Annotated in this window: 44 protein-coding genes and 1 other RNA gene (1 of these 45 cut by a window edge); 25 read left to right on the top strand and 20 right to left on the bottom strand. The window is 70.8% G+C overall.

All coding sequences use genetic code 11. From position 1 onward, the window contains the following. The coding region (locus ACYVDG_RS20955) for an HNH endonuclease signature motif containing protein (RefSeq protein WP_460755946.1) at positions 1-433 on the top strand (433 nt) is incomplete at its 5' end. A gap of 345 nt (positions 434-778) precedes the next feature. On the opposite strand, the gene ACYVDG_RS20950 is transcribed toward ACYVDG_RS20955, so the two are convergent. Continuing rightward, on the bottom strand, positions 779-1360 hold the full coding sequence (locus ACYVDG_RS20950) for a GbsR/MarR family transcriptional regulator (RefSeq protein WP_460755943.1): 582 nt from the start codon (positions 1358-1360) through the stop codon (positions 779-781). A gap of 31 nt (positions 1361-1391) precedes the next feature. Then, on the bottom strand, positions 1392-1988 hold the full coding sequence (locus tag ACYVDG_RS20945) for a TetR/AcrR family transcriptional regulator (protein WP_460755939.1): 597 nt from the start codon (positions 1986-1988) through the stop codon (positions 1392-1394). A 76-nt stretch (positions 1989-2064) separates the two neighbouring features. On the opposite strand from ACYVDG_RS20945, the gene ACYVDG_RS20940 reads away from it, so the two are divergent. Together ACYVDG_RS20940 and ACYVDG_RS20935 are read left to right on the top strand one after the other, a co-directional pair. Next, positions 2065-2478 carry a VOC family protein gene (locus ACYVDG_RS20940; protein WP_460755935.1) on the top strand — a complete coding sequence of 138 codons (414 nt, stop codon included), beginning with the start codon at positions 2065-2067 and terminating at the stop codon, positions 2476-2478. A gap of 135 nt (positions 2479-2613) precedes the next feature. After that, entirely contained in the window at positions 2614-3231 is a 618-nt protein-coding gene (locus ACYVDG_RS20935; RefSeq protein ID WP_460755964.1) for a TetR/AcrR family transcriptional regulator, read from the top strand. Between the two features lies 1 nt (position 3232). Here the strand turns inward: ACYVDG_RS20935 and ACYVDG_RS20930 are convergent, their stop codons facing one another. Further along, the gene (locus ACYVDG_RS20930; RefSeq protein WP_460755932.1) at positions 3233-3736 is read right to left on the bottom strand and encodes a hypothetical protein; all 504 of its coding nucleotides are present in this window, start codon (positions 3734-3736) and stop codon (positions 3233-3235) included. A 29-nt stretch (positions 3737-3765) separates the two neighbouring features. On the opposite strand from ACYVDG_RS20930, the gene ACYVDG_RS20925 reads away from it, so the two are divergent. After that, positions 3766-4218 (top strand): PH domain-containing protein, encoded by a 453-nt coding sequence (locus ACYVDG_RS20925; RefSeq protein WP_460755929.1) that lies wholly within the window; start codon positions 3766-3768, stop codon positions 4216-4218. A 76-nt stretch (positions 4219-4294) separates the two neighbouring features. Here ACYVDG_RS20925 and ACYVDG_RS20920 read toward each other — a convergent pair whose 3' ends face one another. Genes ACYVDG_RS20920 through ACYVDG_RS20905 form a run of 4 tightly spaced genes read right to left on the bottom strand, consistent with a single transcriptional unit; the run spans position 4295 to position 8072 of the window. Further along, positions 4295-5506, bottom strand: a complete 1212-nt coding sequence (locus ACYVDG_RS20920) for an acyl-CoA dehydrogenase family protein (RefSeq protein WP_460755926.1) — start codon at positions 5504-5506, stop codon at positions 4295-4297. Positions 5507-5512: 6 nt separating this feature from the next. Next, entirely contained in the window at positions 5513-6532 is a 1020-nt protein-coding gene (locus tag ACYVDG_RS20915) for a phosphotransferase family protein (protein ID WP_460755921.1), read from the bottom strand. Continuing rightward, entirely contained in the window at positions 6529-7311 is a 783-nt protein-coding gene (locus tag ACYVDG_RS20910) for an SDR family oxidoreductase (protein ID WP_460755918.1), read from the bottom strand. Before ACYVDG_RS20910 ends, ACYVDG_RS20915 begins: the two co-directional genes overlap by 4 nt. A gap of 5 nt (positions 7312-7316) precedes the next feature. Continuing rightward, entirely contained in the window at positions 7317-8072 is a 756-nt protein-coding gene (locus tag ACYVDG_RS20905; RefSeq protein WP_460755913.1) for an SDR family oxidoreductase, read from the bottom strand. A 151-nt stretch (positions 8073-8223) separates the two neighbouring features. Between ACYVDG_RS20905 and ACYVDG_RS20900 the strand changes: the two genes are divergently transcribed. Continuing rightward, positions 8224-8517 (top strand): GNAT family N-acetyltransferase, encoded by a 294-nt coding sequence (locus ACYVDG_RS20900; protein WP_460755909.1) that lies wholly within the window; start codon positions 8224-8226, stop codon positions 8515-8517. Positions 8518-8631: 114 nt separating this feature from the next. After that, positions 8632-9534, top strand: coding sequence for an LLM class flavin-dependent oxidoreductase (locus ACYVDG_RS20895; protein WP_460755904.1), 903 nt, complete (start codon positions 8632-8634; stop codon positions 9532-9534). 68 nt (positions 9535-9602) lie between these two features. Here ACYVDG_RS20895 and ACYVDG_RS20890 read toward each other — a convergent pair whose 3' ends face one another. Further along, positions 9603-10562 (bottom strand): quinone oxidoreductase family protein, encoded by a 960-nt coding sequence (locus ACYVDG_RS20890; protein WP_460755960.1) that lies wholly within the window; start codon positions 10560-10562, stop codon positions 9603-9605. A 128-nt stretch (positions 10563-10690) separates the two neighbouring features. Continuing rightward, the gene (locus ACYVDG_RS20885) at positions 10691-12076 is read right to left on the bottom strand and encodes an LURP-one-related/scramblase family protein (RefSeq protein WP_460755899.1); all 1386 of its coding nucleotides are present in this window, start codon (positions 12074-12076) and stop codon (positions 10691-10693) included. Positions 12077-12314: 238 nt separating this feature from the next. Here ACYVDG_RS20885 and ACYVDG_RS20880 point away from each other — a divergent pair, with 238 nt between their 5' ends. The 5 genes from ACYVDG_RS20880 (at position 12315) to ACYVDG_RS20860 (ending at position 18344) form a co-directional block, all read left to right on the top strand. Next, on the top strand, positions 12315-13817 hold the full coding sequence (locus tag ACYVDG_RS20880) for a carboxylesterase/lipase family protein (protein ID WP_460755894.1): 1503 nt from the start codon (positions 12315-12317) through the stop codon (positions 13815-13817). 121 nt (positions 13818-13938) lie between these two features. Next, positions 13939-14622 (top strand): GTP pyrophosphokinase, encoded by a 684-nt coding sequence (locus ACYVDG_RS20875; RefSeq protein ID WP_460755955.1) that lies wholly within the window; start codon positions 13939-13941, stop codon positions 14620-14622. Positions 14623-14725: 103 nt separating this feature from the next. Then, a complete protein-coding gene (locus ACYVDG_RS20870; protein ID WP_460755890.1) occupies positions 14726-15277 on the top strand; it encodes a 2Fe-2S iron-sulfur cluster-binding protein in 552 nt (183 codons plus the stop codon). Next, the gene (locus tag ACYVDG_RS20865; RefSeq protein ID WP_460755887.1) at positions 15274-16260 is read left to right on the top strand and encodes an FAD binding domain-containing protein; all 987 of its coding nucleotides are present in this window, start codon (positions 15274-15276) and stop codon (positions 16258-16260) included. Before ACYVDG_RS20870 ends, ACYVDG_RS20865 begins: the two co-directional genes overlap by 4 nt. Continuing rightward, positions 16257-18344, top strand: a complete 2088-nt coding sequence (locus tag ACYVDG_RS20860) for a xanthine dehydrogenase family protein molybdopterin-binding subunit (protein WP_460755884.1) — start codon at positions 16257-16259, stop codon at positions 18342-18344. Before ACYVDG_RS20865 ends, ACYVDG_RS20860 begins: the two co-directional genes overlap by 4 nt. Positions 18345-18396: 52 nt before the next feature. On the opposite strand, the gene ACYVDG_RS20855 is transcribed toward ACYVDG_RS20860, so the two are convergent. Genes ACYVDG_RS20855 through ACYVDG_RS20845 form a run of 3 tightly spaced genes read right to left on the bottom strand, consistent with a single transcriptional unit; the run spans position 18397 to position 19934 of the window. Continuing rightward, entirely contained in the window at positions 18397-19260 is an 864-nt protein-coding gene (locus ACYVDG_RS20855; RefSeq protein ID WP_460755880.1) for an alpha/beta fold hydrolase, read from the bottom strand. A gap of 7 nt (positions 19261-19267) precedes the next feature. Continuing rightward, positions 19268-19723 carry a Clp protease N-terminal domain-containing protein gene (locus ACYVDG_RS20850; RefSeq protein ID WP_460755875.1) on the bottom strand — a complete coding sequence of 152 codons (456 nt, stop codon included), beginning with the start codon at positions 19721-19723 and terminating at the stop codon, positions 19268-19270. 7 nt (positions 19724-19730) lie between these two features. Continuing rightward, positions 19731-19934: a hypothetical protein gene (locus tag ACYVDG_RS20845; protein WP_460755872.1), complete on the bottom strand. Its 204-nt coding sequence runs from the start codon at positions 19932-19934 to the stop codon at positions 19731-19733. A gap of 149 nt (positions 19935-20083) precedes the next feature. On the opposite strand from ACYVDG_RS20845, the gene ACYVDG_RS20840 reads away from it, so the two are divergent. Then, the gene (locus tag ACYVDG_RS20840; protein WP_460755867.1) at positions 20084-20761 is read left to right on the top strand and encodes a lytic polysaccharide monooxygenase auxiliary activity family 9 protein; all 678 of its coding nucleotides are present in this window, start codon (positions 20084-20086) and stop codon (positions 20759-20761) included. A gap of 144 nt (positions 20762-20905) precedes the next feature. On the opposite strand, the gene ACYVDG_RS20835 is transcribed toward ACYVDG_RS20840, so the two are convergent. Beyond that, positions 20906-22978 carry an amylo-alpha-1,6-glucosidase gene (locus ACYVDG_RS20835; RefSeq protein WP_460755863.1) on the bottom strand — a complete coding sequence of 691 codons (2073 nt, stop codon included), beginning with the start codon at positions 22976-22978 and terminating at the stop codon, positions 20906-20908. Positions 22979-23124: 146 nt separating this feature from the next. Between ACYVDG_RS20835 and ACYVDG_RS20830 the strand changes: the two genes are divergently transcribed. Genes ACYVDG_RS20830 through ACYVDG_RS20815 form a run of 4 tightly spaced genes read left to right on the top strand, consistent with a single transcriptional unit; the run spans position 23125 to position 27308 of the window. Next, positions 23125-24162, top strand: a complete 1038-nt coding sequence (locus ACYVDG_RS20830) for a LacI family DNA-binding transcriptional regulator (RefSeq protein ID WP_460755860.1) — start codon at positions 23125-23127, stop codon at positions 24160-24162. Positions 24163-24176: 14 nt separating this feature from the next. After that, positions 24177-25397: a sugar ABC transporter substrate-binding protein gene (locus tag ACYVDG_RS20825; RefSeq protein WP_460755855.1), complete on the top strand. Its 1221-nt coding sequence runs from the start codon at positions 24177-24179 to the stop codon at positions 25395-25397. A gap of 7 nt (positions 25398-25404) precedes the next feature. After that, positions 25405-26457, top strand: a complete 1053-nt coding sequence (locus ACYVDG_RS20820) for a carbohydrate ABC transporter permease (protein ID WP_460755851.1) — start codon at positions 25405-25407, stop codon at positions 26455-26457. Further along, complete coding sequence (locus ACYVDG_RS20815) at positions 26454-27308, top strand: carbohydrate ABC transporter permease (RefSeq protein ID WP_460755846.1); 855 nt, start codon at positions 26454-26456, stop codon at positions 27306-27308. Before ACYVDG_RS20820 ends, ACYVDG_RS20815 begins: the two co-directional genes overlap by 4 nt. Positions 27309-27393: 85 nt before the next feature. Here the strand turns inward: ACYVDG_RS20815 and ACYVDG_RS20810 are convergent, their stop codons facing one another. Both ACYVDG_RS20810 and ACYVDG_RS20805 read right to left on the bottom strand, forming a co-directional pair. Next, the gene (locus ACYVDG_RS20810; RefSeq protein WP_460755841.1) at positions 27394-29784 is read right to left on the bottom strand and encodes a Tex family protein; all 2391 of its coding nucleotides are present in this window, start codon (positions 29782-29784) and stop codon (positions 27394-27396) included. A gap of 190 nt (positions 29785-29974) precedes the next feature. Beyond that, positions 29975-30322, bottom strand: a complete 348-nt coding sequence (locus ACYVDG_RS20805) for a hypothetical protein (RefSeq protein ID WP_460755839.1) — start codon at positions 30320-30322, stop codon at positions 29975-29977. 192 nt (positions 30323-30514) lie between these two features. Here ACYVDG_RS20805 and ACYVDG_RS20800 point away from each other — a divergent pair, with 192 nt between their 5' ends. Together ACYVDG_RS20800 and ACYVDG_RS20795 are read left to right on the top strand one after the other, a co-directional pair. Then, on the top strand, positions 30515-31219 hold the full coding sequence (locus tag ACYVDG_RS20800; RefSeq protein WP_460755836.1) for a winged helix-turn-helix domain-containing protein: 705 nt from the start codon (positions 30515-30517) through the stop codon (positions 31217-31219). A 37-nt stretch (positions 31220-31256) separates the two neighbouring features. After that, on the top strand, positions 31257-32567 hold the full coding sequence (locus ACYVDG_RS20795) for an MFS transporter (RefSeq protein ID WP_460755833.1): 1311 nt from the start codon (positions 31257-31259) through the stop codon (positions 32565-32567). Positions 32568-32609: 42 nt separating this feature from the next. On the opposite strand, the gene ACYVDG_RS20790 is transcribed toward ACYVDG_RS20795, so the two are convergent. The 3 genes from ACYVDG_RS20790 to ACYVDG_RS20780 all read right to left on the bottom strand — a co-directional run bounded on the left by ACYVDG_RS20790 (position 32610) and on the right by ACYVDG_RS20780 (position 35930). After that, positions 32610-33476, bottom strand: a complete 867-nt coding sequence (locus ACYVDG_RS20790; RefSeq protein ID WP_460755830.1) for a deoxyribonuclease IV — start codon at positions 33474-33476, stop codon at positions 32610-32612. An 81-nt stretch (positions 33477-33557) separates the two neighbouring features. Then, entirely contained in the window at positions 33558-34406 is an 849-nt protein-coding gene (locus tag ACYVDG_RS20785) for an alpha/beta fold hydrolase (protein WP_460755827.1), read from the bottom strand. A 108-nt stretch (positions 34407-34514) separates the two neighbouring features. Beyond that, positions 34515-35930 (bottom strand): FAD-binding oxidoreductase, encoded by a 1416-nt coding sequence (locus tag ACYVDG_RS20780; RefSeq protein ID WP_460755824.1) that lies wholly within the window; start codon positions 35928-35930, stop codon positions 34515-34517. A 61-nt stretch (positions 35931-35991) separates the two neighbouring features. Here ACYVDG_RS20780 and ACYVDG_RS20775 point away from each other — a divergent pair, with 61 nt between their 5' ends. From ACYVDG_RS20775 to ACYVDG_RS20750, 6 genes are all read left to right on the top strand, one after another. Further along, on the top strand, positions 35992-36954 hold the full coding sequence (locus ACYVDG_RS20775) for a helix-turn-helix transcriptional regulator (protein WP_460755820.1): 963 nt from the start codon (positions 35992-35994) through the stop codon (positions 36952-36954). 47 nt (positions 36955-37001) lie between these two features. After that, positions 37002-37868, top strand: coding sequence for a Nif3-like dinuclear metal center hexameric protein (locus tag ACYVDG_RS20770; RefSeq protein WP_460755816.1), 867 nt, complete (start codon positions 37002-37004; stop codon positions 37866-37868). A gap of 105 nt (positions 37869-37973) precedes the next feature. Further along, complete coding sequence (locus ACYVDG_RS20765) at positions 37974-38735, top strand: zinc ribbon domain-containing protein (RefSeq protein WP_460755813.1); 762 nt, start codon at positions 37974-37976, stop codon at positions 38733-38735. Next, positions 38732-39397, top strand: a complete 666-nt coding sequence (locus ACYVDG_RS20760; RefSeq protein WP_460755810.1) for a histidine phosphatase family protein — start codon at positions 38732-38734, stop codon at positions 39395-39397. The genes ACYVDG_RS20765 and ACYVDG_RS20760 overlap by 4 nt, the downstream gene beginning before the upstream one ends. Before the next feature lie 11 nt (positions 39398-39408). Next, an RNA gene (gene rnpB, locus ACYVDG_RS20755) (RNase P RNA component class A) lies at positions 39409-39791 on the top strand. 979 nt (positions 39792-40770) lie between these two features. After that, positions 40771-42195: an HNH endonuclease signature motif containing protein gene (locus tag ACYVDG_RS20750; protein WP_460755805.1), complete on the top strand. Its 1425-nt coding sequence runs from the start codon at positions 40771-40773 to the stop codon at positions 42193-42195. Between the two features lie 635 nt (positions 42196-42830). On the opposite strand, the gene ACYVDG_RS20745 is transcribed toward ACYVDG_RS20750, so the two are convergent. After that, positions 42831-43202, bottom strand: coding sequence for a VOC family protein (locus ACYVDG_RS20745; RefSeq protein WP_460755800.1), 372 nt, complete (start codon positions 43200-43202; stop codon positions 42831-42833). 269 nt (positions 43203-43471) lie between these two features. Here ACYVDG_RS20745 and ACYVDG_RS20740 point away from each other — a divergent pair, with 269 nt between their 5' ends. After that, on the top strand, positions 43472-43621 hold the full coding sequence (locus ACYVDG_RS20740; protein WP_460755797.1) for a hypothetical protein: 150 nt from the start codon (positions 43472-43474) through the stop codon (positions 43619-43621). Here the strand turns inward: ACYVDG_RS20740 and ACYVDG_RS20735 are convergent. After that, a protein-coding gene (locus tag ACYVDG_RS20735) for a SulP family inorganic anion transporter (protein WP_460755792.1) crosses the window boundary here: on the bottom strand, positions 43570-44229 show its 3' portion. 1728 nt of this gene lie beyond the right edge of the window; only the last 660 of its 2388 coding nucleotides appear in the window; the start codon falls outside the window, past its right edge — the gene reads right to left on this strand; it ends in the stop codon at positions 43570-43572. The genes ACYVDG_RS20740 and ACYVDG_RS20735 overlap by 52 nt on opposite strands.

Here is a 44229-nt window from a genome sequence, read left to right as displayed (position 1 = left end):
GGCCAGCGGCTCCGAGGCCGACCACAAGAGGAGCTTCTCGGCCGGCGGGTCGACCAGCGCGGACAATATCCAGCCGTTGTGCTCGGACCACAACCGGCTCAAGTACCGCAGGGAGACCAACCCGGAGCGGTCCACGTGGCAGGGCCGCCCCTCCCACCGCAACCGAGGCAACAAGAACAACAACAAGGACAAGGGTGGGGGCAAGGACCCGGACGGGGACCCAGAGCCAGCCCCCCCACACCTGAGGAGCGGTAACCGCCCGCCAAGGCCCTACCGCCCCACGCCCCCACGCCCCGATGCCCTGGTACCCCGGCACCCTCCCGAGGGGTTCGCCGCACACCATGACCGGCCGCGACACCCGACCCGTCAACGCTCCGGCGGAGTGGGCCACCGGCCGCAGGCCGTGCTGTTCGGGGTCCGCAGCAGAGCATGACCGGCCGCGACACCGCCAGGCGTTACCGCTCCGGCGGCGTGGCAGGCATCGGCCGCCAGGCCGACGCAGTTGCCCGGCCGAAGGCCGAGACCGTGCAGACCTCAACCACCCGTCCCCCTTTCCCGATAGCCGCCAACCTGCCGTCGTAGCGGAGCGGGTCAAGGTGGAGCGCCGTTGATGCGCGAAGCGCTCGATGGCGACGACCTTGAGGCGCGTAGCGGAGACGGCCACAATCGGGCGGCGGGAAAGGAGGGAACCCCAGCCCGGAAGGCAACCCCAACCAGAGCAGGCACCTCAAGCCAACAGGGCAACCCCCCAACTGCCCCAACCGAAGCAACTTCAGAGTTAAGGCGCCGCGTGGGCGTTTTTGTCCGTTTCCGCAGCAGCCCCGTCCATTTCCGCGGGGCCTCCGGCCGCGCGGTCCCGGTCCTGTCGGGAGGCCTTGTACGCTTCCCAGTGGGCGAGCAGCGTGTCGTGGTAGCCGTCCAACCAGGTCATGTAATCGTACATGTTGCGCAGGCGGTTGCGGGAGGTGGGGCCCAGGTCGGGCAGCCGGTCCAGCGCCGAAGCGGCCAGGTCGCGCTGCTGGCGCAGGTAGGAGCGCTCATTCCGGAGAAACCCGCCCCACACGTCCTCGTCCATGCTCACCAGCTTGGAACGGCCGTCGGGGGCGTCCACCAGGGTCACGAACCCCAGCTCGCGCAGCCTGCGCACCGCCTCAGAGACCGAACCGCGGCTGACCCCCGCGCCCCCGGCGATCTCCTCGGCCCCGACCGCGTCCCGATCGGCCACGAGCAGGTAGCCGACGATGCGCCCCTCGGCCTTGGGGCGTCCCTGTGTTTGCCAATACGCGGAGAAGCGCCCAACGAAGTCGTCCCGGAACTCGTCATCCGTCGGCACCTCGCCGTGCTTCCCTTCCTCCGCCATGCCCGCCACGATATCGGTTCGTGCGGGGCTGTCAGCCGTGGCGCAGCGACTCCAGCAGTCCCGATAGCGCCCACCACACATCCTCCAGATCCTGCTCGGTCCCCGAGTCGGCCAGCCACAGCGCCGCTTCGTTCATCGCCCCCGACAGAAGGTGGGCCAGGGGCGGGACCGGCTGCGGCCGGATCACACCCGCGTCGACCAGTGAGGTGAGAACCTCACCCAGGTGTCGGGCGGAGGAGGCTTCGTCGAGGGCGCGCCACCTGCTCCACCCGAGGACGGCGGGGCCGTCCACCAGCATGACCCTGCGTACGTCCGGTGCGGTGCTCGCGGTGAGGAAGGCCCGGCAGCCGACGGTCAGCTGCTCCCACGGGTCTGTCCGGGCCTCTGCCGCCTCGGCCACGGCGTCACCCACCTCTTCCTGGACCTGTTCCAGGACAGCGCCGAACAGGGCGGCCTTGCCATCGAAGTGGTGGTAGAGCGCACCCTTGGTGACCTTGGCCGCGGCCACGACCTGGGCCAGGGCCACCCCGCCGTAACCGTGTTCGGTGAACAGGCGTCGGCCCTCCCGGATCAGTGTCCGCCTGGTCTGCGCCCGCTGTTCGGCCCGGGTCCCGGTGTCCTTGGGCAATGATCCCCCTCATTGACATACCGAAGGTACGTGAATAGTCTACTTTCACATACTAAAGGTATGCGAAAGGTGCGTTATGAAACTCAACAGCTTCTACCCTGTCCTGTGCACCTCCCGGCTCGAGGAGAGTCACGCCTTCTACGCGGAGAACTTCGGCTTCGAGGACACCTTCGTGGCCGACTGGTATGTCAGCCTGCGCCGCCCCGGCCCGCCCGACCACGAACTCGGGCTGTTGAAGGCGGGCCACCCGACCCTGCCCGAGGGCCACCGTGCCGCGGTCGGGGGGATGCTGCTCAACCTCGAAGTGGCCGACGCGGACGCCGAGTGGGAGCGCCTCGTGGTGCGCGGCGGGCTCGAACCCGTATACGCCCTGCGCAGCGAGCGCTTCGGCCAGCGGCACTTCATCGTGGCCGACCCCAACGGGGTGCTGATCGACGTGATCACGCCCATCGAACCCTCGGATGAGTACGCTGACCAGTTCGTCGACTGACCTCTTCCGCGGTGCCGTCGTCGGTCTCCGCTGGCGTCTGGGCCAGTGTGCCTTGTGTACCATCCGGTCGGTATGCTGATCCGATCGGTACACGACTCGCCGCCGGGGGAACGGGGGCACGAGGTGGAGCGGGACATGGCGCGAGGACAGCGGACGGCTGACGACACCGAAGCCGGGCGCGGATCCGTGCCCGAACGCCTGCTGCGGGCCGCGACGCGGCTCTTCGCCGAGCGGGGCTTCGAGGGCACCTCGGTACAGGAGATCGTGACCGCCGCGGGTGTCACCAAGGGAGCGATGTACCACTACTTCGGTTCCAAGGACGACCTGCTCTACGAGGTCTACGCCCGGGTCCTGCGGATGCAGACCGACCACCTCGTCACCCTCTCCTCCCGCGAGGCGCCCGTCGCCGAACGCGTCCACGCGGCCGCCGCCGACGTGATCGTCACCAGCGTCGCCAACCTCGACGACACCAAGATCTTCTTCCGCTCCATGCACCAGCTCGCCCCCGAGAAGCAGCGCAGCGTGCGCGCCGAGCGCCGCAAGTACCACGAGATCTTCCGGGACATGATCGAGCAGGGCCAGCGCGAGGGTGTCTTCCGCGAGGACGTGCCGGCCGACCTGGTGGTGGACTACTACTTCGGCTCGGTGCACCACCTGAGCACCTGGTACCGGCACGACGGCGAACTCAGCGGCAACGACGTGGGCCGCCACTTCGCCGACCTGCTCGTCGCGGGCCTGCGCCCGGGCGTCTGACTCAGCCGACCCCGGGCGCCGGGCCCCGGCTCAGCGGACGATGCCGCCTTCGAGCGTGCGAATGATGTTCGCGGCGATGACGTGGCGCGGAGCGGTGCCGTTCCTGCTCTCCTCGCACCCGGCGAAGACCAGGGACCACAGCCGCGTTCTCGATCCACTTGGCGTCCAGGTCGGCCGTGAACACCCCCTCGTCCTGGCCGCGCCGGACCAGGTCGATCACCGCGGTGCTGTCGGACTCCGCCTCGCCGTCCTCCTCCTGGCCCTCTTCGCCTCCCTCGGTGGTCGCGTAGCTGCCGAAGAGGAAGAGCATGTGATCACCGGCCCCGACCAGGCCCCCGATGAGGCGGCCCAGTGCCTCGCGTGATCCGCCGTTAGCCGTGTCGGCCAGGCTCACCGCGCTGTCGATCGCCCGGTTGGCCTCGCCGGTGGTCGCGGCGAGGAGTTCGGCGCGGTCGGCGAAGTGCTGCTGCAGCGTGGTGCGGCTGGCCCCGGCCGCCTTGGCCACGTCCGACGCTCGCCACCACCTGGCCGCTGGTGCTGATCCTCGTCGTCGGCCTGGCCAGCTCCGCGGGCGGCGTAGTGCGCTGGGTCAAGACCCGGTACCGCGTCACCGCGACCCATGTGGAGCGGCGCACCGGCCTCTTCGTGCGCAAGTACCGGTCGGTCCTGCGGGAGCGCGTCCGAAGCGTCGAAGCCGAGGCCAGGTTCCGGCACCGGCTCTTCGGCCTGCGCATGGTCAAGATCGGGGCCGGACAGCAGAACACCAGCGGTGAGTCGGCCCTCGCCCTTGACGCGATCTCCCGTAGGGGCGCGCTCCGCCTGCGCGAACGGCTCCTGGAACGCGAGGACGGCGCACCAGCGACCGCGGTCCGTCAGGTCGGCGGCGCCAGCTCTGAGCGCCCCGTTTCTCACCGGCCGTGCATCCGGCACGACCACACCGAAGGAAGGTTCCCCAACATGCTGATCCCCGTCACCGGCGGACGATGACACACGCCGGAGGCTCGGCCGGGGTTCTCCTCCCGGCCGAGCCTCCTTCTTCCGCTCCGCGTACTTGCGCGCTCCGCTACATGTACCTACGCAGCTCCGCGCGGGCCAACGAGCGCAGGTGCACCTCGTCGGGCCCGTCGGCCAGCCGCAGCGAGCGGATGCCCGCCTGCCAACCGGCCAGCGGCTGGTCCTGGCTCACCCCGGCGGCGCCGTGCGCCTGCACGCACTTGTCCAGAATCCACTCCACCGTGCGCGGGGTGGCGATCTTGATCGACTGGATCTCGGTGTGCGCGCCCTTGTTGCCCACGGTGTCCATCAGGTACGCGGTCTTGAGCACCAGCAGGCGCAGCTGCTCGATCGCCACCCGGGCCTCGGCGATCCACTCACGGACCACGCCCTGCTCGGCCAGGGGACGGCCGAAGGCCACCCGGTCCAGCACCCGCTTGCAGGTCAGCTCCAGCGCGCGCTCGGCGATGCCGATCGAGCGCATGCAGTGGTGGATACGGCCCGGGCCCAGACGGGCCTGGGCGATCGCGAAGCCCTCGCCTTCGCCGCCCACCAGGTTCTCCACGGGCACGCGCACGTCGTCGAAGAACACCTCGGCGTGGCCGCCGTGGTCGCTGTCGTCGTAACCGAACACGCTCATGCCGCGCCCGATGCGCAGCCCGGGGGTGTCCCGCGGCACCAGCACCATGCTCTGCTGCTTGTGGCGCTCTGCCTCGGGGTCGGTCTTGCCCATCACGATGAGGATCTCGCAGGCGGGGTTGAGGGCCCCGCTGATGTACCACTTGCTCCCGTTGATCACGTACTCGTCGCCGTCGCGGACGATGCGCGTGGTGACGTTCGTGGCGTCGGAGGAGGCGACATCGGGCTCGGTCATGGCGAAGGCGGACCGGATCCGCCCGTCCAGGAGCGGCTCCAGCCACTGCTTCTTCTGCTCGGGGGTGCCGAACATCGTCAGCACCTCCATGTTCCCGGTGTCGGGGGCCGCGCAGTTGAGCGCCATCGGGCCCAGGCGGGGGCTGCGCCCGGTGATCTCGGCCAGCGGCGCGTACTGCAGGTTGGGCAGCCCGCCGTGCTCGGGGTGACCGGCCAGGAAGAGGTTCCACAGGCCCCGCTCGCGGGCCTTGGCCTTGAGCTCGTCGACGACCGGCGGGATCGCCCAGGGGTCCTCCCGCTCCTCCAGCTGCGCGGCGAACACGGGCTCGGCGGGATAGACGTGCTCGTCCATGAAGGTCAGGAGCCGCTCGCGCAGCTCCTCGGTCTCGGCGTCGTAGGCGAAGTCCATCTGTACTCAGTCCTCCTTGAGCATGGTGTGGGCGCGCTTCACCAGCGGGGCGACGACGTCGCCGATCCCGTCGAAGCCCGATCCCACGGTGAGTCCCTGGCTGTGCCGGAAGTGGATCCCCTCGGCGATCACCGCGAGCTTGAAGCAGCCGAACGCCACGTACCAGCCCAGCCGGGACACGTCGCGGCCGGTGGCCGCGGCGTACATGTCCACCAGTTCGGGGGAGCTGGGGAAGCCCTCGGCGGAGGTCGCGGGCGGCTTGTCGGTGCCGCTGGCGACCGGCTGCTCCCGGTAGACGAGCATCAGGCCCAGGTCGACCAGCGGGTCGCCGAGTGTGGCCATCTCCCAGTCCAGGACCGCGGTGAGGCGCGCGTCCGCGGTGACCAGCACGTTGTCCAGGCGGTAGTCGCCGTGCACGATCGCGGGTGCCGACTGCTCGGGGATCGACGCGGCCAGCCGGTCGCGCAGGTCGTCGATCCCGGGGAGGTCCCGGCCGCGGGATGCCTCCAGCTGCTTGCTCCAGCGGCGCACCTGGCGCTCTAGGAAGCCGGACGGGCGCCCGAAGTCGCCCAGGCCCACCTCCTCGGGGTCCACCGCGTGCAGGTGGCCCAGCGTGGTGACCAGATCGTCGGCCACCTTGCGGATGCCCTCGACACCGAGCGGGGAGATCTCGTCGAGCGTGCGGAAGGGGGTGCCCGCGACGTGCTCCATGACGTAGAACGGCGCGCCCAGAACCTCGGTGTCCTCGCACAGCAGGTGGGTGCGGGGCACCGGGACGGCCGTATCGCGCAGGCCGGTCATCACCCGGTACTCGCGCGGCATGTCGTGGGCGGTGGCCAGCACGTGGCCCAGGGGCGGTCGGCGCACCACCCAGGATCCGGTCCCGTCGGTGACCACGTAGGTCAGGTTGGACTTGCCACCCGCGATGACCTTCCCGCTGAGCGGCCCTGCGACCAGACCGGGTACTTCGCGGTCCAGGTGGGCCCGCAGCCGGTCCAGGTCCAACCCGGGTAGTTCGTCGCTCATGCGGACTCCTCTTCGCTGAACACCTTGGCTTGGAGGCGGCGCATCCCGGCCAGCCAGGCGTCCGTGTCGGCGGCCCTGGCCGCGTAGTAGTCGGCGGCCTGCGGGTGCGGCAGGATCAGGAAGCGGCTGTCGGCCAGTCCCACCATCACCGCGTCGGCGACCTCTTCGGGGGTGATCGCGTCCGGGGAGAGGATGGCCTGTCCCTCGTTGCCCGCCGAGTCGAGCATGTTGGTGCGCACGCCCAGGGGGCACAGGCACTGCGTGGTGATGCCCCGGTCCCCGTAGGTGGCCGACATCCATTCGCCGAAGGCCAGTGCCGCGTGCTTGGTCACGGAGTACGGCGCACTGCCCAGCATGGTGAGCAGCCCCGCCCCGGACACGGTGGTGAGGAAGCGGCCCTGCCCGCGCTCCAACCAGCCCGGCACCAGCTCGCGGGAGGCGCGTACGTGCGCCATCACGTTGACCTGCCAGGACAGCTCCCAGTCGGCCTCGGGTGCTTCGGGGCCGCCGTGCGCGGCGACCCCCGCGTTGGCCATGTACAGGTCGATCCCGCCGAGGTGGGCCCCCGCTTCGGCGACCAGGGCGGTGACACCCTCCTCGCTCGCGGCGTCCCCGGGTACGGCCACCCCGCCGATCTCGCTGGCCACGGCCTCGGCCGCGCTCGCGTCCAGGTCGTTGACGACCACCCTCGCGCCCGCCGCTGCCAGACGGCGGGCGACCGCGGCGCCGATCCCGTTGCCGCCGCCGGTGACCACGGCCCCGATGTCGTTCAGCTCCATGCCCGTCACACCCCTCCGGTCAGGGTGACGCCGCCGTCCAGCACCAGGGTGCGGCCGGTGACCCACGCGGCGTCCTCGGAGAGGAGGAAGGCGACGGCGCCCGCGACGTCGTCGGGTACGCCCAGGCGGCCGAGCGGGTACTGGGCGGCGACCTTCTCCTCGCGGCCCTCGTACAGGGCGGAGGCGAACTGGGTCTTCACCACGGCAGGTGCGACGCCGTTGACCCGGACGTGCGGTCCCAGTTCGACGGCGAGCTCTTCGGTGATGTGGCTGAGCATCGCCTTGGTGGCGCCGTAGAAGCCGATGCCTGGGGCGGGCTTGGTCCCGGCGACGGAGGAGACGTTGACGATGGCGCCGCCGTGCTCGCCCTGCCAGGCCTTGTGCACCTTCTGTACCCAGGAGATCGCTGAGAGGGCGTTGACCTCGAAGATCTTGCGTGCAGCGTCCAGGTCGAGGTCGACCATGCGCCCGTAGACCGGGTTGATGCCGGTGTTGTTGACGAACAGGTCGACGCTGCCGAAGGCTTCCAGGGTGGCGCTGATGGCCGTGTCCTGGTGTTCGGTGTCGTGGGCGCGGCCGGGGACGGCGATGGCGTGGTCGGGGCCGCCGAGCGCCTCGACGGCTTCCTGGAGGGGTTCGGGTTTGCGCGCGGTGATGCACACGCGAGCCCCCTCGGAGACGAGCCGCTGGGCGATAGCCAGGCCGATGCCGCGGCTTGCCCCCGTGATGATGGCGGTGCGTCCGCCGAACCGCGAAGTCATGCGTACTCCTTAGACCGACTGGTCGGTATGTCACGGAGACTCTATGTCCGCCGAGGTGCGCGCCGCAAGGGGCACGCGGGCGGGCAGGCGGCCACAATGGGCCGAAGGCGGGCGAAGGCGCCCGGCCCCCGTACACGGAGGAGTACCCACCATGGCAACAGAGGTCACCGATGTCCCCGACAAGCGCCGCTACGAGGTCAGCTCCGACGGTCAGGCCGCCGGATACGCGGAGTACATCCTCACCGACACCCTCATCACCTTCACCCACACCGAGATCGACCCCGCCTTCGAGGGCAAGGGGATGGGCAGCACGCTGATCCGCGAGGCCCTGGACGACGTCCGCTCCAGGGAGCTCGCCGTGCTCCCGCTGTGCCCCTTCGTCAAAGGCTGGATCGAACGCCACAGGGACTACGCGGACCTGGTCTACCAGTCCCCGCAGGAGTAGGCGCGGCCCTCCGGGGGAAGCGGGTAGGGAGAGCGGCCCTCGGGAGCGCTGAGGGGTGATCCCTCGGCTCCTCGGGCACGCGCTCCCCGAACGCGTGGAGGCAGGAGGCCGGATGTGAGCATCGACTACGGACGCGAGATCGGTTTCGGGGTGTTCCCCTCGCCGAACGCCGCTCCCGACGCGCTGGAACGGACCTGGGCCGTGATCGACGCGGCCGAACGCGGCGGCTTGGACTTCGCCGGAATCCAGGACCATCCGTACCAGCGCCGGCACCTGGACACCTGGAGCCTGATGGCCACGGTGCTGGCCCGTACCGAACGGCTGAGGGTCTTCCCCGACGTCGCCAACCTGCCGCTGCGGCCACCCGCGGTCATGGCAACGACCGCGGCCAGCCTGGATGTGCTCTCCGGTGGCCGTTTCGAACTCGGGCTGGGCGCCGGGGGCTTCTGGGAGGCCATCAAGGCGATGGGCGGTGAGCACCGTACCCCGCGCGCGGCCGCGGACGCCCTGCTGGAGGCGGTGGAGGTGATCCGGCTGATGTGGTCTGACCAGCGCTCGGTCCGTTTCCAGGGCGAGCACTACCACCTGTCGGGGGTCAAACCGGGTCCCGTGCCGGTGCACGACATGGGGATCTGGCTGGGCGTGCTCGGGCCCCGGCTGCTGAAGGAGGTGGGCCGGGTCGCCGACGGCTGGGTGCCCTCCTACGCCTTCGCCGGGCCGGAGAAGCTCCCCGAAATGCACGCGAGGATCGACGCGGGCGCGGCCGAGGCCGGGCGCGACCCCGCGTCGATCCGCCGCGTGTACAACCTGTGGGGCACGATCACCGACGGGGCGTCCAACGGCCCGCTGGACGGGCCGGTCGACCAGTGGGTGGAGACTCTCAGCGAACTCGCGCTGGAGTACGGCATGGACACGTTCGTGCTCGGCCCCGCGGACGACTCGGCCGCGCAGGTGGAGCTGTTCGCCGCTGAGGTGGCCCCCGCCGTCCGAGAGGCGGTCGGCGAGGGCCGCTCCTGAACGGTCAAGTCGGACAAATGCGAATCTACTTCGTAAAGGTGGCAGATCCGGTGATCCCGTCTGTCCCGTCAGGCCGAGGGGTCCAGGGTCAGCTTGCCGACCGTGCCGCGTGCGCGCAGGTCCTCGTGGGCCTTTCGCGCCTCGTACAGGGGATAGGTCCCACCCAGGACCGGCCGTAGGCGCTCCTCGGCGACCAGTGAGAGGAGCTCGTCCATGGCACGGCCCACCACGTCACCCGGCAGCAGCCAGGCGTGCGGCAGCCACATGCCGCCCACCGTGGTCGAGAAGCGCATCAGGTTGGGCAGCTTCACCGGGCTGGGCTGCTCACGCGAGGCCATCCCGTAGAAACCGAGCCGCCCGAACGGAGCCAGGGCCCGTACGCTCTCGTCGGTGACCCGGCCGCCGACCATGTCCAGGATGATGTCCACCCGCTGGCCTCCGTTGGCCTCGATGAGGGCGGCGGTCATGTCGGGTGCGGCGGAGTCCACCACCGCGTCGGCACCGAGCTCTTGCGCGAGCTTGCGCTTCTCCTCGGTGCTGGCCACCGCGATCACCCGTCCGGCGCCGAACAGCTTGGCCAGCTGGACCGCGAGCGTGCCCACGCCGCCGCCGGCCGCGTGGACCACGACCGATTCCCCCGGTTCGATCCGTGCGGTCTTGCGCAAGAGCATCCACGCCGACGCCCCCTGGACGATCAGGGCGAGGGCGGCCGCGTCGGAGACCCCTTCGGGGATCTCGTAGGCGAGGTTGCGGTCGACGGCGGCCTGCTCGGCGTAGCCGCCCCCGCCGTTGGCCAGGCCGACGATCCGGCGCCCGTCGGAGGCGCGTCCGGCGACCTCGCTGCCGGGGACCATGGGGAGCGTGGAGGGTGCGAGGTAGGTGTTCTCCGCCTGGTGGGTGTCGGCGAAGTTGATCCCGCTGAGAGCGACGTCGAGCAGGAGCTCGTTCGGTTTCGGCTCCGGGGCGGGCAGCTCCGTGGGGACGAGGACCTCGGGTCCGCCGAACTCGGTGATCTGGATGGCGCGCATGGTGAGTCCTTCCTGCTGGGTGGATCGCATCATACCGACCGGATGGTATGTCATGGTCGGAGGGCCGCGCGGAGGGAGAGCCCATAATCCGCGGGGCTGACGGGCCCTCCCGTGCGCTGGCTCAGTGCCTACCGGCGCGAGCGGCCGCCGCCGGAACGCCTGCCGCCGGAGCGGCCCCCGCCCGAACGGCCCCCGCTGGAGCGCCCGCCGCCCGAACGGCCCCCGCCGGACCCGCGGAAGCCGCCGGAGCCGCGGCCCGTGCTGCCGCTCTTGCCGGACGAACCCCGCGAGGAGGACCCGAAGGACCCGGAGGAGCCGCCGAACCGCGAGGACGAGCTGCGCGGGGAGGAAGCGCCCGAGGAGCGCGAGGACGAACCCGAGGACGAGCCCCTCGAGCCGAAGCCCCCGGAACTTCCGGAGCTCCCCGAACCGCCCGACGCGCCGCCGAACCTGCTACGGCTCCGGTCGGAGGCACCGCCCTGCGAACCGCCGCCCTGCCGGGTCTGGCGTTCACGGCGGGACGCCGACCCGGGAGACTCGGAGCGGGAGGCGCCAGCGGAACGGTTGCTGCGGCCGGCCGCGTCGGACCGGGAGTCGAAACCGCCGCCCCGCCGGGGCGGTGCCTCCGACCTCGACGCGAAGCCACCGCCACCCCGGCGTTCGCTGCGTGGCGGCCTGCTGGGCCGGGCCGCGCGGGCCGGGGCGGCGCCCGAGCGGTTGGAGAAGGTGCGGTAGTTGCCCCGCGGTTCGGTCGCGCGTTCGCGCATGGGTACGTAGCCCCGGGTGCGCGCGGGCCGGAAGGTGTGGACCACCAGGGGAGGGCGTCGGCGCCGGCTGACGACATAGCCGCGACGGGGGTGGTGCCAGTGGTGGCGCGGCTCGTAACCGTATTCGGGGTAGCGGCGGAAGTCCGCGTAGTGGGAGTGGTAGAACTCGGGCTCGCGCTCGTGCAGCAGCACGTCGATGGTGATCGCGGCTCCGATGACCAAGCGTCGTAGCGGCCAGGGCAGGTCGTAGGCGAACTCGAGCGCGTATCGGTCATCGGTGGTGAAGAAGCCGCCGGTCAGGCCGGGGTGCTCCTTGCTGATGCGCGCGATCTCGATCCCGGAGTGGTCCTTGATGGCGAAGTCCCACCCGTTCCAGTCGCCCCGGATCTCCGCGATGGTGTGGCCGCGGGGGTCGTTGAGCCGGAAGCGGGAGCCCATGAAGGAGCGGTCCTGGACGATGCTGCCGTAGGGCTCGCCGTGGGGGCCGGTCACGTAGATGTAGGGGCGGCCGCGGTCCCAGGGCTTGTCCAGGGACATGAGGGGGTAGCCGTCGGGGCCGTAGATCGTGAACCGGTGGGGGCGGTGGGAGTTCTGCCGGTGCGAGCGCGTCCACGCGGTCATGTGTTCGTTCACGTAGGCCAGCGGTTCACCGGCTTCGCTGAGTACTTCGTAGTGCCCTTCGGCGGCGAACAGTTGTCGGGGCTGTTCCACCAGCAGGACGGGGGCGGTGAACAGGGGTGCGTGCATTGGAGGCCTTTCCGGCGCTGCCGCCCGTGGGGCGGCGGGGTCGGGGTGTTCAGGCGGGGGACGGATTCGGGAGAATCCAGGGGAAACCTATCGTGTGGCTTCGACGTGTGCGCCAAGACGCCGGTTCCGGGGCTGAAGCCGGTTCCCGGGATCGTGCCGTGCTGTGTTGGGCCGGGGCCTTGCGCCGATAAACCTAACGTTGTTAGGTGGTGGGGTTACCGACCCCAAGGAGGCATACGTGGACGCCGAACACACCGTGACGACCGCGAACGGACCGGTGCGCGGGATCCCCTCACCCCGCGCCCAGGACGGACAGGTCACGGTCTTCCGGGGCATCCCCTACGCCGCCGCGCCCTTCGGTGAGCACCGCTTCGCCGAACCCGCGCCCGCGCCGGCCTGGGACGGTGTCCGCGACTGCTCCGAGTTCGGGCCACCGCCCCCGCAAGGCACCCAGCTCATCGGAGCCGCGCCGTGGAGCCCGGACACCTCGCTGGACTGCCTCGTCCTCAACGTCTGGACCTCCGCGTCCGCGGACGACCGGTCCCCGGTCCTGGTGTGGATCCACGGCGGCGCCTACATCGTCGGCTCCGGCGCCGAGGCCACCTACGAGGGCACCCGCCTGGCCGAGACCGGGCTGGTCGTGGTCAGCGTCAACTACCGCCTCGGTTTCGAGGGCTTCGGCCACGTCCCGGGCCGCCCCGACAACCGGGGCCTGCTCGACCAGGCCGCCGCCCTGCGCTGGGTGCGCGAGAACATCGCCGGGTTCGGCGGCGATCCGGACAACGTCACCGTCGCGGGGGAGTCCGCGGGCGCCGGCTCCGTGGCCTGCCTGATGGCCTCCCCCGAAGCGCGCGGACTCTTCCACCGGGCCGTGGCGCACAGCGTTCCCGGGGACATGGTCACCACCGAGTCCGCCCGCCGGGTCTCCGAAGGGATCGCCAAGGCCGCCGGGGTACCGCTGGAAGCCGAGGCCCTGGCCGCGCTGGCCCCGGAGAAGATCTTGGAGGCCACCGACGTGATCCTCTCCGGTAGCGGACTCTCCGGCAAGGGGGTCCGGACCAAGGCGTTCACCTGTTACGCCCCCGTGGTCGGGGGACCCGAACTCCCCGACGCCCCGCTGGACGCGGTCGCCCGCGGTGCCGCCGCCGACGTGGACCTCCTCGTGGGGCACAACACCGAGGAGTACCGCCTCTTCACCGAGCTCGGCCAGAACGTGGAGATCGACGGCGAAGGGGCCCTCACGGTCACCGCCGAACGCCTCGGGCTGGGTGAGGGCGCAGTCGAGGCCTACCGGTCCGTGTACCCCGGCGCCTCACTGCGCGAGCTGTTCAACGAGATCCGCGGCGACGCCATGTTCTGCGAGTACTCGGTGCGGATGGCCGAGGCGCACGCGGCGGCCGGCGGCAACGCGTACTTCTTCCGCTTCGCCGCCCAGAGCCGCACGATGGAGGGACGTCTGGGCGCCTGCCACGCCTTCGACCTTCCCTTCGCCTTCGGCAACCTGGACAGCGACCTCGCGGTGTTCCTGTGCGACGGCGAACCGGACGAGGGGTTCCGCGCCCTCTCCGAACGGATGATCGCGGCCTGGAGCGGTTTCTCCGCCACCGGAGACCCGGGGTGGCCCGCGGTCCGCGAGGACACGACCGTTGTGCGGGTCTGGGACATCGAGGACGCGCTCATGGAGGGCGACGCCACCCCGGTGCGCCAGCTGTGGGCGGGCGTATCCCTCGCACCGAGATAGGCGCGGGAGGCCGGTAACATACGGTGACGGATTTCGGTGCCGGTGTGTCGGGGGTTGTTGCGCGGTGGAGGTCGTTCCCAAGGCGTTGATGGCGGCGCGTGACGATGTCGCGCGCTTCCTCATGTCCTACAAGTTCGCTATCGACACCGTGATGGCGAAGGTGAACATCCTCAACGAGGAGTTCCGCTACACCAACGACCACAATCCGATCGAGCACGTCAATTCCCGGCTCAAGTCCGTCGAGAGCATCATGGAGAAGGCCCGCCGCCGCGGTGTGCCCCTCGACCTCAACGAGATCCGGGGGTCGATCCTGGACATCGCGGGGATCCGGGTGACGTGCAGTTTCATCTCGGACACCTACGCGATCCGCGACATGCTGGCCGGGCACGAGGACATCCTGGTGAAGGAGGAGCGGGACTACGTCCGCGCTCCCAAGCCGAACGGCTACCGCAGCCTGCACCTGCTGGTGGAGACCCCGGTGCGCATGTCGGACCGCACCGAGGACGTTCCGGTGGAGATCCAGATCCGCACCATCGCGATGGACTTCTGGGCGAGCCTGGAGCACAAGATCTACTACAAGTACGCCGAGTCGGTCCCCCAAGAGCTGTTGGACGAGATCCGTGAGGCGGCCGAGACCGCCAACCGGCTGGACGTCACCATGGAGCGGTTGCACGACGAGGTCCGCGAACAGGGCGACCGGGCCGAGACGCCGCTGCCAGGACCCGAGGAACTGCGGAAGCTGCCCCTGGCCAAGGAACTGCTCCAGGCCCTGGCCGACCGGGTGAACGCGGGGCGCACGGACTGACGCGCCCAGGGAACCTCCCCGGCAAAGTGTGTGACCCGGGTCATAATCGGGGCAGGGCCGGAGCCCGACCGGGGCCGGCCAACGCCGCGGAAGGTCGTCATCGGTGGACTCCACGATCACCCTGTATGTGGACGGGCAGAAGCGCACGCTCACCGTCGACACCAGAACTACGCTCCTGGACGCACTGCGGGACCGCCTAGGAGTGACCTCACCCAAGAAGGGCTGCGACCACGGCCAGTGCGGTGCCTGCACCGTGCTGCTGGACGGTCGCCGTGTCCTCGCCTGCCTGGCTCTGGCCGTAGCTCACGACGGTGCGCGAGTGACCACAGCCTCCGGGCTCGCAGAGGGGGACACACTGCACCCGGTCGCCAGAGCGCTGGTCGACCACGACGGTTTCCAGTGCGGGTACTGCACCCCGGGGCAGGTCTGCTCGGCGGTGGGGATGCTGGCGGAGGCCAGGGCTGGATGGCCGAGCCACGCCACCGACGACCTGGCCGGGAACCCGGACGGGGACCGAGTGGCCGAGCTCGACGACGCCGAGATCCGCGAACGCATGAGCGGCAACCTCTGCCGCTGCGGCGCCTACACCAACATCGTGGCCGCCATCAGGGAGGCCGCGGGCCGGGAGACCGGGACGGGGGAGGTGGCGCGGTGAAACCCTTCGACTACGCACGACCCGCCGATCCGGTCGAGGCCGCGGCCGCCGTGGCCGCCGACCCAGGGGCCAGTTTCATCGCGGGCGGCACCAATCTCGTCGACCACCTCAAGCTCGGTCTGACTGCCCCTTCCACACTGGTGGACGTGCGCGACGCGGTCGACCACAGCGTCCGGGAGCTGCCCGGCGGGGGCCTCCGGATCGGAGCAGGGGTCCTCAACAGCGAACTCGCCGCACACCCCGTGGTCCGGAGCCGATTCCCGGCGCTCAGCGCGGCCCTGCTGGCCGGGGCGTCCGGGCAGTTGCGCAACATGGCCACCACCGGCGGCAACCTGCTCCAGCGCACCCGGTGCGTCTACTTCCAAGATGTCACCACCCCCTGCAACAAGCGCGAGCCCGGTTCCGGCTGTTCGGCGCTGGAGGGCCACGGGCGCGACAACGCCGTCCTCGGCGCCTCGGAGTTCTGCGTGGCCACCCACCCGTCGGACATGGCGGTGGCCCTGTGCGCCTTGGGCGCCGTGGTCAGGGTGCTCGGACCGGATGGCGAGCGCGGTATCCCCGTTACTGAGTTCCACCGGCTGCCCGGCGCGAACCCGGAGCACGACACCGTCCTCTCACACGGCGACCTCATCACCGCCGTCGAACTCGCGCCTCCGTCGGCGGGGGCCAGCTCCGCCTACCGCAAGGTCCGTGAACGCGCGTCCTACGCCTTCGCGCTGGTCTCCGTCGCCGCCGAGGTGGAGGTGCGCGACAGCCAGTTCGTGGACGCCCGCATCGCCTTCGGCGGTCTCGCCCACGCCCCTTGGCGGGCGCACCGGGCCGAGGAGGTACTGCGCGGCAGACCCGTGACGGAGGAGTCCTTCCGGGTGGCGGCCGACGCCGAACTCGCCGAGGCGCGCACCGGTCCGGACAACGCCTACAAGGTCCCCCTGGCCGTGAACACGCTCGCTTCGGTCCTGCGCGAACTTACGGAGGCACGATGACCGGCACACGGGAGAACGCCGTTGGGGCACCGCTGGCCCGGGTCGAGGCCCACGCCAAGGTCACCGGCACCGCGCCCTACGCCTATGAGTACCCGGCCACCGAACCGCTCTACCTGCACCCCGTGCTCTCGACCGTGGCCCGCGGGCGCGTCACCGCGGTAAACACCGCCGAGGCCGAACGGTTGACGGGCGTTCAGGCGGTGTTGACCAGTGTGAACGCTCCCCGTCTGGCGGATACGGAGGACCGGGAGTTCGCCGTCCTCCAGAGCGACGAGGTGGCCTTCCGCGGTCAGTTCGTCGCCGCAGTCGTCGCCGACACCCCCGAGACCGCCCGGGAGGCGGCGGCCCTGGTGCGCGTGGACTACGACGAGTGGCCGCACGACGTGGTGATGCGCCCCGACCACCAGGACCTCTACACACCGGACGAGGTCAACACGGGGGCGGCGCCCGACACCCGCCAGGGCGACGTCGACGCCGAACTGGAACGCGCGGTCGTCTTGGTCGACCAGACCTACCGGACGCCTCGCGAGCACAACAACCCGATGGAACCGCACGCCACGGTCGCCCTGTGGGAGAGCCTCCCCGACCGGCTCACCCTGTACGACTCCACTCAGGGCGCCCACCCCGTCCGCGCCACCTTGGCTACCGTGTTCGGGCTGCCCCCGGAGAACGTGCGCGTGACCGCTCCCTATGTCGGGGGAGGGTTCGGGTCCAAAGGTGCTGCCAAGGCCCACAATGTCCTGGCAGGTCTTGCCGCCCGCGCCCTGCCCGGGCGCACCGTCAAGTTCGCGCTCACCCGTCGGCACATGTTCAGCCTGACCGGCTACCGCCCGTCCGCGATCCAGCGGATCCGGCTCGGTGCGGACACCGAGGGGCGTCTGGGCGTGATCGTCCACGACGTCACGGAACCGACGTCGAGGATCAAGGAGTACGCGGAGCAGAGCGGACTGTGTTCACGGATGATGTACGCCGCGCCAGCCCGTGCTACCTCGCACCGGTTGGCCGCCCTGGACGTGCCGATCCCGTTTTGGATGCGCGCCCCCGGTGAAGCGCCCGGCATGTTCGCCTTGGAGACGGCGATGGACGAACTCGCCGAGGCCTGCGGGACGGACCCGATCGAGCTGAGGGTGCGCAACGAGCCAGAGGCCGACCCTGAGACGGGGCGCCCGTGGTCGGGCCGGAGTCTGGTCCAGTGCCTCCGCGAGGGCGCTGAACGCTTCGGTTGGCAGGACCGGGACCCCTCGCCCGGGCCCCACCGCGCCGGTGCGTGGTTCGTGGGCACGGGGGTGGCCTCGGCCGTGTTCCCGAGGCTGAACTTCCCGGGGTCGGTGGCCGAGGTCGAGTACGGCCCCGACGGCCGGTACACGGTGTCGATCGGCGCCGCGGACATCGGTACGGGGGCCTGGACGGCACTGACCCAGATCGCCGCTGAGGCGCTGGGCCGCCCTGTCGGGGAGGTGCTGGTGCGGATCGGCGATTCGGACCTTCCCACGGCCACCGTGGCGGGCGGTTCCTCTGGGACCTCCTCGTGGGGGACGGCGATCCACGCCGCTGCCCGTGCCTTCCGGGAGGAACACGGGACTGCTCCCCGCCCGGGGGCGCGTTCCCGGGCCGAGGCCCCGGCCAACCCCGACCTGGACCGGTACGCCATGTACTCGTTCGGAGCGCACTTCGCGGAGGTACGGGTGCACGCGGACACGGGGGAGGTGCGCGTGCCCCGGATGCTGGGCGTGTACTCGGTGGGACGAGTCATCAACCCGCGCACGGCCCGGTCCCAGCTGGTGGGCGGGATGGTCATGGGCCTGTCCATGGCGCTGCATGAGCAGAGTGTGGTGGATCCCCGGTTCGGGCACGTCGTCAACGGCGACCTCGCCGGATACCACGTGGCCGCCAACGCCGATGTGGGTGAGGTGGAGGCGTTCTGGCTGGACGAGGCGGACCCGCACCTGAACCCGATGGGCGCGGCGGGAGTCGGTGAGATCGGCATCGTGGGTATGCCTGCCGCCATCGTCAACGCCGCCCACCACGCCACGGGTCTGCGGGTGCGCGAGCTCCCGCTGACGCCGGACCGGTTCCTGCGCTGAGTTCCGGGCCCCGGGCAGTGCCGGTTGGCGCTGCGCAGGAGGCGGCGCCTGTTCAGGGCCCGCGGTCGCCGAAGAAGTCGGTCAGGGCCTGGGCGACCCGGGCGGGTCGGCCGCCGTTGCCGGCCGCGAGGTGGCCCAGCCCGCGGAGCTCCACCCGCTGGGAGCGGGGGAGTGACGCCTCGAGTGCGTCCAAGGCGTCGGTGAGATAGCGGGCACTGCGGTCGCCGCCGAGCAGCAGGACCTCGGCGCGCACTGCGGTGGCGGCCTCGGCCAGGTCGGCAGCCTCTCGCACCATCCGTCCGTCCGCCCCCATGGTGGGCAGGAGGACCCGGAGCGCGCCCTCGTCCCCGGCCTGCCGTTCCTGCGCACGCAGGCCCAGGTGCATGAGCGGTACGAGCACGGGCCTGGGCACGAAGCGGAGCGACGGGGGATCCTGGGTCCCTTTTATGACGGTCGCCATAGCGGCGGCCGACCGTCCCCGCGCCATCTCGCGCTCGTAGCGGGGCAGCCAGGCCGTCGGCGAGAAGGCGCCGACGGGTAGCGGAGGTTCGTACAGGGCGATCCGGGCATCCTCGGGGGCGGTGAGCGCCCACTTCAGGACGGGGACGGCACCGCCGCTGAGTCCGAACACGCGGTGTGCCCCGGTGTGCTCCACGAGCGCCGCCACGTCCTCGGCGGCGCGTGCCAGGGAGTGGTCGGGGCCGTAAGGGCCGCTGAGCCCGCGTCCCCGGAGGTCGGGGAGGTAGGCGGTGAACCTCCCGCTGAGTGCGGTGCCCAGGCGCAGGAAGTCCCGCGAGGTCATCATCGACCCGTGGGCGAGCACGACCGCAGGTCCGGTCCCGATACGCCGGTAGCCGATGACGGTGCCGTCACGGGAGGTCACCGACCCGGTTGCGTGGGCGGGGTGCTGGGGCATCGGGTGGTCAGCGCTCCGTGAGCCGTGCGCGGACCGCGGTCCGGTCGACGTCGAGGGTGTCCAGGAGGGCGGCGGCCGGGTCCGGATGCCTGCGGTTCAGGAGCGCGCGAAGTACGTGCTCCAGGCCGATGCGTTCGCGTCCGGCCTCCCCGCGCAGTCCCTTGAAGACCGCCTTGGCCGCAGGGGTCAGCGGAAGGCGGTCGCTGGCCTGCCCGGGCAGGACCGCTCCTGCGGGCATGGTGCTGATCCCGATCGCGGCCAGGGCGTCCTCGTCAAGGCTTTCCAGGGCCTGGCGGGCGACGGTCAGCTCCACGCCCAGCGCTCGGGCGGGGGGTGAGTCCGCGTCGCGCAGGAGCGCCAGGATGACGTGTTCGGTGCTGACCTTGCGGTCGCCGCGGAGCAGTGCCTCGGAGTTGGCGTCCAGGTAGACCTGGCCCAGGCCGGTGCGTGTGTTCGTGCCCATCGCTGCTTCACTTCCCGTGCTTGGCGTGGATCGACTGGCGGGTGACCCCGAGTGCGTCCCCGATCTGCTGCCAGGACCAGCCGGCCTGTCGGGCAACGGCCACTTGGTTGGCCTCGACCCGCTCAGCCGTCCGGCGCAGGGCGAGCACGGCGCGCAGCCCTGTCTCGGGGTCGTCTGAGGCGGGCGTGGAGAGCGGACGATCTCGTCGCATGGTGTCAGTCTGGGCTGACAAGGCATCGAGGTCAAGGCAGACTGACAATTACGCTCTCGTGAGGGCTGTTTCGGCGCGGGAAGCGCGGGTATCCTGAGGCTTGGGAGCGCTCCCGAATCCGGATGGCCGGATACGGAGAACGCAGACAGATGAACAACCACCCCGCTACCGAAACCACCCGCACGACCCGCCCCCTCACCCGAGCCGTCGTCATCGGCTCCGCGGCCATGCTGGGTCTGGGCCTGACGGCGGCCCCCGTCGCCGCTCACGGTTCGATCGTCGACCCAGCGGCCCGTGCCTACGCCTGCTTCGACCGTTGGGGCGACGACCACCTGAACCCGGACATGGAGCTCGAGGACCCCATGTGCGCCCAGGCGTGGGAAGAGGATCCCAACGCCATGTGGAACTGGAACGGCCTGTACCGCGACGGCGTCGGCGGCGACCACCAGGGAGCCATCCCCGACGGCACGCTGTGCAGCGGCGGTCTGACCCAGGGCGGCCTCTACGGCGCCATGGACGCAGTGGGGGAGTGGGAGACCACCCCGGTCGGCGACGACTTCACGCTCCACCTGCACGACGGCGCCGAGCACGGTGCGGACTACTTCCACGTCTACGTCACGGAGGAGGGCTTCGACCCCACCACCCAGGAACTGGGCTGGGGTGACCTGGAGCTGGTCGAGGAGACCGGTACCTACCCGCCGGTCATGGACATCGAGATCGATGTCAGCACGTCCGGGCGCACCGGCCACCACATCGTGTACACGGTGTGGCAGGCCTCGCACATGGACCAGGCCTACTACTTCTGCAGCGACGTCGACTTCGGCTGACCCGCGGGGCCTTGACCCCGGTACTCCGGGCTCGTCCGGTACCTGACGGGGATGCCGGGCGGCACCCGGGCCACCGGAACGGGGAGGGACCCCCGGCCGACATGCGGCCGGGGGTCCCTTGGGCTCCCCGGGGCCCGACCTCCGCTAACGCCGGTCGGTGACGGCCACCCGCAGGGGTGCGTCGGTGTACACGGACGGCTTTCCCTCGGAGTCGACCTCCACCGTCACCGCGTGGCCGCCCACGCGCAGCCCGTCGACGGTGAGGGGGAACCAGTGTGCGAAGGCCGGGTCCGGGCTGACCCGAAGCTCACCCGCGGGCACGTCGGCCCGCAGGCCCAGCGCCGCCGACAGTAGGGGCAGAACGGATGCCGCGGCCCAGGCCTGGGGGCGGCAGGAGGCGGGGTAGGCCAGCACCGGTTCTCCTGCGCGGCCGTCCGTGCCGCCGAACAGCTCCGGGAGCCGGTGCTCGAAGGCGGGGGCCGCCCTGAGCAGACCGTCGGCCAATGAGGCGGCGACCACCCCGCCGCCCGCGCGGGAGAGCCCTTGGACGGCAATGGCGGTGTCGTGCGGCCAGACGGTGCCGGCGTGGTAACCGAGCGGGTTGAATCCGGCAGCCGTGCTCGACATGGTCCGCAGCCCGTACCCCGCGTCCAGATCGTGTGCGGCCAGCCGGTCGGCCACGAGCGCGCTCTCGTGGCCGTCCAGAAGGCCGGTGCCCAGCAGGTGCCCCAGGTTGGACGTGGCAGTGGCCACCGGTGTCCCGTCGCCGTCCAGGGCGATGGCCGGGAAAGGGCCTTGTCCGTCGCGCACCCAGAACGCCGACCTGAAGCGCGCACGCAGTTCCCCGGCCCAGGACCGGTAGGCGGCCACCGGGTGGTGGCCGGGTTCGATGGCCTCGAGGAGCTCGGCCCCGGCCAGGGCGGCTTCGTGGGCGTAGGCCTGGGCCTCGCTGAGCCGGATGGGGGGCTGGGCGATACTCCCGTCGGGCCACTGGATGGAGTCACCCGAGTCCTTCCAGCCCTGGTTGGCCAGGCCGGTGCCGTGGGTGTCCACGTAGTCGAGGAACCCGTCCCCGTCGGCGTCGGCCGGGCCGGTGATCCAGTCCAGGGCCGCACGCAGGTGCGGCAGCAGCGGGCGGATCCGGTCTTCGGACATCCCCCAGAGCCGGGCTTCGTGCAGCAGGGTTACCCACAGCGGGGTGGCGTCGATGGTGCCGTAGTAGACCGGGGGCAGGATATGACCCTCGTCGTCCGCCCCCGGCGCGCGCACCTCGTGCAGGATACGCCCGTGCTGCTCTGCGGTGGCCGGGTCCTCGGCCCTGCCTTGGCGCCGTGCGAGGGTACCCAAGGTGCCCTCCGCGGTCTCGGTGCCCAGGGGCAGGAGCATGCGCGCCACCCACAGCGAGTCCCGGCCGAAGAGGGTGAAGAACCAAGGGCTGCCCGCGCCGACGAAGGTATCGGCGGGATGGTCGGGATCGGCCATGCGCAGAGCGGCGAGGTCGGCGATGCCCTGCTTGGCCAGGAGCTCCAGGTCGGTGGCGCGCGAGCGGACCTCCACTCGGGGCGCTTCGCCGTGGGTAGGGGCGGTGAACAGGCCATCTGAGGGGCCGTCGGCGGTGAGTTCGACGCTCCAGGAGGTGTGGGCGGGCAGCGTCACCCGCCAGGCGAGCTCGGCTGTCCCGGTCCCCTCGTCGTCGCCGGTCGCGCGGTCCGGTTCGGGCGCCGACCGCAGCCGCAGGCCGTCGCCCCAGGCCAGGTCGGCGTCCTTGGCCCGGACCGGGACCGGGGCCGCAGTGGTGCCCTCCTTGATCCGGCTGGTGGGTGCCAGGTCGGCGGCCACGCGCACGGTGAGTTCCGCGGTCACCTCAACGCGGGCGTCGTTGACCAGCGTGAGGTGCTCGCGGAGGGTGTCGGGGCCCACGGTGCGCAGGCGCTCGACCCGCACGGTGGGGTCTGCTCCGGTGTCGCCGAGGAAGCGGGCCACCCCGGTGAACCGGGCGCTGTCGGCTCCGGCCAGGGCGCTGCCGACCGCTTCGGGCTCGGCCCCGTCCAGGCGCACCTCCAGGCGGGAGAGCAGCCTGCGGTCGTCGCGCAGCCAGCCCTGTGCCCCCTCCGGCCGGATCTGCCCGTCTCGGCCGCCGAGCACGACGCTGGGCGCGCTCAGGCAGCTCACCAGGTCGTGGAGGTAGGGCTGGACGGTTCTGGGGCTCTGAGTCAACTCTTCTCCCGGTCGGGCTTGACAGTGTCGGGGGTGATGTCGTTCACTTCCGATCACGCTCTTTGAACGATCAAAAACACGGCTCACACTCTAAGCCCGTATTTTTGAACGATCAAGAGTCGACGAAACCATGGAAGGGCATCGGGTTGAACAACAAGCGCTCCGCGACGGTGGCCAGTGTCGCCGAGGCCGCCGGGGTCTCCCGACAGACCGTCTCCAACGTCATCAACGCACCCGAACGTGTCCGCCCCCGGACCAGGGAACGGGTCGAGGCGGCCATCCGGGACCTGGACTACGAGCCGAACCGGGTGGCGCGCTCACTGCGCACCAGCGCCTCCCGCATGCTCGGCTACTGCGTCTGGCCCCAGCCCGACGCACACGGCGTCATGGACCGCTTCCTGCACGCCGTCACCGAAGCCGCCGGGGAACACGGCTACCACGTCCTGCTGTTCACAGCGCCCTCCGGGGCCGAGGGCCTGCCCGCCTACGAGCGCCTCATCGCCCAGCACGCCGTGGACGGCTTCGTCCTGGCCGACACGGTCAAGGGAGACGTCCGCCAACAGTGGCTGAGCGAACAGGACGTCCCCTTCGCCGCCTTCGGCCGGTCCTGGTCCGACCCCGAACACGGGGACTGGGTCGACGTCGACGGCGCCGCGGGCACACGCGAGGCAGTCGAGCACCTCCACACCCTGGGCCACCGCCGCATCGGCTTCGTCGGCTGGGAAGCCGGCTCCGGCGTCGGTGACGACCGCCGCGCCGGATGGGCCGCGGCCTTGGACACGGCCGACCTGCCCGAGGGACCCAGCGCCCAAGCCGAGAACAGCGTGCACGACGGTACCCGTGCCGCCCTCGACCTGCTCGACCGCCCGGAGGCACCCACCGCCCTGGTGTGCGCCAGCGACATGCTCGCCCTGGGTGCCCTCGGCGCACTGGCCCAGCGGGGACTCACCCCCGGCCGCGACGTCGCCGTCGTGGGTTTCGACGACCTGCCAGCCGCCGCCCTTCCCGGAGTCGAGCTCACCACACTGCGACAGCCGATCCACGAGATCGGCCGAGGCGTTGTCGACCTGGTCCTGGCCCGCTTGGACCACCGCTCCGACACGTCCCCGCGCCAGACCCTGCTGCGCCCCAAGCTCGTGGTGCGCACCAGCTCCCGACCCGAACCCCTTCCCCCGAAACCCTAGGAAGTGAGCCACTGATGACGCGAAACACCCTCGGCGCGCTCGGCGCCGGTGCCGCCCTGCTACTGGCCACTGGCTGCGGCAGCGGCTATGACGATGACGGCGGCGGTGAGCTGACCCTCATGTTCGGCTCCTCCGGTGAGGCCGAGACCGCCGCGGTGCAGGAAGCGGTCGCGGCTTGGTCCGACGAGAGCGGTACCCCCGCTGAAGCGGTGCCCGCGCACGACCTCGACCAGCAGCTGGTGCAGGGCTTCAGCGGCGGCAACCCGCCCGACGTGTTCTACCTCGGCCCGGACCAGGTCGGACAGTTCGCCGAGGGAGGCTCGCTGTACGCCTACGGCGACCAGGTCGAGGACGCAGACGACTTCCACCCGGCCCTGCTGGACACCTACACCTTGGACGACGAGCTGTACTGCCTGCCCAAGGACCACAACTCCCACGCCCTGGTCATCGACACCCAGGCCTGGGAGGAGGCCGGGCTCGGCGACGACGACGTCCCGACCACCTGGGAGGAACTGGAAGAAACCGCCGACGAGCTGAGCGGCGACGGCCGGGTCGGACTGGCCCTGAGCGGCGAGTACCACGCGGTGGGCACCTTCATGCAGCAGGCCGGGGGCTGGTTCCTCGACGACGACGGCGAGGAGGTCACCGCCGACGCCCCCGAGAACCTGACGGCACTGGAGTACCTGGACGGCAACATCGACGACGGGAACTTCGCGTTCGTCACCGACATCGGTGCCCAGTCCGGTTCCGAGGCCCTCGGTATGGGCGACGCCGCCATGATCATCGACGGCGGCTGGGTCGCGGGAGGTTTCGACAACGACTACCCCGACCTGGAGTGGCAGGCCGTGGCCGCCCCAGCGGGGCCGGACGGCGAGGCCACTACCGTGTTCAGCAACTGCTGGGGCGTGGCCGAGGCCAGCGGTCTGCACGACGAAGCCGTCGACCTGGTCGAGTACCTGACCAGCGCCGACCAGCAGCAGGCCTTCGCCGAGGCCTTCGGCGTCGCACCCTCCCGCGCGAGCCTGGCCGACTGGACCGCCGAGCAGTTCCCGCACATGAGTGCCTTCCACTCCGGCGTCGACGTCGCCCGCGGCCCCGTACCCGAACCCGGGTTCGGGTCGGTCATGCGCGAGTTCGACACGAACCTGCAGGGCATGGTCGCCGGAACCGCGACCCCCGAACAGGTCCTCGACCGCCTCCAGGCGGACGGCGAGGCCGCCCTGGCGCAGGAGTAGCCGTTCCGTGAGGCCTTCCATCACCTCTGTCGCCCGTCGGCGCGCCAGTCCGATCCACGCCGGTCAGGAACGGGCGGGGTGGCTCTTCACTGCCCCCGCCCTGACCCTGCTCCTGGTCTTCGTCGCCGCGCCCATCGCCATGGCGCTGTGGGTGAGCGTGCTCGACTGGGACGGCCAGTCCGACCCCCTCGCCCCGGGCCAGGACGTCGTGGGCGCCGACAACTATCGCGCGCTGCTGGCCGAGGACACGCTGCTGCGCCGCGACTTCATGATCAGCGTCCGCAACACCCTCTACTACGTCCTCATCAACGTGCCCTTGGTGACCGCCCTGTCCTTCGGTCTGGCGCTGGTGGTCAACAACCGGCTGCTGCGAGGGCGCTCGTTCTTCCGCACCATCTTCTACTTCCCGAGCATCACCAGCTCCGTGGCGATCAGCATCACCTTCCTGTTCCTGTTCCAGGGCACCGGGGCGATCAACCAGGCGCTGGCCGTGGCCGGGGTGGAGGGCCCCAACTGGTTCACCGACTCCCGGGGGCTGGTGCACATCGTGCTCGGCTCCGCAGGGCTGGACCCTGACGCCCCGCCCGCCTGGTTGGCCGACACCACCATGGGCGGCCTGCCGCTGTGGGAGTGGATCTCGGGCCCGTCGGTGGCCATGTGCGCGATTATCTCGCTCACCACCTGGGCCACCTCCGGGACCTTCATGCTGTTCTTCCTGGCCGGGCTGCAGAACATCCCGGAGTCGGTCGAGGAGGCCGCACGCATCGACGGTGCCAATGCCTGGCAGCGCTTCCGCCACGTCACCCTGCCGCTGATGCGCCGCAGCGTGACCCTGGTGATGACGCTGGCCCTGATCGGCAGCTGGCAGGTGTTCGACCAGGTGTACATCATGTCCCAAGGTGCGCCCGCCAAGACCACGCTGACCCCGGCTTTCCTCTCCTATGTCACCAGCTTCACCGACGGCGACTTCGGGGCCGGGGCGGCCGTCGCCTTCGTCCTGTTCGCGATCATCGTCTCGCTGACCCTCGTCCAGCGCTGGATCGGTAGGGAGCGCCCATGAGAACGTCGCCCCGCTGGCCCGTGTTCGTGTTCGGGTACGCCGTGCTCGCCCTGGGCACTGTGCTGTACCTCGGGCCCTTCGCCGTCCAGTTCGCCAACTCGTTCAAGACCGATCCCGACGCCGCCCAGGCCCCGCTCTCCCTGATCGCCGACCCGTTCTCCCTCCAGGCCTGGCGCAAAGCCTTCGGGCTGGACACGGTCCTGGAGATGCCGATCGCCCGGTGGCTCGGCAACTCGTTCTTCGTGACGGTCTCGGTGACGCTGGGCAGGCTGTTGCTGGACAGCCTCATCGCCTACGCCCTGGCCCGGCTGCGCTTCACCGGGCGCGCGCTGGTCAATGCCCTGGTCATCGCGGTGATGGCGGTCCCCGGTGTGGTCCTGCTCATCCCGCGTTACCTGGTGTTGCGCCAGCTGGACATGTACGACAGCTATTGGGGCATGATCCTGCCGCTGCTCTTCGACGCGGTCGGCATCCTGCTGCTCAAGACCGCCTTCGAGCAGGTGCCGCGCGATCTGGAGGAGGCCGCGCGTATCGACGGGGCCGGGGTCTTCGCCGTCTACTGGCGGGTGGTCCTGCCTCTGGTGCGCCCCGCGCTCATCACCGTGACGATCCTGTCGTTCCAGGCCTCGTGGAACGAGTTCACGCACTTCCTCGTGGCCACCTCCGACCCCAAGTACGAGACGCTCAACCTGGGCCTGGCCCGGCTGACCGCCGGACCCATCGGCGGGGCGCAGGAGTTCCCGCTCAAACTTGCGCTCGCCACGCTGGCCATGCTGCCGGTCCTGGCGGTCTACATCTTCTTCCAGCGCCACTTCGTGCGATCGCAGATGTCCTCGGGTTCCAAGGAGTGACCCGGGCCTCGCGGACGTGAGAGAGGGGTCCCGGTCGGCGGGACCCCTCTCTTGTGCCTCGGTGGTCTGCTGAGTCCCCGGGCCCCTACTTGCCCAGGCCCGCTCGGCGCAGGGCGTCAGCCATGGCGCCCGAGGCCGGAGCGCCCTCGCGCCCACCGCGGCCGCCGCTGCCCTTGCGGCCACCGCCGCCGCTGCCGCTGCCGCGACGCTGGTCACCGCCGCGGCCGCCGCCACCGCCTTGGCCACCACGGCCGCCGCGCTCACCACGGCCGCCGCCCTGGGCGGGTGCCTCGTCGTCCAGGCGCATGGTCAGCGAGATGCGCTTGCGCGGGATGTCCACGTCCTGCACCTTGACCTTGACGATGTCACCCGGCTTGACGATGTCGCGCGGGTCCTCCACGAACTTGCGGGAGAGCGCCGACACGTGCACCAGGCCGTCCTGGTGCACACCCACGTCCACGAAGGCCCCGAAGGCGGCCACGTTGGTGACCACGCCCTCCAGGATCATGCCCTGCTCCAGGTCGTCCAGCTTCTCCACGCCCTCCTTGAAGGTGGCGGTGGTGAAGGCCGGGCGCGGGTCGCGGCCGGGCTTGTCCAGCTCGCTGAGGATGTCGGTCACGGTCGGCAGGCCGAAGGTCTCGTCGACGAAGTCCTCGGGACGGACCTTGGACAGCGCCTTCTTGTCACCGATCAGCGACGGCAGATCGGTGCCGACCCGGTCCAGGATGCGCCGCACCACCGGGTAGGCCTCGGGGTGCACCGCGGAGGCGTCCAGGGGGTCGTCGCCGTTCGGCACGCGCAGGAATCCCGCGCACTGCTCGAACGCCTTCGGGCCCAGTCGCGGGACCGCGCGCAGAGAGTCCCGGGTCCGAAAGGGGCCGTTGGCGTCACGGTGGGAGACGATGTTGCGCGCCAGCGTCGACGTCACACCCGAGACCCGGGTCAGCAGCGGCACCGAGGCGGTGTTGACGTCCACGCCCACACCGTTCACACAGTCCTCGACCACCGCGTCCAGCGAACGCGACAGCTTGGCCTCAGCCAGATCGTGCTGGTATTGGCCCACACCGATCGACTTGGGGTCGATCTTGACCAGCTCGGCCAGCGGATCCTGCAGCCGGCGCGCGATGGAGGCGGCGCCGCGCAGGGACACGTCCAGGTCGGGCAGCTCCTCGGAGGCGTAGGCCGAGGCGGAGTAGACCGACGCGCCCGCCTCCGAGACCATCACCTTGGTGAGCTTGAGCTCGGGGTGGCGCTTGATCAGGTCGCCCGCCAGCTTGTCGGTCTCACGGGAGGCGGTGCCGTTGCCGATGGCGACCAGCTCCACGTCGTGTGCGGCGCACAGCCTGGCCAGACGGTCGATCGAACCGTCCCAGTCGCGGCGCGGCGCGTGTGGGAAGACGGTGTCGGTGGCCACCACCTTGCCGGTGGGGTCGGTGACGGCGACCTTCACCCCGGTGCGCAGACCCGGGTCCAGGCCCAGGGTGGACCGGCTTCCGGCGGGAGCGGCCAGGAGCAGGTCGCGCAAGTTCGCGCCGAAGACGTTGACGCCGTCGTCCTCGGCCTGCTGCCACAGCCGCATGCGCACGTCGATGTCCAGCCGGACCAGGATGCGGGTGCGCCAGGCCCAGCGCACGGTGTCCTGCAGCCAGCGGTCGGCGGGGCGGCCCCGGTCCACGACCTCGAAGTGCGAGGCGATCGCGTTCTCGTAGCTGCTGCGCGGCACGGTGCCGTCGGCGCCTGCCTCGGGCGCCTCCTCCGGCACCAGGTTCAGCGTGAGGACCTCCTCCTTCTCGCCCCGGTACATGGCGAGGACGCGGTGCGAGGGGAGCGCGGTGAGGGGCTCGGAGAAGTCGAAGTAGTCGGCGAACTTGGCGCCGGCCTCCTCCTTGCCCTCGCGGACCGCCGAGCCCAGGCGACCCTTCTCCCACAGCCGCTCGCGCAGGGTGCCGGTGAGGTCGGCGTCCTCGGCGAAGCGCTCGACCAGGATCGCGCGGGCCCCGTCCAGGGCGGCCTTGACGTCGGCGACGCCCTTGTCGGCGTCCACGTAGGAGGCGGCGATCTCCTGCGGGTCCTGGTTCGGGTCCCCGAACAGGCCCTCGGCGAGCGGTTCGAGGCCGGCCTCGCGGGCGATCTGCGCCTTGGTGCGGCGCTTGGGCTTGTAGGGGAGGTAGATGTCCTCAAGACGGGCCTTGGAGTCGGCCGCGTTGATGCGGGCCTCCAGCTCGTCGTCCAACTTGCCCTGGGAACGGATCGACTCCAGGATCGCGCTCCGGCGTTCGGCCAGTTCACGCAGGTAACGCAGGCGTTCCTCGAGGGCACGCAGCTGGGCGTCGTCCAACGCGCCGGTCGCCTCCTTGCGGTACCGGGCGATGAAGGGCACGGTCGACCCGCCGTCGAGCATCTCGACGGCGGCACTGACCTGGTGCGCGCCCACGCCGAGTTCTTCTGCGATGCGCTGGTCGATCGTGGGTGTCACAGGCGTCGTCACTGGTTAACGTCCACTCTCTGGCTGTTCGGTGCGCGGACATTCTCGCGGCGCACACGGATGTTGTCACCGCAGCGCGTCGCGGTCCGCGATCCCAGGGTCCCGCACGTTGCCGCGTGCTCGGTCCCGAGGCTGACCTGGACACGCGCGGGAGGCCCTTGGAAAAGGGGTCGTGGCGGTGTCAGGAGTTCTCGCCGTCGAGGAAGTCCGGGGCGTAGTACTCGTCCACCGGGACCGGTCCGCGGTACCCCTGGCACATGCACTGGCGGTAGGTCGAGTCGTGCTGCCCGGTCCAGCGTCCGGGGATGACGACCTGGGTCTGGCACCGCTTGGTCTCCCTGTCGTGGAAGACCAGGTTGTGGCCGCAGCCGCACACCGGTTGGGGGCTCGCTTGCCCTTTTCCCACTGCCTTGTGCGTTTTCTGGTGCTGTTGGAGCTCCCGCCTGGCTTGTCGTGTGGCGGTGAACTTGCCCGCGAAGAAGCCGCCGGCCGCGATCGCCACACCTATGACCATGGAGATCGGATCCATGCGGTCACACCTTTCCGTCTGTCCTTGGGCCCGCGGCAGCACGGGTCCGGGGCCATTGTTGCCCATTGTCGCCCATGAGAGAGGGCTGCGGGGCGTGGGGTTTCCCGGGGCTGGTACGCGGTGCCGACGATTTCCCCAAGAAATTTCTGCAAAGGTATTTTTGCAAAGAAGTCTTTGGAGTACGGTGCCGGTATGAGCGAAGCAGACGAACCGACCGACCGGCCGACCGAATCCCTGGAGGTCGAGGGCGAAGCGCTGCGGGGGCTGGCCCACCCGCTGCGCGCCCGGATCCTGGACGAACTCTCCGAGCACGGGCCCGCGACCGCCACCATCCTGGGCAAGCGCCTGGGGGAGAGCAGCGGATCCACCAGCTACCACCTGCGCCAGCTCGCTCGGTTCGGGTTCGTCGTGGCCGATACCGGCCGGACCGGAAGCCGTGACCGCTGGTGGCGGGTGCGCCCCGGCGGCTGGCACATGCGCGGTGGCGAGATGCGGCGCAGCCCCGCCACCCGGGAAGCCGCAGACATCGTCCTGGGCCGCTACTACCGGACCCGGCGGGAACGCGTCGAGCGGTGGAACGCGCTCGCGCGCGAACAGCCGGAGTCACCCTCCGTGCAGCGCTGGAGCGCCGCCTCCCAGGACTCGGTCTTGCGCATGCGGATGACCCCGGAGGAGACCCGCGAGTTCGCCCAGGAGCTCATGGCCTTCGTCCGGGAGCGGCTGCTGCCCTACCAGGGGCGCACCGCCGAGGAGTGGCCCGACACCGAGCCGGTCGAGCTCCAGACCGACCTCTTCCCCAACCTCCCCGAAACAGCCGGGGACGGGACCACCGGCGCCACCGAGAGCGCCGGGAGCACGGAGAGTGCCGACGACGGCGATGCCCCCGCCGACCGGTAAGTCCCCTGAACACCCCACCCCCCTTCAGGAGCCCCCCTTGACCACCGCACCCGCCCCTGCCACCACAGAATCCGCTACCCGGGACCGGCGCCTGAGCGCCACCTTCTACCGCTTCTGGGGCGCCGGGGTCTTCACCAACCTCGCCGACGGCATGATCCTCGTGGCCTTACCGCTGATCGCCGCCACCCTCACCCAGGACCCGCTCCTGGTCGCCGGGCTGACCGCCACCCGCTTCCTGCCCTGGCTGCTGCTGGCCCCGATCTCCGGCCTGCTCATCGACCGGGTGCACCGCATGCGCGCCATGGTCGTGTCCAACACGGTCGCGACGCTGACCATGGTCGCCCTGGCAGGCGCGCTGTTCGGTGGACACCTCTCCATCTGGGTGCTGTACGCGGCGATGTTCCTGGTCATCGCCTGCGAGACCGTCACCGACCCGGCCAGCCGCATCACCGTCGTCCAACTGGTCCCCGCCCGGCTCCTGGACCGGGCCAACAGCCGGGTGGAGGGCGGCCGCACGGTCGCCCAGGACTGCCTGGGCAAACCCGTTGCCGGGTTCCTGTTCGCCGCCGGTGCGGCCGCGCCGCTCCTGGGGATCGCCGGGTCCTATGCGCTGTGCGCCGTGCTGCTGTGCACCATCCCGCTGGTGTGGCGCAGCCCCGGCCCCGTGCACCAGGAGGGAGCGGAACCCGCCGAGAGTACGGAGGGCTTCATCCGAGCACTGGGGGAGGGTTTCCGCTTGGTCTTCACCGACCGGATCCTGCGGGGAAACATGCTCTGCAACGCCGGAACAATGTGCGGCATCAACATGTCCTCGGCCGTACTGGTGCTCTACGCCCAGAACGACCTCGGCGTGCCCGCCGCCCTCTTCGGCGTCTTCCTGCTCTCCAGCGCGGTCGGCGGGGTCATAGGCTCCCTGGCGGCTGCCCGGCTCCTGCGCCGGGTCGGACGGCGTGCCGTGGTCATCGGCGGCTACACGGGGTTCGGCCTGTGCCTGGTGACCACGGCCCTCGTCGGCGGCCCCTACCTCGCCTTCCTCACCCTGACCGGGGTCGGGTTCTTCATCGTCGTGTCCAACGTCGCTGGCAGCCTCTACTTCCAGACGGTGGTCCCGGACGAGGTGCGCGGCCGCATCAACGGCGTCAGCAAGACGGTCGGCTGGGGTCTGACCCCCGTTGGCGCGCTCCTCGGCGGCCTGCTCGGCCGCGTCGACCTGGCCCTGCCCTACATCGTCGGCGGCGCGCTGATCCTCTTGGTCACCTTCCTCTTCCGGGGCATCATCACCGAGACCGCGCGGCTGGCCGACAATGCCGCCGCCCGGTTGGCTGCCGAGCCCGCTCCGGGCACGTGACGTGCCCTCTCCCGGAGGGTGATCAGCGCGCCGGCCCGCGGCTCAGGCCTCGGAGCGCAGCTTCTTGAGGGTGGCCACGTCCTCGGCGTGCGGACCCTCCGGCCCCGGGGTCTCCAAGGTGATGGGGATCCCGGCGGTCACCGGATGGCGGAACAGCTCCGCGAACGGCTCCGCGCCGATGTGGCCCGCGCCGATGTTCTCGTGCCGGTCCTTGTTGCTCCCGCACGGCTCCTTGGAGTCGTTGCCGTGGACCAGCTTGAGCCGGTCGGCGCCTACCACCTCACCGAAGCGGTCCAGCGCCTCGCGCATGCCCTCGACGGTGGAGATGTCGTGCCCGGCCGCGAACAGGTGCGCGGTGTCCAGGCACACGCCCACGTTCGGGTGCCAGTCCAGGGCCTCGAAGTAGGGGACGAGGTCGTCGACGGTGGCACACAGGACCTGGCCCTGACCGGCCATCGGTTCCAGCAGCAGCGGGGGCACGTCCTCGCCCAGCCGCTCCAGCATCGGCAGCAGGCGCTCGCTGGCGCGGGCCAGCCCGTCCTCGCGGGTGCCCGAGACGGCCGAGCCGGTGTGCATGACCGCGCCCAGCGCGCCGATCTCCGCGCTGCGGCGCAGGGCGTGCTCCATCGAGGTGATGGACTTGGCGGCGGTCTCCTCGTTGGGGGTACCCGGGTTGATCAGGTACGGGGCGTGCACGAACACGGGCAGATCGGTGCGCTCGCGCATCTGCGCGTCCTGCGCCGGGTCGCCGCCGTTGGTCGCCCAGCCGCGCGGGTTGGACACGAACACCTGGACGGTCTCGGCGCCGATCTTCTCGGCGTAGGCCAGGCCCTTGGTGGCCATGCCGCCCGCCACGGGCACGTGTGCTCCGACCGGGGTGTGGGGCCGCTGCTGCTCAGTATTGTTCATCGCCCACCAACTCTAGACTGCTGGCGGAGCCGCTGAGGCGTGCCGGTGTCCACAGGGCGGTTCCGGGCGGGCGAGTGGAACTCAGGGGCGGTTGCGGAGTTCGGTGAGCAGGCCGGGCAGCTCCCACAGCACCGTGACGTGCCCGTGCCCGGGTAGCACGCGCAGCTCCGCCCCGGGGACCAGGTCCGTGGTGTGGCGGGAGTGCGCGAGCGGCACCACCGTGTCGTCGGCCCCGTGGACGGCCAGGACCGGCGCCGCGACCCCGTCGAGGTCGAAGTCCCACGGGCGTCCCTGCACCCAGGCGTCCTGGGTGTAGCCGCCCACCCCCTGCCGGAAGGCCTCCTTGCTGGCCGAGGCCAGCCAGGGGACGTACTGGTGGGCGAACAGCTCCCGGTCCGGCTCCGGCCAGCGCGAACCGCCATCGACCTCACGCATCCGGGACCCGTCCGGGCCGAAGGCCCGCACACCGTGTTCCAGGGCGGCCTTCTCGTCGGGCAGGCGCATGAGTGCGGCCTCGTGTTCGACGAAACCGTCCCACGCCCGCGGCCACGCGAAGTCGGTCACCCCGGCCACGAGGACCGTGCCGATCACCCGGTCGGGCAGGGAAGCGGCGACCACCACCCCGTACGGACCGCCGGAGGAGTGCGCGCCCACCAGGAAGCGGTCGAACCCGAGCGCGTCCGCGAGCGCTTCGGTGTCGGCGGCCCAGTCGGTGAGCACGCGGCCGGGGGCGGGAGCGGAGCCGCCGTACCCCGGCCGGTCGGGTGAGACGACGCGGAGCCCGGCCTCGGCGAACCGTTCGTCCTGGTCCACGAGGTTCCACCGGCTCATCGGCGCCCCGTGGAAGAACAGCACGGGGGTGCCGTCCGGGTCGCCGATGTCGGTGTAGGCGACTTCGCGCCCGCGGAGTTCGATCCTCGTGTCCTGCATGTCGCGCGCACCCGCTTTCGTCGGCAGCGCCGGTCGTAAGTACCGGTCGGCAGTGCCCGAACGTTAGGCGGCGCACGGCCCGGGGGCAAGCTGAGCCACCGGTGGGAGTCAGGCAGCCGGCGGGAGGGGGCGGTTGGAGTGGATCCGGCGGTGCGGGTCGACCCGGTCCCGGATCTCCGACAGCCTCCGCAGGGTCTCGGGTTCGTACATGGCGCCCACCTCGTCCCCGGTCACCGGGCCGAAGCTCAGGTTGGCGGAGCGGCCCAGCGTGTGCGGCGCGAAGAGCTCCGCCACCCCGGCGCGCATGTCAGCCATGGCGGTGGTGTCACCCGGCCCCTCGGGGTCGATGAAGGTGAGCACGCTCAGGGCGTGCGCGGCCGCCCGGTGGCCCACGGCGTTCGGGACCTCGGGCGGCCGGGCCAGGGCGCCGCCCAGGTGGCGCAGCCAGACCACGCTCATGAACGGGCGCTCGGCCGCCACCAGCCGGGCGAGTTCGGTGAGGGCACCCGGCGCCACGGATTCCACGAGGAGCGCCTCGCCATGGAAGCCGGCCTGGTCGTCGTGCTCGTCGAAGACCGTTCCGGACTCGGTGTAGGGGAGTTCGCGCAGGGTGTCCATGAGCACCGGGGCGGCGGCACGCAGCGGCGCCGCAACCGCTGGGCCGTCCTCCGGAGGACCGGACCAGGCCAGGGAGACCTGGACGATCAGGCGTCCGCGCATGGGTTCGGGCACGCCTGCCGCGTCCGGGTAGACCAGGGCGGACACGCCCGACGTCAGTTCTTCGGGGGTGCCCTCGGCCCACCGGCGCCACGTCTCCAGCACGTCCGGGTGGTCGGTCGCGTCCAGGAAGAGGCTGCCGCCGTACAGGCGCGCCACCGGGAACAGGTCGAACTCCATCCCCGTGACCAGACCGAACGAACTCCCGCCACCGCGCAGCGCCCAGAAGAGGTCCGGGGCGCTGTCGGCGTCCACCCGGCGGTGGCCCCCGTCCGCGGTGATCAGGTCGATGCCGCGGACGTGGTCGGCGGCGTACCCGTACCGGCGTGCCATCAGGCTCAGACCCCCGCCCAAGGTGTAGGAGACCGCGCCCACCCCCGGCGCGCTGCCCGAGAGCGGCGCCAGCCCGTAGGCGGCCGCGGCGTCGATCACGTCCTGCCAGGTGGCCCCGGCCCCGATCCGCGCGGTGCGCCGTTCAGGGTCGACCTGCACCTGAGAGAGGTTTCGGGTGTCCACCACGATTCCTCCGCGCATCCCGGCGCCGTGCCCGTGCCCGGTGCGCTGGGCCGCAACGGTCAGGCCGTGATCGGCGGCGACCGCCACGGCGGCGCGCACGTCCTCGGCGGTGGCTGCCTCGACCACGGCGTCGGGTTCGTGCCGGTCCAGCAGTTGCATCCCCGAGCGGCCCCGCTCATGGCCCTCGCTTCCGGGGGCGTGCACCGGGCCGGTCACCCGTGCACGCAGTTCCGTCATGACGTCGGTCTCCGCCGCGGTCGCGGTCGTTGCTGCTCGCTTGGTCTCGTTCATGCGGCCACCGTAGGAAGCTTTGCGGCCACGAGTCGGCCGCAATGGCTGGCAGCATGGAACTATGAGCGCGGAATCGGTACGAGGGACTATGCCGCAGCGGCTGCTGCGCCTGCTGTCCCTGCTCCAGGCTCGGCGCGAGTGGAGCGGCGGCGAGCTCACCGAGCGCCTCGGAGTCAGCGCCCGCACCCTGCGCCGCGACGTCGAACGCCTGCGCGACCTCGACTACCGGGTGGCGGGAACCCCGGGCGCGGCCGGGGGCTACCGGCTGGTCTCCGGCCGCGACCTGCCGCCGCTGCTGCTGGACGACGAGGAGGCGGTCGCGATCGCGCTCGCCCTGGCCACCGCCACCGGGGTCGAGGAGAGCGCGCTGCGGGCCCTGGCCAAACTCGAACGGGTCCTGCCCGCGCGGTTGCGTCCCCGGCTCGCCGCGGTGAGCGCCTCGGCGTCCGCCGTTCCCCACCCCGACACCCCCGGCGCCGATCCCTTGGTCCTGGGAGTGCTGGCCGCGAGCAGCCGCGGCCGGGCGGTCACCGACTTCGCCTACCGGGACCGCTCCGGGAAACTCAGCGAGCGCCGCGTCGAACCCCACCACCTGGTCTCCCACGGCGGCCACTGGTACCTGCTCGCGCACGACACGGACCGCGACGCCTGGCGGACCTTCCGTGTGGACCGGCTCCACGACCCCAGGCCCACCCACGGGCGGTTCGAGCCCAGGGAGCTGCCCGCCCCCGACCCCGCCACCTTCCTCACCCGGCTCTTCGCCCAGGGCACGTACCGCCACACGGTGACGGTGTGCCTGGACCTGCCCGAGGAGGAGGTTCGCGGCCGGTTGTACGGACCGCTGCCCGGCCGGATCGCTTCGTTGGGCCCCGACCGCTGCGAGGTCCGGGTCAGCGCCGACTCCCTGGACCTGGTCTGCCAGTACACGGCGGTGGTCCTGTCCCTGGGTTCCGCGTTCACCCTCGACGCCCCGGCCGAAGTACGGGAGCGCCTCACCACGGTGGCCGCCCGGATCAGCCGGTGAAGGCGCGCGTTTTCACGCTCGGGGGAGTGGCGCGTTAGTCTCGCCCCGTGAGCACCTCGACCGCGCAGCCAGCCGCCCTGTCCGACGTCACCGCCGCCTTCGAGGAGGTCTATCCGCCGCAGTGGGCGGCCTCCTGGGACGCGGTCGGCCTGGTCTGCGGGGACCCCGTACAGCCGGTCGAGAAGATCCTGTTCGCGGTCGACCCGGTGGACGCCGTCGTCGACGAGGCCGTGACGTGGGGCGCCGACCTCATCATCACCCACCACCCGCTGATGCTGCGCGGGGTCACCAGCGTGGCCGCCCATACCCCCAAGGGCCGGATCGTGCACCGGCTGATCCGTTCCGGCGTGGCTCTGTACACCGCGCACACCAACGCCGACACCGCCGCGCCCGGGGTCTCCGACGCCCTGGCCCGCGCGGTCGGCCTCACCGGGCAGCTGCGCCCGCTGGAGCCGGACACCACCGACCCCGAAGGCCGACGTGGCATCGGCCGTATCGGCGAGCTGGCTGAGCCGCTCGTCCTGCGCGACTTCGCCGACCGGGTGGCCCAGGGACTGCCCGCGACCGCGGGCGGTATCCGCGTGGCCGGGGACCTCGACCGCCTCATCACCACTGTCGCTGTCTCCGGGGGAGCGGGTGACTCCCTGCTCGGCGCGGCCCGGGCCGCCGACGTGGACGTCTACGTCACTTCCGATCTGCGCCACCACCCCGCGTCGGAGTTCGTGGAGGAACCCGGCGGCCCGGCGCTCATCGACACCGCGCACTTCGCCAGTGAGTGGCCGTGGCTGGCCGACGGTGCGAACCAACTGAACGACGCACTCGGGCGCGCGGGAGGCCCCAAGGGGGCTAACGTGGAGATCCGCGTGTCGACCGCCGTGACGGATGCCTGGTCACGGACCTTCCAGCACGTGTAGACCAGGCACGTGCAGAGCACGTGTACCACCTGCTCGAAGACCACAACTGCACAGGGCGCGGGCGGCCTCCCCGGCCTCCCAACCGCGATTCCCAGGAGACCCCAAGTGAAAGCCGAACCCGCCGCTCAGGCCAGACTGCTCGACCTCCAGGAGCTGGACACTCAGCTCCAGCGTCTGGACCACCGTCTCCAGAGCCTGCCCGAGATCGCCGAGGCCGCCGAGCTCAAGGAGAGCGTCGACGCTCTCGACGCCGAGCTCATCTCCGCCCAGACCAAGGCCTCCGATGTGGCCCGTCACCAGCGCAAGGCCGAGAGCGACGTCGACCAGGTGCGTACCCGCGCCGACCGGGACACCAAGCGCCTGGAGTCGGGGCAGGTCACCAACGCCAAGGAGCAGCAGAATCTGCAGGCCGAGATCGAGTCGCTGGGCCGTCGCCAGACGGAGCTGGAGGAGATCGTCCTCGAGGTGATGGAGCAGGCCGAGGCGGTCAGCTCCGACGTCGCACGCCTGACCGAGGAGCGTGAAACCGCCGTCGCGAAGTTCACCGAGGTCACGGCGCGCCGCGACACCGCCGCCGCCGAGATCCAGTGGGACCGCACCCGCGCTACCCAGGACCGCGAGCGGGTTGCCGGCGAGGTCCCCGACGATCTGCTCGCCCTGTACGACAAGCTGCGCGTTCAGTACGACGGTGTGGCTGCTGCCCCGTTGCGCTACGGCCGCTGCAACGGCTGCAAGCTCGCCTTGAGCACCATGGAACTCAACGAGATCCGCGCCACCGCCGCTGACGAGGTTGTGCGCTGCGACGACTGCCGTCGCATCCTGGTGCGCACCGAGGAGTCGGGACTCAACACCCCCGCTTCCGAATGAGCAAGGGCTGGGGTGCGCCGGACACCGAGCCGACCCGGCTGGTTCTGCTGAGGCACGGTCAGACACCGCTGTCCGTCGAACGCCGCTTCGCCGGGCGCGGTGACATCCCGCTCACCGATGAGGGCCACGCCCAGGCGGAGGCGGCCGCGCGCCGCCTCGCCGGGTGGGGGTTCGACGCGGTGGTCTCCTCACCGCTGTTGCGCACCCGGCAGACTGCCGAGTACTCGGCGCGGCTCCTGGGCCTGCCCATGGAGACCGACGAGGGTTTCGTGGAGACCGACTTCGGTGACTGGGAAGGGCTGACCTTCGCGGAGGCCCGGGAGCGTGCTCCCGATCAGGTCAGCCGCTGGCTGGCCGACCCCGAGACGGGCCCGCCCGGCGGCGAGAGCTTCGCCGAGGTGTCCCGCCGCGTGGGCAAGGCCCGCGAGGCCCTCCTCGAACGCCACCCGGGTCGCCGTGTCCTGGTGGTCAGCCACGTCACCCCGATCAAGGTCGTCGTCCAACAGGCGATGCTGGCCCCGGTCGGCGCGCTGTACCGGATGCACCTGGACACCGCGTGCCTGACCGAGGTGGACTGCTACGCGGACGGGCCCCAAGTGGTGCGCTCCCTCAACGACACCGCCCATCTGGACCGGGAGACTTCGCGCGGACCGGTAGACTGACCCGCAGAGGGGGAGTCGGCCAGGCGGTCGCGGCCCCGCGCCCAGCGCGGGTTCGAGGAAAGTCCGGACTCCACAGGGCAGGGTGGTCGGTAACACCGACCCGGGGCGACCCGCGGGAAAGTGCCACAGAAAACAGACCGCCACCGCTTGCGGTGGTAAGGGTGAAACGGTGGTGTAAGAGACCACCAGCGGCCGGAGTGATCCGGACGGCTTGGTAAACCCCACCCGGAGCAAGGTCAAAAAGGGAACCTTCGGGTTCCCGCGCGGATGTTCGAGGGCGGCCCGCCCGAGTCCGCGGGTAGACCGCACCGAGGCCGTCGGCAACGGCGGCCCCAGATGGATGACCGCCCGGTCTTCGGACCGACAGAATCCGGCTTACCGGCCGACTCCCTCTTCTGCATACTCCTGCTGTCTCTGGTGTCCCTTAGCGTCTCGCGATGGACACAGGAGTTCGGCCGCTGCGAGGGCACATCAAGATGACGAGCGGTCAGCTGCGCGCGGATGCGACAATGGGGCAGAGTCAATTCACAAAGTGACTCTTCCTGTGCCCGTACACCCGAGGCCGAAGAAGTGATCTCTCCCGAAACTCGGCGGGCTCCGACCGAACCCGGACCAAATTGTCTTGAGGGGATTGTAGTTCGGTTTGCTAGTGCGCCAGGCATCGCCTAGGTGACCTTTGGGCTCCTTGAGGAATCCTTGAGGGCTCCCCCTTTCTGATATGCCCATCAGGCTGCATGTGATCTAGGCTTTCCTGTGGGCTTGGTTCGCCCTCCTTTCCCGCCGCCCGATTGTGGCCGTCTCCGCTACGCGCGTCAAGGTCGTCGCCATCGAGCGCTTCGCGCGTCATTGGCGCTCCACCTTGACCCGCTTCGCTGCGACGGCGGGTTGGCGTCTATCGGGAAAGGGGGGCGCGTGGTTGAGGCCCGAGCGGAAATACTCGGGCTTCGCCCGATAACTGCGTCGGCCTGGCGGCCGATGCCTGTCCCTGCGCCGGAGCGTCGCCGGGTCGGGTGTCGCGGCTGGTCATGGTGTGCGGCGGACCCCGAACGGCGCGGCCTGGCGGCCGGGTGGGCCACTGCGCCGGAGCGTTGACGCCTGGCGGTGTCGCGGCCGGTCAATGCGCCCAGCGAAAACCCCGATGATCTTGCCCCTGTCTCCACCCTCGGCCGTCGAGAGTGGAGACAGGGGCAAGATCATTCCCATTCAGGCCCGCATTTGTCCGATTTGCCCAAGAATACAGGAAGGGGGGCAGGGGCCCCTTTCCTGTATGGCTTCTTTCCGGGGGAAGGAAAGGCGGGTTAGGGTGCCCGGGTAAGTGTTTTATCACCGCCGAGATAGGTCTTTTCTGGGTCTTTCTTGATATCCTTAGTGGTATGACTTCTTCTTTCGGGCAGTGCGGGAACACGGCGGTCACTACTCCCGCCGTGGCCGCAATGCGCGCTGCCCGGGAAAAGATCACCTCGGAAATGGCGGACGTGCCCCCGGCGGGTGCGGCCGGTGAGGTCCTGGACGTGATCTCGCAGGTGTTCGAGGACTTCGACCGGGCCCAGCTTGCGATGCTGCTGCGCCTGGCGCAGCTGGAGGCGGCCGGGACGTTGTTGGAGGCGGGTGGGCAGCGGTCGGTGCAGAACTGGCTGATCCACTCGGTGGGTATGGCCCCGGGGGAGGCCAACGGGCGGGCCGAGCTGGCCCGGCGCCTGTTCGCCCAGGAGCTGCCCGCCACCCGCCAGGGCCTGGACTCCGGGTTGCTGTCGATTGGGGAGGCGGTGGCGGTGTGCCGGGCCGCTGACAGGGCGGTGGAGGCGCGCAACACCGAGCACCACCCGGACGCTGGTAGGTTTCGGCGGATCATCGAGGCCGGGATCTTGGCCGCCAAGGCCAAGGAGCCGGCGATGTCGGTGACCGACATCAACCGGCTGGGTAAGGAGCTGCTGGCCCGGCACAACCCGGCGGTGTTGGAGGAGGAGCACCAGGCCGCCTTCGAGGCCAGGGGTGCGCGTTTGTTGCGCACCTTTGATGGCACTCACCTGTTTGAGGCCTGGGGCACGGCCTTGGACGCTGAGATCTTGAAGTGTGTGCTGAAGGCGTACATGCCGCCCTTCGATGAGGACCGGTTGCACGTGTCGGCTTCGGAGCGGATGTATGACGCGTTCATGAACCTGGTGCGGTCCGCCTCCCACCCCACCGACCCCACCACCCCCAGCGAGGGCGCCGAGAACAGCGAGGGCGCTGAGGGTAAGGGCGGCAAGGGCGGCAAGGGTCGCAGGCGTTCTGCGGTGGCGATGATCAACATCATGGTGCCTCTGCCCACCTTCCTCGGCCTCCAAGCTGAGGGTGAGGGCAAGCCAGCTGGCCCGGCCACCACGCAGGATGGGCAGGTGCTGTCCATGGCCGCGATCCGTGCCCTGGCCCCCAATAGTGTGCTGCGTCGGATGATCACCGCCCCGAAGGGGGAGACGGTGTTGGACGTGGGCCGTACCCAGCGCGATGCCACGGGTGCTCTGCGGGACGCGGGGATGTTCGGTCACACCACCTGCGCCTGGTACCAGGGGTGCAACACCCCGGCCAGCGGCTCCGAGGCCGACCACAAGAGGAGCTTCTCGGCCGGCGGGTCGACGAGCGCGGACAACATCCAGCCGTTGTGCTCGGACCACAACCGGTTGAAGTACCGCAGGGAGACCAACCCCGAGCAGTCCATCTGGCAGGGCCGCCCCTCCCACCGCAACCGGAACAACAACAAAGACAAGGGTGGGGGCAAGGACCCGGACGGGGACCCAGAGCCAGCCCCCCACACCTGAGGAGCGGTAACCGCCCGCCAAGGCCCTACCGCCCCACGCCCCCACGCCCCGATGCCCTGGTATCCCGGCACCCTCCCGAGGGGTTCGCTGCACACCATGACCGGCCGCGACACCCGACCCGTCAACGCTCCGGCGGAGTGGACCACCGGCCGCAGGCCGTGCTGTTCGGGGTCCGCAGCAGAGAATGACCAGCCGCGACACCCGACCCGTCAACGCTCCGGCGCAGGGGCAGGCATCGGCCGCCAGGCCGACCCGGCATGGGCCTCGACCACCCGTCCCCCTTTCCCGATAGCCGCCAACCTGCCGTCGTAGCGGAGCGGGTCAAGGTGGAGCGCCGTTGATGCGCGAAGCGCTCGATGGCGACGACCTTGAGGCGCGTAGCGGAGACGGCCACAATCGGGCGGCGGGAAAGGAGGGAACCTTCTAACCGACAGGGAGCCTGTACCAACAGCTAAGCCCCCTCAGTAGCCACCCCAGACCACACATTTCGACCCAACCCAACCCAACCCAACCAAAGTCACCCTTGGCCACCCCCGCCCCCGCTCCAGCCCCCGCCCCCGCTCCAGCCCCAGCCCCAGCCCCAGCCTTGAGCAGGCTCAGACAGCAGGCTCAGACAGCAGGCCCAGACAGCGGGCTCAGGCCTGGACCGTGGCGATGACGCAGAAGCGGTTGCCGTCGGGGTCGGCGAGCACCACGAAGTCGGCACCCTCCGGGTACTGGTCCCATTCGACGCGGTGCGCGCCCAGAGCCACCAGCCGTTCGACTTCGGCCGCCTGATCGGCTTTGTCTCCCGCGTACAGGTCCAAGTGGACCCTCGGGCGCTCCTGGAGCGGGGTCTCGCTGACGCCCAGCGAGACACGGACCCCGGGGCGGCCCTCGGGTGGGACCAGGACCACCCAATCCTCCTCGGGTTCCTCCCGCGGTACGTACCCGAGCGCACTGCTCCAGAAGTCGCACGCGCGCTCCACGTCCGAGACACCCATCACCACGGATCCGATGCTCAGCATGGCCGGATTCTGCCTGTCCCCGCCGGAATAGGGAAGCGTCCGCTGCGGAGCGTCCGCTGCCGAGTGTTGGCCGGGACCGGCCTTGGGCAGCAGATGAGCTGCGGGTACGGCGGTACAGCCTGCCGGTGATGGCTCGGCGCCCCGGGACACCGGTAGATTGGCCCTGCGTTCCGGACCCCGGGTGACTGCCGGAACGCGAACGCCCGCGGGCCGACGTATCCGGGGTCGGCGGCCCAACGGGCATCCGCGTTCACGGGAATGGGTGACTCTTGTTCGACTCCACCGGCTTCTGGGTGGTCCTCTTCGGCCTGCCGATCCTGGCGATCGTGGTGATCATCATGCTCGCCGCGTACCAGGCCTCAGGCGTTCAGCAGGACGGCCGTGACGACGCTCCAGACGACGACTCGTCCAAAGGCTGACCCTCCACTGCGCCCGATCGAGGGCTCGGCACCGGGTCCGAGACGTCCTGGACGCCCTGCACCGGGGTGAACTCCCCGGTCTCGGCGTCCAGCAGGTGCACCCTGGCCGTCTCCAGGTCGTAGTACATTCCGGACAGCGTCAGCTCACCCGACTCCACCCGTTCGCGAACGGCCGGGTACCCCATGAGGTTGCCGAGCTGTTCCACGACGTTGGCCTGGGCCAGCCGCCGAAGGGACTCCGACGCGGGCAGCCCGGCCAGGGCACCCGAGTCCGTGCCCGCCCGGATCAGGCTCCCCTCGCCGTTGGCGAGCCAGCGGCGGATGTGTGCCGTCGTTACCTCCTCCGGCCCCTCGTGCGTCTTCTCGGACAGGGCCTGCATGGCGCCGCAGTGCGAGTGGCCGCAGACCACGATCGAGGGCACCCGGAGGACACTCACTGCGTACTCGACGGCGGCACCGGCCGAACCGTCAGAGCTGTCGTGGGGTGGAACCAGGTTGCCCACGTTGCGCAGGGTGAACAGGTCTCCCGGGCCGCTGGCGGTGATCAGGTTCGGAACTACGCGTGAATCCGCGCAGGTGATGAACAGGGCGGTGGGGTGCTGGCCGTG

Source organism: Nocardiopsis oceani, from assembly GCF_054777395.1.
This window is presented reverse-complemented; position numbering and strand designations above follow the sequence as displayed.

What these genes read in the sequence shown, in the direction of transcription:
- ACYVDG_RS20745 (WP_460755800.1), bottom strand. Translation starts at nt 43,202, where the DNA reads ATGCTGAGCATCGGATCCGTGGTGATGGGTGTCTCGGACGTGGAGCGC.
- ACYVDG_RS20940 (WP_460755935.1), top strand. Translation starts at nt 2,065, where the DNA reads ATGAAACTCAACAGCTTCTACCCTGTCCTGTGCACCTCCCGGCTCGAG.
- ACYVDG_RS20900 (WP_460755909.1), top strand. Translation starts at nt 8,224, where the DNA reads ATGGCAACAGAGGTCACCGATGTCCCCGACAAGCGCCGCTACGAGGTC.
- ACYVDG_RS20840 (WP_460755867.1), top strand. Translation starts at nt 20,084, where the DNA reads ATGAACAACCACCCCGCTACCGAAACCACCCGCACGACCCGCCCCCTC.
- ACYVDG_RS20785 (WP_460755827.1), bottom strand. Translation starts at nt 34,406, where the DNA reads ATGCAGGACACGAGGATCGAACTCCGCGGGCGCGAAGTCGCCTACACC.
- ACYVDG_RS20875 (WP_460755955.1), top strand. Translation starts at nt 13,939, where the DNA reads ATGTCCTACAAGTTCGCTATCGACACCGTGATGGCGAAGGTGAACATC.
- ACYVDG_RS20780 (WP_460755824.1), bottom strand. Translation starts at nt 35,930, where the DNA reads ATGAACGAGACCAAGCGAGCAGCAACGACCGCGACCGCGGCGGAGACC.
- ACYVDG_RS20935 (WP_460755964.1), top strand. Translation starts at nt 2,614, where the DNA reads ATGGCGCGAGGACAGCGGACGGCTGACGACACCGAAGCCGGGCGCGGA.
- ACYVDG_RS20885 (WP_460755899.1), bottom strand. Translation starts at nt 12,076, where the DNA reads ATGCACGCACCCCTGTTCACCGCCCCCGTCCTGCTGGTGGAACAGCCC.
- ACYVDG_RS20905 (WP_460755913.1), bottom strand. Translation starts at nt 8,072, where the DNA reads ATGACTTCGCGGTTCGGCGGACGCACCGCCATCATCACGGGGGCAAGC.
- ACYVDG_RS20845 (WP_460755872.1), bottom strand. Translation starts at nt 19,934, where the DNA reads ATGCGACGAGATCGTCCGCTCTCCACGCCCGCCTCAGACGACCCCGAG.
- ACYVDG_RS20800 (WP_460755836.1), top strand. Translation starts at nt 30,515, where the DNA reads ATGAGCGAAGCAGACGAACCGACCGACCGGCCGACCGAATCCCTGGAG.
- ACYVDG_RS20775 (WP_460755820.1), top strand. Translation starts at nt 35,992, where the DNA reads ATGAGCGCGGAATCGGTACGAGGGACTATGCCGCAGCGGCTGCTGCGC.
- ACYVDG_RS20850 (WP_460755875.1), bottom strand. Translation starts at nt 19,723, where the DNA reads ATGGGCACGAACACACGCACCGGCCTGGGCCAGGTCTACCTGGACGCC.
- ACYVDG_RS20915 (WP_460755921.1), bottom strand. Translation starts at nt 6,532, where the DNA reads ATGAGCGACGAACTACCCGGGTTGGACCTGGACCGGCTGCGGGCCCAC.
- ACYVDG_RS20805 (WP_460755839.1), bottom strand. Translation starts at nt 30,322, where the DNA reads ATGGATCCGATCTCCATGGTCATAGGTGTGGCGATCGCGGCCGGCGGC.
- ACYVDG_RS20920 (WP_460755926.1), bottom strand. Translation starts at nt 5,506, where the DNA reads ATGGACTTCGCCTACGACGCCGAGACCGAGGAGCTGCGCGAGCGGCTC.
- ACYVDG_RS20950 (WP_460755943.1), bottom strand. Translation starts at nt 1,360, where the DNA reads ATGGCGGAGGAAGGGAAGCACGGCGAGGTGCCGACGGATGACGAGTTC.
- ACYVDG_RS20790 (WP_460755830.1), bottom strand. Translation starts at nt 33,476, where the DNA reads ATGAACAATACTGAGCAGCAGCGGCCCCACACCCCGGTCGGAGCACAC.
- ACYVDG_RS20815 (WP_460755846.1), top strand. Translation starts at nt 26,454, where the DNA reads ATGAGAACGTCGCCCCGCTGGCCCGTGTTCGTGTTCGGGTACGCCGTG.
- ACYVDG_RS20825 (WP_460755855.1), top strand. Translation starts at nt 24,177, where the DNA reads ATGACGCGAAACACCCTCGGCGCGCTCGGCGCCGGTGCCGCCCTGCTA.
- ACYVDG_RS20910 (WP_460755918.1), bottom strand. Translation starts at nt 7,311, where the DNA reads ATGGAGCTGAACGACATCGGGGCCGTGGTCACCGGCGGCGGCAACGGG.
- ACYVDG_RS20890 (WP_460755960.1), bottom strand. Translation starts at nt 10,562, where the DNA reads ATGCGCGCCATCCAGATCACCGAGTTCGGCGGACCCGAGGTCCTCGTC.
- ACYVDG_RS20860 (WP_460755884.1), top strand. Translation starts at nt 16,257, where the DNA reads ATGACCGGCACACGGGAGAACGCCGTTGGGGCACCGCTGGCCCGGGTC.
- ACYVDG_RS20750 (WP_460755805.1), top strand. Translation starts at nt 40,771, where the DNA reads ATGACTTCTTCTTTCGGGCAGTGCGGGAACACGGCGGTCACTACTCCC.
- ACYVDG_RS20760 (WP_460755810.1), top strand. Translation starts at nt 38,732, where the DNA reads ATGAGCAAGGGCTGGGGTGCGCCGGACACCGAGCCGACCCGGCTGGTT.
- ACYVDG_RS20855 (WP_460755880.1), bottom strand. Translation starts at nt 19,260, where the DNA reads ATGCCCCAGCACCCCGCCCACGCAACCGGGTCGGTGACCTCCCGTGAC.